52 protein-coding genes and 2 tRNA genes are annotated in these 51,322 nt (G+C 62.9%); 30 read left to right on the forward strand and 24 right to left on the reverse strand.

The features are described from left to right. Positions 1 to 119 precede the first annotated feature (119 nt). The 5 genes from gltX to folC all read right to left on the reverse strand — a co-directional run bounded on the left by gltX (position 120) and on the right by folC (position 5,981). The gene (gene gltX / locus ACODSU_RS23335) at positions 120 to 1,541 is read right to left on the reverse strand and encodes a glutamate--tRNA ligase (RefSeq protein ID WP_488845223.1); all 1,422 of its coding nucleotides are present in this window, start codon (positions 1,539 to 1,541) and stop codon (positions 120 to 122) included. 144 nt (positions 1,542 to 1,685) lie between these two features. Beyond that, positions 1,686 to 3,191 carry an amidophosphoribosyltransferase gene (gene purF, locus ACODSU_RS23340; RefSeq protein WP_060986307.1) on the reverse strand — a complete coding sequence of 502 codons (1,506 nt, stop codon included), beginning with the start codon at positions 3,189 to 3,191 and terminating at the stop codon, positions 1,686 to 1,688. A 79-nt stretch (positions 3,192 to 3,270) separates the two neighbouring features. After that, positions 3,271 to 3,759 carry a CvpA family protein gene (locus ACODSU_RS23345; protein WP_488845225.1) on the reverse strand — a complete coding sequence of 163 codons (489 nt, stop codon included), beginning with the start codon at positions 3,757 to 3,759 and terminating at the stop codon, positions 3,271 to 3,273. A gap of 25 nt (positions 3,760 to 3,784) precedes the next feature. Beyond that, positions 3,785 to 4,633 carry an SPOR domain-containing protein gene (locus ACODSU_RS23350; RefSeq protein ID WP_488845227.1) on the reverse strand — a complete coding sequence of 283 codons (849 nt, stop codon included), beginning with the start codon at positions 4,631 to 4,633 and terminating at the stop codon, positions 3,785 to 3,787. Positions 4,634 to 4,655: 22 nt separating this feature from the next. After that, on the reverse strand, positions 4,656 to 5,981 hold the full coding sequence (gene folC, locus ACODSU_RS23355; RefSeq protein ID WP_488845229.1) for a bifunctional tetrahydrofolate synthase/dihydrofolate synthase: 1,326 nt from the start codon (positions 5,979 to 5,981) through the stop codon (positions 4,656 to 4,658). A gap of 61 nt (positions 5,982 to 6,042) precedes the next feature. Between folC and ACODSU_RS23360 the strand changes: the two genes are divergently transcribed. The 4 genes from ACODSU_RS23360 to argG all read left to right on the forward strand — a co-directional run bounded on the left by ACODSU_RS23360 (position 6,043) and on the right by argG (position 9,129). Next, on the forward strand, positions 6,043 to 6,426 hold the full coding sequence (locus ACODSU_RS23360; protein ID WP_488845231.1) for an arsenate reductase: 384 nt from the start codon (positions 6,043 to 6,045) through the stop codon (positions 6,424 to 6,426). 135 nt (positions 6,427 to 6,561) lie between these two features. Continuing rightward, positions 6,562 to 7,224, forward strand: a complete 663-nt coding sequence (locus ACODSU_RS23365; RefSeq protein ID WP_015014469.1) for a glycine zipper 2TM domain-containing protein — start codon at positions 6,562 to 6,564, stop codon at positions 7,222 to 7,224. A 164-nt stretch (positions 7,225 to 7,388) separates the two neighbouring features. Then, on the forward strand, positions 7,389 to 7,706 hold the full coding sequence (ppnP, locus tag ACODSU_RS23370) for a pyrimidine/purine nucleoside phosphorylase (RefSeq protein ID WP_015014470.1): 318 nt from the start codon (positions 7,389 to 7,391) through the stop codon (positions 7,704 to 7,706). 85 nt (positions 7,707 to 7,791) lie between these two features. Next, positions 7,792 to 9,129: an argininosuccinate synthase gene (gene argG / locus ACODSU_RS23375; protein WP_110961285.1), complete on the forward strand. Its 1,338-nt coding sequence runs from the start codon at positions 7,792 to 7,794 to the stop codon at positions 9,127 to 9,129. A gap of 223 nt (positions 9,130 to 9,352) precedes the next feature. Here argG and murB read toward each other — a convergent pair whose 3' ends face one another. Beyond that, on the reverse strand, positions 9,353 to 10,426 hold the full coding sequence (gene murB / locus ACODSU_RS23380) for a UDP-N-acetylmuramate dehydrogenase (RefSeq protein WP_343734723.1): 1,074 nt from the start codon (positions 10,424 to 10,426) through the stop codon (positions 9,353 to 9,355). A 75-nt stretch (positions 10,427 to 10,501) separates the two neighbouring features. Here murB and ACODSU_RS23385 point away from each other — a divergent pair, with 75 nt between their 5' ends. Genes ACODSU_RS23385 through ACODSU_RS23395 form a run of 3 tightly spaced genes read left to right on the forward strand, consistent with a single transcriptional unit; the run spans position 10,502 to position 12,726 of the window. Continuing rightward, positions 10,502 to 10,987 carry a YajQ family cyclic di-GMP-binding protein gene (locus ACODSU_RS23385; RefSeq protein WP_015014473.1) on the forward strand — a complete coding sequence of 162 codons (486 nt, stop codon included), beginning with the start codon at positions 10,502 to 10,504 and terminating at the stop codon, positions 10,985 to 10,987. A gap of 1 nt (position 10,988) precedes the next feature. Continuing rightward, entirely contained in the window at positions 10,989 to 11,690 is a 702-nt protein-coding gene (locus tag ACODSU_RS23390; protein ID WP_488845235.1) for a retropepsin-like aspartic protease family protein, read from the forward strand. Positions 11,691 to 11,706: 16 nt separating this feature from the next. Next, complete coding sequence (locus ACODSU_RS23395) at positions 11,707 to 12,726, forward strand: HD-GYP domain-containing protein (protein ID WP_488845237.1); 1,020 nt, start codon at positions 11,707 to 11,709, stop codon at positions 12,724 to 12,726. Positions 12,727 to 12,764: 38 nt separating this feature from the next. On the opposite strand, the gene plsY is transcribed toward ACODSU_RS23395, so the two are convergent. From plsY to ACODSU_RS23410, 3 genes are all read right to left on the reverse strand, one after another. Then, positions 12,765 to 13,457, reverse strand: a complete 693-nt coding sequence (gene plsY, locus ACODSU_RS23400; RefSeq protein ID WP_488845239.1) for a glycerol-3-phosphate 1-O-acyltransferase PlsY — start codon at positions 13,455 to 13,457, stop codon at positions 12,765 to 12,767. A gap of 57 nt (positions 13,458 to 13,514) precedes the next feature. Next, positions 13,515 to 14,006, reverse strand: a complete 492-nt coding sequence (locus ACODSU_RS23405; protein WP_056063754.1) for an aminoacyl-tRNA deacylase — start codon at positions 14,004 to 14,006, stop codon at positions 13,515 to 13,517. A 71-nt stretch (positions 14,007 to 14,077) separates the two neighbouring features. After that, positions 14,078 to 15,037 carry a LysR family transcriptional regulator gene (locus ACODSU_RS23410; protein ID WP_488845241.1) on the reverse strand — a complete coding sequence of 320 codons (960 nt, stop codon included), beginning with the start codon at positions 15,035 to 15,037 and terminating at the stop codon, positions 14,078 to 14,080. A 177-nt stretch (positions 15,038 to 15,214) separates the two neighbouring features. On the opposite strand from ACODSU_RS23410, the gene ACODSU_RS23415 reads away from it, so the two are divergent. Further along, entirely contained in the window at positions 15,215 to 16,213 is a 999-nt protein-coding gene (locus ACODSU_RS23415) for a Bug family tripartite tricarboxylate transporter substrate binding protein (protein WP_488845243.1), read from the forward strand. A gap of 25 nt (positions 16,214 to 16,238) precedes the next feature. Beyond that, positions 16,239 to 17,663, forward strand: coding sequence for a M20 family metallopeptidase (locus ACODSU_RS23420; protein WP_488845245.1), 1,425 nt, complete (start codon positions 16,239 to 16,241; stop codon positions 17,661 to 17,663). Between the two features lie 93 nt (positions 17,664 to 17,756). Here the strand turns inward: ACODSU_RS23420 and ACODSU_RS23425 are convergent, their stop codons facing one another. Beyond that, positions 17,757 to 18,818 (reverse strand): aldo/keto reductase, encoded by a 1,062-nt coding sequence (locus ACODSU_RS23425; RefSeq protein ID WP_110961278.1) that lies wholly within the window; start codon positions 18,816 to 18,818, stop codon positions 17,757 to 17,759. A gap of 157 nt (positions 18,819 to 18,975) precedes the next feature. Here ACODSU_RS23425 and ACODSU_RS23430 point away from each other — a divergent pair, with 157 nt between their 5' ends. From ACODSU_RS23430 to ACODSU_RS23460, 7 genes are all read left to right on the forward strand, one after another. Next, positions 18,976 to 19,884, forward strand: a complete 909-nt coding sequence (locus ACODSU_RS23430) for an alpha/beta fold hydrolase (RefSeq protein ID WP_488845247.1) — start codon at positions 18,976 to 18,978, stop codon at positions 19,882 to 19,884. 201 nt (positions 19,885 to 20,085) lie between these two features. After that, positions 20,086 to 21,190, forward strand: a protein-coding gene (gene prfB, locus ACODSU_RS23435) for a peptide chain release factor 2 (RefSeq protein WP_110961277.1) whose coding sequence is annotated in 2 segments (ribosomal slippage) — positions 20,086 to 20,166 and positions 20,168 to 21,190 — 1,104 coding nt in all. Because the reading frame shifts where the segments join, the coding sequence is not laid out codon by codon here. Between the two features lie 9 nt (positions 21,191 to 21,199). Then, positions 21,200 to 21,874 carry an HAD family hydrolase gene (locus ACODSU_RS23440; protein ID WP_043565428.1) on the forward strand — a complete coding sequence of 225 codons (675 nt, stop codon included), beginning with the start codon at positions 21,200 to 21,202 and terminating at the stop codon, positions 21,872 to 21,874. After that, positions 21,858 to 24,614, forward strand: coding sequence for an aminopeptidase N (pepN, locus tag ACODSU_RS23445; protein WP_488845249.1), 2,757 nt, complete (start codon positions 21,858 to 21,860; stop codon positions 24,612 to 24,614). The genes ACODSU_RS23440 and pepN overlap by 17 nt, the downstream gene beginning before the upstream one ends. A gap of 23 nt (positions 24,615 to 24,637) precedes the next feature. Beyond that, positions 24,638 to 25,645, forward strand: a complete 1,008-nt coding sequence (locus ACODSU_RS23450; protein ID WP_063460605.1) for a class 1 fructose-bisphosphatase — start codon at positions 24,638 to 24,640, stop codon at positions 25,643 to 25,645. 11 nt (positions 25,646 to 25,656) lie between these two features. Then, a tRNA-Thr gene (locus ACODSU_RS23455) sits at positions 25,657 to 25,732 on the forward strand. A gap of 350 nt (positions 25,733 to 26,082) precedes the next feature. Next, positions 26,083 to 26,289, forward strand: coding sequence for a hypothetical protein (locus tag ACODSU_RS23460; RefSeq protein ID WP_295942219.1), 207 nt, complete (start codon positions 26,083 to 26,085; stop codon positions 26,287 to 26,289). Between the two features lie 76 nt (positions 26,290 to 26,365). On the opposite strand, the gene ACODSU_RS23465 is transcribed toward ACODSU_RS23460, so the two are convergent. The 6 genes from ACODSU_RS23465 to pheS all read right to left on the reverse strand — a co-directional run bounded on the left by ACODSU_RS23465 (position 26,366) and on the right by pheS (position 31,475). Next, on the reverse strand, positions 26,366 to 26,677 hold the full coding sequence (locus ACODSU_RS23465; RefSeq protein WP_295942217.1) for a single-stranded DNA-binding protein: 312 nt from the start codon (positions 26,675 to 26,677) through the stop codon (positions 26,366 to 26,368). 235 nt (positions 26,678 to 26,912) lie between these two features. Beyond that, positions 26,913 to 26,989 (reverse strand) — tRNA-Pro (locus ACODSU_RS23470). A gap of 30 nt (positions 26,990 to 27,019) precedes the next feature. Then, positions 27,020 to 27,454 (reverse strand): MerR family transcriptional regulator, encoded by a 435-nt coding sequence (locus ACODSU_RS23475; protein ID WP_343734730.1) that lies wholly within the window; start codon positions 27,452 to 27,454, stop codon positions 27,020 to 27,022. A 97-nt stretch (positions 27,455 to 27,551) separates the two neighbouring features. Continuing rightward, on the reverse strand, positions 27,552 to 27,878 hold the full coding sequence (locus ACODSU_RS23480; RefSeq protein WP_110961273.1) for an integration host factor subunit alpha: 327 nt from the start codon (positions 27,876 to 27,878) through the stop codon (positions 27,552 to 27,554). 25 nt (positions 27,879 to 27,903) lie between these two features. Then, positions 27,904 to 30,351, reverse strand: coding sequence for a phenylalanine--tRNA ligase subunit beta (gene pheT, locus ACODSU_RS23485; protein ID WP_488845251.1), 2,448 nt, complete (start codon positions 30,349 to 30,351; stop codon positions 27,904 to 27,906). A gap of 71 nt (positions 30,352 to 30,422) precedes the next feature. Then, positions 30,423 to 31,475: a phenylalanine--tRNA ligase subunit alpha gene (gene pheS / locus ACODSU_RS23490; protein WP_056063795.1), complete on the reverse strand. Its 1,053-nt coding sequence runs from the start codon at positions 31,473 to 31,475 to the stop codon at positions 30,423 to 30,425. Positions 31,476 to 31,487: 12 nt separating this feature from the next. Here pheS and ACODSU_RS23495 point away from each other — a divergent pair, with 12 nt between their 5' ends. Continuing rightward, entirely contained in the window at positions 31,488 to 31,706 is a 219-nt protein-coding gene (locus tag ACODSU_RS23495) for a hypothetical protein (protein WP_488845253.1), read from the forward strand. On the opposite strand, the gene rplT is transcribed toward ACODSU_RS23495, so the two are convergent. The 4 genes from rplT to thrS form a co-directional block, all read right to left on the reverse strand. Further along, positions 31,684 to 32,043: a 50S ribosomal protein L20 gene (rplT, locus tag ACODSU_RS23500; protein WP_005795139.1), complete on the reverse strand. Its 360-nt coding sequence runs from the start codon at positions 32,041 to 32,043 to the stop codon at positions 31,684 to 31,686. The genes ACODSU_RS23495 and rplT overlap by 23 nt on opposite strands. A gap of 25 nt (positions 32,044 to 32,068) precedes the next feature. Beyond that, positions 32,069 to 32,272, reverse strand: coding sequence for a 50S ribosomal protein L35 (gene rpmI, locus ACODSU_RS23505; protein WP_005795135.1), 204 nt, complete (start codon positions 32,270 to 32,272; stop codon positions 32,069 to 32,071). A 185-nt stretch (positions 32,273 to 32,457) separates the two neighbouring features. Next, on the reverse strand, positions 32,458 to 33,066 hold the full coding sequence (gene infC, locus ACODSU_RS23510) for a translation initiation factor IF-3 (RefSeq protein ID WP_082753551.1): 609 nt from the start codon (positions 33,064 to 33,066) through the stop codon (positions 32,458 to 32,460). An 80-nt stretch (positions 33,067 to 33,146) separates the two neighbouring features. After that, entirely contained in the window at positions 33,147 to 35,066 is a 1,920-nt protein-coding gene (thrS, locus tag ACODSU_RS23515) for a threonine--tRNA ligase (protein WP_488845255.1), read from the reverse strand. Between the two features lie 621 nt (positions 35,067 to 35,687). On the opposite strand from thrS, the gene ACODSU_RS23520 reads away from it, so the two are divergent. The 3 genes from ACODSU_RS23520 to ACODSU_RS23530 all read left to right on the forward strand — a co-directional run bounded on the left by ACODSU_RS23520 (position 35,688) and on the right by ACODSU_RS23530 (position 39,258). Next, entirely contained in the window at positions 35,688 to 36,623 is a 936-nt protein-coding gene (locus tag ACODSU_RS23520) for a glycosyltransferase family 2 protein (protein WP_488845256.1), read from the forward strand. 73 nt (positions 36,624 to 36,696) lie between these two features. Next, on the forward strand, positions 36,697 to 37,143 hold the full coding sequence (locus tag ACODSU_RS23525) for a GtrA family protein (RefSeq protein WP_488845258.1): 447 nt from the start codon (positions 36,697 to 36,699) through the stop codon (positions 37,141 to 37,143). A gap of 249 nt (positions 37,144 to 37,392) precedes the next feature. Then, on the forward strand, positions 37,393 to 39,258 hold the full coding sequence (locus tag ACODSU_RS23530; protein WP_488845260.1) for an ArnT family glycosyltransferase: 1,866 nt from the start codon (positions 37,393 to 37,395) through the stop codon (positions 39,256 to 39,258). A 146-nt stretch (positions 39,259 to 39,404) separates the two neighbouring features. Here ACODSU_RS23530 and aceA read toward each other — a convergent pair whose 3' ends face one another. Further along, positions 39,405 to 40,736: an isocitrate lyase gene (aceA, locus tag ACODSU_RS23535; protein WP_015014551.1), complete on the reverse strand. Its 1,332-nt coding sequence runs from the start codon at positions 40,734 to 40,736 to the stop codon at positions 39,405 to 39,407. Between the two features lie 252 nt (positions 40,737 to 40,988). After that, on the reverse strand, positions 40,989 to 41,411 hold the full coding sequence (locus tag ACODSU_RS23540) for a gamma-glutamylcyclotransferase family protein (RefSeq protein WP_488845262.1): 423 nt from the start codon (positions 41,409 to 41,411) through the stop codon (positions 40,989 to 40,991). 93 nt (positions 41,412 to 41,504) lie between these two features. On the opposite strand from ACODSU_RS23540, the gene ACODSU_RS23545 reads away from it, so the two are divergent. Beyond that, a complete protein-coding gene (locus ACODSU_RS23545; RefSeq protein ID WP_488845277.1) occupies positions 41,505 to 42,419 on the forward strand; it encodes a DMT family transporter in 915 nt (304 codons plus the stop codon). Positions 42,420 to 42,434: 15 nt separating this feature from the next. Here the strand turns inward: ACODSU_RS23545 and rraA are convergent, their stop codons facing one another. Further along, entirely contained in the window at positions 42,435 to 42,947 is a 513-nt protein-coding gene (gene rraA / locus ACODSU_RS23550; protein ID WP_488845264.1) for a ribonuclease E activity regulator RraA, read from the reverse strand. Positions 42,948 to 43,254: 307 nt separating this feature from the next. Between rraA and ACODSU_RS23555 the strand changes: the two genes are divergently transcribed. The 9 genes from ACODSU_RS23555 (at position 43,255) to hemP (ending at position 51,103) form a co-directional block, all read left to right on the forward strand. Further along, positions 43,255 to 43,575: an SWIB/MDM2 domain-containing protein gene (locus ACODSU_RS23555; protein ID WP_015014555.1), complete on the forward strand. Its 321-nt coding sequence runs from the start codon at positions 43,255 to 43,257 to the stop codon at positions 43,573 to 43,575. A 270-nt stretch (positions 43,576 to 43,845) separates the two neighbouring features. Further along, positions 43,846 to 46,068 carry a TonB-dependent receptor gene (locus ACODSU_RS23560; RefSeq protein ID WP_488845279.1) on the forward strand — a complete coding sequence of 741 codons (2,223 nt, stop codon included), beginning with the start codon at positions 43,846 to 43,848 and terminating at the stop codon, positions 46,066 to 46,068. 66 nt (positions 46,069 to 46,134) lie between these two features. Continuing rightward, complete coding sequence (locus ACODSU_RS23565) at positions 46,135 to 46,827, forward strand: Fe2+-dependent dioxygenase (RefSeq protein ID WP_488845266.1); 693 nt, start codon at positions 46,135 to 46,137, stop codon at positions 46,825 to 46,827. Positions 46,828 to 46,944: 117 nt separating this feature from the next. Beyond that, positions 46,945 to 48,087 (forward strand): alpha-hydroxy acid oxidase, encoded by a 1,143-nt coding sequence (locus ACODSU_RS23570; RefSeq protein WP_488845268.1) that lies wholly within the window; start codon positions 46,945 to 46,947, stop codon positions 48,085 to 48,087. A gap of 135 nt (positions 48,088 to 48,222) precedes the next feature. Then, positions 48,223 to 48,495 (forward strand): (2Fe-2S)-binding protein, encoded by a 273-nt coding sequence (locus ACODSU_RS23575; protein ID WP_488845270.1) that lies wholly within the window; start codon positions 48,223 to 48,225, stop codon positions 48,493 to 48,495. A gap of 264 nt (positions 48,496 to 48,759) precedes the next feature. Continuing rightward, positions 48,760 to 49,449 (forward strand): energy transducer TonB, encoded by a 690-nt coding sequence (locus ACODSU_RS23580; RefSeq protein ID WP_488845272.1) that lies wholly within the window; start codon positions 48,760 to 48,762, stop codon positions 49,447 to 49,449. 25 nt (positions 49,450 to 49,474) lie between these two features. After that, a complete protein-coding gene (locus ACODSU_RS23585; RefSeq protein WP_015014561.1) occupies positions 49,475 to 50,191 on the forward strand; it encodes a MotA/TolQ/ExbB proton channel family protein in 717 nt (238 codons plus the stop codon). Between the two features lie 3 nt (positions 50,192 to 50,194). Next, complete coding sequence (locus tag ACODSU_RS23590; RefSeq protein ID WP_015014562.1) at positions 50,195 to 50,608, forward strand: ExbD/TolR family protein; 414 nt, start codon at positions 50,195 to 50,197, stop codon at positions 50,606 to 50,608. A gap of 270 nt (positions 50,609 to 50,878) precedes the next feature. Next, positions 50,879 to 51,103, forward strand: a complete 225-nt coding sequence (hemP, locus tag ACODSU_RS23595; protein WP_422846979.1) for a hemin uptake protein HemP — start codon at positions 50,879 to 50,881, stop codon at positions 51,101 to 51,103. Here hemP and ACODSU_RS23600 read toward each other — a convergent pair. Then, on the reverse strand, positions 51,087 to 51,322 hold a 236-nt coding region (locus tag ACODSU_RS23600; RefSeq protein WP_488845274.1), incomplete at its 5' end, for a hypothetical protein. The genes hemP and ACODSU_RS23600 overlap by 17 nt on opposite strands.

Raw genomic sequence — 51,322 nt, forward strand, 5'->3', positions numbered from 1 at the left:
ACCGATGACCTCTTGCATGCCATGCAAGCGCTCTCCCAGCTGAGCTATACCCCCACTAAATGACTTCAAACGCTTAGTATTTGTTGTCATCACCTGAGCCTTGAATTATAGACAGATTTTTAGCGGTTTCGCAAACGCGCTACAACTTTTTCACGTCCGACCAATTCCAGCACGGCATCGACCGATGGCGTGTGGGCGGTACCAACCGTCAACACGCGCGCAGGCATGGCCAGTTGGGGCATCTTCAGACCTTGGGCAGCCAGCACTTGCTTGAACGCTGCGCTGATGGAAGCCTTTTCCCATTCACACGCAGACAGCGCATCGGCCAGCGCGTCCAGAGCCGGTGCAATGGCATCGGTGACATGCTGCGCGCGCTCAGCATCCACGGGCGACACATCGTCATAAAAAACCTGCGCCCAGTGGGCGAGCGCAACGGTGGTGTCGCACCGGTCTTTGAACAGTGCGCAGATGCGGGGCAGACGCCCATCGGCCAGCGCCTCCGCCGAAACACCACGCGCCTGCAATTGCGGAGCCACCAGCGCCGCCAAAGCATCGTCTGCCATGGCTTTCAGATGCTGGGCATTCACCCAGCGCAGCTTGGCTTCATCGAACTGCGCCGCGCTGCGGCCCAGATGGTCGAGGTTGAACCACTGCAGGAACTGCTCACGGCTGAAGATCTCATCGTCGCCATGACTCCAACCCAGACGCGCGAGGTAGTTCACCATGGCGTCGGGCAGATAACCTTCATCGCGGTACTGCGTCACAGGCTTGGCCCCATTGCGCTTGCTCATCTTCTCGCCCTGCTCGTTCAGCACGGTAGGCAGGTGGGCATAGACCGGAGGTTCCTTGCCCAGGGCGCGGAAGATGTTGATCTGGCGTGGAGTGTTGTTCACGTGGTCGTCGCCACGGATCACATGCGTGATCGCCATGTCGATATCGTCCACCACCACGCAGAAGTTGTAGGTGGGCGTGCCATCGGGCCGCGCGATGACCAGGTCATCCAGCTCATCGTTGCTGATCTCGATGCGGCCCTTGACCTTGTCGTCCCAGGCCACCACCCCGCCCTGCGGGTTCTTGAAGCGCAGCACCGGCTGCACGCCTTCCGGAATGGCAGGCAGAGTCTTGCCAGCCTCAGGGCGCCAAGTGCCGTCGTAGCGCGGCTTCTCCTTAGCAACCATCTGCCGCTCGCGCAGCGCATCCAGCTCGGCCACGCTCATGTAGCAGGGATACACATGACCGGCAGCCTGCAACTCTGCCAGAACCGCCTTGTAACGATCCATGCGCTGCATCTGATAGAACGGGCCTTCATCGTGGTTCAGGCCCAACCAGGCCATGCCCTCGATGATGACGTCCACCGCCGCCTGGCTGGAACGCTCCAGGTCGGTATCTTCAATGCGCAGAATGAAGTCACCGCCCGTGGCGCGAGCGAATGCCCAAGGGTACAAGGCCGAGCGGATGTTGCCCAGGTGGATGAAGCCAGTGGGAGATGGCGCGAAGCGGGTGCGTACGCGGCCCGTGCTGGAAGCAGTGGTTTCAGTCATAAAAATCAATGCTGGCCCTCAACGGGGCCAGTTCTCAAGTGAGGTCAATCCATCGGGCGCAGTCAATACTGAAACAGCATCGCCCGCTTTGCCGAAAGTCCAGCATCGCTTGCGATGGCCCTGAGGGGCTGCGCAAGCCCTTGGCTACGCTTCTTGCGCGTTGGGCAAAGCAAGGCGCGAGGTGTCTTCCTCGCCTTCTTCCGCACCCACGCGTCCTTCATTCAGGCTGGCAATCCCTTCCGCCGTGATGTCGCCAGTCACGTACACGCCGTCAAAGCACGAGGCATCGAAGCCGACGATAGCGCTGTTGAGCGCACCCACGGCCTTCTTCATGCCATCCACGTCCTGGTAGATGAGAGCGTCGCAGCCGATGGCCTGGCGAATTTCTTCGACCGTGCGGCCATGGGCCACCAGTTCGCTGCTGGTGGGCATGTCGATGCCATACACATTGGGATAGCGCACAGGCGGCGCGGCACTGGCCAGGTACACCTTGCGGGCTCCCGCATCGCGCGCCATCTGCACGATCTCGCGGCTGGTGGTGCCGCGAACGATGGAATCATCCACCAGCAACACGTTGCGGCCTTTGAATTCGCTGCCAATGACATTGAGCTTCTGGCGCACCGACTTCTTGCGCACGCCCTGCCCCGGCATGATGAAGGTACGACCCACATAACGGTTCTTGACGAAGCCTTCGCGGTACGGGACGCCGAGCAGGTGCGCCAGTTGCGTAGCGCTGGGGCGGCTGGACTCGGGGATGGGAATGATCACATCGATCTCATTGGGCGGCACCGTGGACACCACGCGTTTGGCCAATGCTTCACCCAGATTCAGACGCGCCTGATAGACCGAGATGCCGTCCAACACCGAATCAGGCCGCGCGAGGTACACAAACTCAAAGATGCATGGATTGAGCTGCGGATTCTCTGCGCATTGGCTGGCGTGAACCTGGCCATCGAGCGTGATGAAAATCGCTTCGCCGGGGTTGATATTGCGCTCGAACACATGGGAGGTGCCTTCCAGCGCCACCGACTCGCTACCCACCATCACGGTGCCGTCCTGGCTGCGGCCCATGGCCAAAGGGCGAATGCCATGCGGGTCGCGGAATGCCAGCAGGCCGTGGCCTGCGATCAGCGCGATCACAGCATACGAACCCTTGATGCGCTTGTGCACCGCACGCACGGCCGTGAAAACATCCTCGGGCTGCAGAGGCACGCCGCGCGTGGCTCGTTCGAGCTCGTGCGCAAACACGTTCAGCAGGACTTCCGAGTCACTCTCCGTGTTCGTGTGGCGGTGGTCTGTCTGGAACAGCTCGGTGCGGAGTTCACGGGCGTTCGTCAGATTGCCGTTGTGCACCAGCACGATGCCGAACGGGGCGTTGACGTAAAACGGCTGGGCCTCTTCTTCGCTGTAGGCGTTGCCGGCGGTGGGGTAGCGCACCTGGCCCAGACCCACGTTGCCCGGCAGAGCACGCATGTTGCGCGTGCGAAAAACGTCGCGCACCATGCCCTTGGCCTTGTGCATGAAGAATTTGCGGCCCTGCTGGGTCACGATGCCAGCAGCATCCTGGCCACGATGCTGCAGGAGCAGCAAAGCGTCATAGATCAGCTGATTGACGGGCGCAGGACTGACGACGCCGACGATTCCACACATAGTTGTATTCCATCCGTTTGCGGGAACAGCCCCGCGGTCATCCAACGGCAGCAGCTTCTGACCGCTGCCGCTTCGATCCTCACGAAGGCAGATGCCTTCCAAATTCGTCCGGCAGCGCCGGTTTCAACCCCTTGAGCACCTCGGTCAAGACCGGTGCACCCTGCGACTCCTGCCACCACTGTGCCTCGTGCACGGGGGTGATACCCGCCACCACAGCCACCGCCAGCAACAAAACGAGGCCGCGCAACACACCAAAAACAGCGCCCAAGGTGCGGTCTGCCGGGCGTAACCCCACAGCCTCCACCAGCTTCTTGGCCACCCAGGCCAGAAAACCACAGGCAAAAACCGAAGCCACAAACACCACCACGAAGCCGGCGGCGTATCGCAACGACTCACCCGACCCACCCATGGGCAACAAGGCCGCCGCATCGGCCGCAAACCATTGCGCCACAAAAAATGAGGCCACCCAACCCAATACCGACAACACCTCAAACACCAGACCGCGCCACGCACCAATCAGCATGGAGGCCAGCAACACGGCCACAAACACCCAATCCAGCGCGGCCATGGATAAATGGCAGTCCGACTAACGGTTACAGGGTGAGCACCGAAGCCGACAGGTCCAGCGCCTTGATGCGCGCCGCCGCCTTGTCTGCCTCTGCCCGATTGGTGAACGGGCCCACGCGCACACGGGTGCGCTTTCCATCCTTCGTGTCCACCACCTGCGTATAGGTCTTGAGACCCGCCCGCTCCACCTTGGTACGTGCTTCTCGGGCCTTTTCGGCATCAGCGAAGGCACCTACCTGAACAATGAAGCGCGCCTCCTCGGCACCGGCAGCGGCGGGCGCCTCGGTGCTGCGGCCTTCCAGCAAGGCTCGGGCACGTGCCGAATCATCAGCCCGTGCAGGCTTGGGCTCTGGGGCGGGAGACGGCGCGGGAGCTGAGGGCGGCTTGGCTTCGTGTTTCACCTCAGGCTTGGCGGCTGCAGGTGCAGCTGCCGGAGGAGGAGTGGGTTTGGAGGGAGCCGGGCGAGCACTCGGCACCAGTTCTTCACCGTCCGCCAGACCATTGGCAGCGGCAGTGCGCGAAGGCGCAGGCCGCTGCGCCGCAGCCGTCGGGGCAGGCTCCGGGGTGGCTGGGGCTGCGGGCTTGGCGGCAGGTGCATCGGCCACCGGCGCGGGCACCACCAGGGGCGCTACCTTGTTGCGGTCCGGAATCTCGATGGGGATGTCCACCGGAATGGGCCGTGGCTGGGTATCAAACAGCAGAGGAAACCCAATGACCCCCACCAGCACCAGCACTGCGGCGCCAATCAAACGGTGCCGGGCGCGGCGGCGCATCACTTCGATGCTCTCAGCCTGGGGTGTGCGCGAGCGCTTGGATGGCTTTTCAGCCTGTTGCTGCTCACCCTGACCGGGCCACCGGAACTTGAAAAATGCCATGGACTAAGGACTCGTGAGGCGCTCAGGCGCCCAGATGTTTGGCGTGCAAGCGAGGTGTTCCGTTGATCAACACTCCACCCACCGTATAGAACGAGCCAAAGACCACAATTCTATCAGCGGGGTCTGCGGCGGCCACCGCCGCCTGCAGGGCCTGCAGCGGGTCGGCATGCAAGCTGGAGGTGACGTCTCGGCGACCGCCCGCCACCATGTGCACAGCATTCCACTTCTGTTGCAACACGGCAGCCGACTCTGCGCGCGGCGTGGGAAGGTCGGTGAAATACCAGCGGTCCACCAAAGGCCCGACCTTGGCCAGCATGGGCGTCAGGTCCTTGTCCGCCATGGCGCCAAACACCGCGTGGGTGGTGGGAAAGAACCCCATCGCATCCAGATTGGCCGTGAGCGCGGCCACGGAGTGCGGGTTGTGCGCCACGTCCAGCACCAGGGTCGGTTGCCCCGGCACGATCTGGAAGCGCCCCGGCAACTCCACCATGGCCATGCCGTTGCGCACAGCCTGGGCAGTCACAGGCAGCCGCTCACGCAATGCCTCGAAAGCCGCCAGCACGCCCGAGGCGTTCACCAGCTGGTTGGCCCCCCGCAGGGACGGATAAGCCAGCCCGGCATAGCGCCGCCCGCGGCCAGCCCAGTTCCACTGCTGCTTGTCACCCGAGAAATTGAAATCGCGCCCAAAACTCCACAAATCGGCGCCGATCTCTCTCGCGCGGTCCACCACACTCTGCGGGGCCATGGGGTCGCTCACGATGGCTGGGCGCCCCGTGCGCATGATGCCCGCCTTCTCGCGGCCAATGCTCTCGCGGTCCGGGCCCAGAAACTCTGTGTGGTCGATGTCGATGCTGGTGATGATGGCGCAATCGGTGTCGATCACGTTCGTGGCATCCAGGCGTCCTCCGAGGCCGACTTCGAGAATCGCCACATCCAGCAAGGCATGGCTCATCAAGCGCAGGATGGCCAGGGTGGTGAACTCAAAATACGTGAGCGAGACCTCATTGCCGTTCTGGATTCTGGCGGCCTCCACTGCCTCAAAATGCGGCACCAAATCGGCCGCCGAGACGATTTCTCCATGCACACGGCAGCGCTCTTCAAAGTGCACCAGATGCGGTGAGGTATACACGCCGGTGCGATAACCTGCCTGCAGCGCCACCGCCTCCAGCATGGCGCAGGTCGATCCTTTGCCGTTGGTGCCCGCCACCGTGATCACCGGGCACTCGAACCGCAGTGCCATGCGGCGGGCGACTTCCGCGACCCGGTCCAGGCCCATGTCGATATTGCGGGGGTGCAGCTGCTCGCAGTGGCGCAGCCAGCCTTCCAGGGTGTGGGGTTTGGTTTGCATACAGCCCGGGATTGTCGCCGAGCCCGCATTCACCCCGGCAATTTCGAGGATGATGCGCGGCATGAGCACCGTCATCACCGTCTACGGTATCCCCAACTGCGATACCGTCAAAAAATCCCGCGCCTGGTTTGCCGAGCAGGGGCTGGATATCCAGTTTCATGATTTCAAGAAGCAAGGCGTTCCCGCCGACCTGCTCCCTGGCTGGCTGAAGGCAGTCGGCTGGCAAAAGCTGGTCAATCGCCAGGGGACCACCTGGCGCAAGCTGGACGCAGCCACCCAGGCATCGGTGCAGGACGACGCGAGCGCCAGCGCATTGGTGCAGCAACAACCCAGCGTGATCAAGCGCCCCGTGGTGCAGTGGCAGGACGCCCAAGGTCTGCATGTCACGGTCGGATTTGTGCCGGACCAGTGGCCCGCCGGGCTCAATCGCGCATCCAAAGGCTGACTTCGGACGAGGAACGCGGGAAAATCGCACAAATCTTTACGCAGATTTACGGCGTCCGGGCCCCGAATTGACCTTGCGGGCCTAAACTTTTCTTCAGTCTGGTGCGTTATGTACCGACCCGAAAGGAGTTTCTCCATGAAAAAGATCGTGATTTTTTCTGCCCTGGCTGCCGTCGCCGTCGTGGCCAGCGCTCAGGAACAAGGCCGTGTCCTGTCTGCCACGCCCATCATTCAGCAGGTCGGCGTTCCGCAGCAGGTGTGTGGCAATGAGACCGTGTACAGCGGCAACCGCACGACGGGCGCTGGCGCAGTGATCGGCGCCATTGCCGGTGGCGCAGTGGGCAACACCATCGGCAAGGGCAGCGGCCGCGCCGCAGCCACCGCTATCGGGGTGCTGGGAGGAGCCGTGGTGGGTAACCAGATCGAGGGCAACGGCCAGCCGCAATACCAAAACGTGCAGCGCTGCACCACCGAGACCTACTACGAAAACCGCACCGTGGGCTACAACGTAGTGTATGAATACGCAGGCCGCCAGTACACCACCCGTACTCAGAACGATCCAGGCCGCTGGATCCCCGTGAACGTGCAGCCCGCTGGCCAGACCTATTCCACACAGCCTGACCCGTATGCCGCCCAGGGCGTGTACAGCCAGCCAGGTGTGGTGACCTCCACCTACCCTGTGCAGCCGGTGTACCAGGCGCCCCCCACCTATGTGACGCCTCCGGTGACGGTGATTGAGTATGGCTACGACAGCGGTCGCCCCTACTACCCGCACCACCGCAACCCCTACTGGCGTTGAGCGCAGGCAGCCAAGCTGCGCAGCCCAGTGAACCAAGAGCCCTTCGGGGCTCTTTTTCTTGGTGCGTGCGGTCACGTGCGCGGATTTCGTGGCAGCGCGCCGTCCGGGGCATCAGCACCCTGCCCTAAAATCTCGGGTTTCCTCCATTCCTACCCGCGCATTCCATGACCACCGAAAAAATCGACGGCGTGTCCGTCACCACCCAGGCCAATGTGTACTTTGACGGCAAGTGCGTGAGCCACGGCATCACCTTCCCGGACGGCACGAAGAAATCGGTGGGCGTGGTGCTGCCCGCTACGCTCACGTTCAACACCGGCGCGCCTGAAATCATGGAATGTGTCGCAGGCTCGTGCGAATACAAGCTGGCAGGCACCGATGCATGGGTGAAATCGTCTGCAGGTGAAAAGTTCAGCGTGCCTGGCAACTCCAAGTTCGACATCCGCGTGACAGAGGCCTACCACTACATCTGCCATTTCGGCTGAGATGCTCGGGCTGAAATTTGATTGATTTTGGCCTCTAGCGCAATTCCACACTGCGCTGGCAGCTATCATTTTTAAAGAAAACTCCATGGCAACCATCCTCCAGAACCTCCCCCTCGGCCAGAAGGTCGGCATCGCGTTTTCCGGCGGCCTGGACACCAGCGCCGCGCTGCGCTGGATGAAGAACAAGGGCGCCCTGCCCTACGCCTACACGGCCAACCTGGGCCAGCCCGACGAGCCCGACTACGACGCGATTCCGCGCAAGGCCATGGAATACGGCGCCGAGAAGGCCCGCCTGATCGACTGCCGCACGCAGCTCGCCCACGAAGGCATCGCCGCGCTGCAGGCCGGCGCTTTCCACGTGCGCACCGCCGGTGCCACCTACTTCAACACCACGCCCCTGGGCCGCGCCGTGACCGGCACCATGCTGGTGGCCGCGATGAAGGAAGACGACGTCAACATCTGGGGCGACGGCTCGACCTTCAAGGGCAACGACATCGAGCGCTTCTACCGCTACGGCCTGCTGACCAACCCGTCCCTCAAGATCTACAAGCCTTGGCTCGACCAGCTGTTCATCGACGAACTGGGCGGCCGCGCCGAAATGTCGGCCTTCATGACGAAGGAAGGCTTCGGCTACAAGATGAGCGCCGAAAAGGCCTACAGCACCGACAGCAACATGCTGGGCGCCACGCACGAGGCGAAAGACCTGGAGTTCCTCAACAGCGGCATCCGCATCGTGAACCCCATCATGGGCGTCGCCTTCTGGAAGGATGACGTGGTCGTCAAGGCCGAGGAAGTCTCGGTGCGCTTCGAAGAAGGCCAGCCCGTGGCCCTGAATGGCGTCGAGTTCAACGACCCGGTAGAGCTGTTCCTGGAGGCCAACCGCATCGGCGGCCGCCATGGTCTGGGCATGTGCGACCAGATCGAGAACCGCATCATCGAAGCCAAGAGCCGCGGCATCTACGAGGCCCCCGGCCTGGCGCTGCTGCACATTGCCTACGAGCGCCTGGTGAGTGGTATCCACAACGAAGACACCATCGAGCAGTACCGCATGAACGGCCTGAAGCTGGGCCGTCTGCTGTACCAAGGCCGCTGGTTCGACCCCCAGGCGATCATGCTGCGCGAAACCGCCCAGCGCTGGGTGGCGCGCGCCGTGACCGGCACCGTGACGCTGGAGCTGCGCCGCGGCAACGACTATTCCATCCTCAACACCGAGTCGCCCAACCTCACCTACGCGCCCGAACGTCTGTCGATGGAAAAGGTGGAAGACGCGCCGTTCAGCCCGCTGGACCGCATCGGCCAGCTGACCATGCGCAACCTGGACATCGTGGACACGCGCGACAAGCTGGGCGTGTACTCGCGCGCTGGCCTGCTGTCGCTGGGAGGCAATGCCGCCCTGGCCCAGCTGGAAAACGACCGCAAGTAAGCCCTGCAGAAGCCCCCAACTGCCAGAAGCCTCCCGGGTGCCGCCGGGAGCGCCTTGGCAGTTCCTTGGGGATAAAAATGGCTGGTAGCGCAAGTGCAATATGCCTGAGCAGCTATCAATCAATGAGTAAAGCCACCCCATGGGGTGGCTTTTTCATTGCCGCATCAGAGCAGGCGCTACACATGCACGCCCGAGGCACAGGGGCCGCAAAACACTTCGCGCGCTACACCACCACCGGCTCGGGCTCCAGCCGGATGCCAAAGCGCTCGTACACGCTGGTCTGGATGGCCTTGGCCAGGGTCATCACCTCGCCCCCCGTCACACTCTCGGCCCCCCGCCCCCGGTTGACCAGAACCAGGGCCTGCTTTTCGTACACCCCGGCCTTGCCGATGGATTTGCCCTTCCAGCCACAGGCATCGATCAGCCAGCCCGCCGCCAGCTTGATGCTGCCGTCCGGCATCGGGTAATGCACGATCTTGGGCTCGCGGGCGATGATGTCGGCGCACTGGTCGGGCGACACAGTAGGGTTCTTGAAGAAGCTACCGGCGTTGCCCACCACGGCAGGGTCGGGCAGCTTGGCGCGGCGAATGTCGCAGATCCAGTCAAAAATCTGCTCGGCACTGGGGTGCTCCACCCCGGCCTCGGCGCGGCGGCGCTCCAGGTCCAGGTAGCCCAGCACCGGCTTCCAGGGTTTGGGCAGGCGAAAGCGCACGTGGGTGATCACCGCCCGGCCAGCCAGCCCCATGCCGCGCGGCAGCCCGCTGCCGTCCTGCGCCTCAGAAGGGGCGTGCTTGAAGACCGAATCGCGATAACCGAAGCCGCATTGCGCGGCATCCAGGCTGAACGACTGGCCGGTGGCCAGATCGATGGCGTCGAGCGACTCGAAGCGGTCCTGCAGCTCGACGCCATAGGCGCCAATGTTCTGGACGGGCGATGCCCCGACGGTGCCCGGGATCAGGGCCAGGTTCTCCAGGCCGGGATAGCCGTGCGCCAACGTCCAGGCCACGGCATCGTGCCAGACTTCGCCAGCGCCCGCTTCCACGATCCAGGCCTTGGGCGTTTCCTCGACCAGGCGCAGGCCCTTGATTTCCATCTTGAGCACGACGGGCTTCACATCGCCCGTCAGGATGATGTTGCTGCCCCCGCCCAGCACAAACTTCGGTGTGGGTGCCAGTTCCGGGTCGGCCAGCACAGCCAGCAGGTCATCCACTGAACGCACACGCACCAGGGTCTGGGCGCGTGCAGCAATGCCGAAGGTGTTGCAGGGCTGTAAAGGGGCGTTTTTCTCGACTACCATTGGCCCGATTGTCGCACCCGCCCCTGCCGGCGGCCTGTGAGCCACCTTTGTTTCCCGAGATTGATTGAGACCACCATGCCATCTTTTGACACCGTCTGCGAAGCCAACCTGGTTGAAGTGAAGAACGCCGTCGAGAACACTGCGAAAGAAATCGCCACCCGCTTCGACTTCAAGGGCACTGCCGCCAGCATCGAGATCAAGGACAAGGACATCACGCTGATCGGCGACGCCGATTTCCAGCTCACCCAGATCGAAGACGTGCTGCGCAACAAGCTCACCAAACGGAATGTGGACGTGCGTTTTCTGGACATGGGCGACGTGCAGAAAATGGGCGGCGACAAGGTCAAGCAGGTCATCAAGGTGCGCAACGGCATCGAGAGCGAGCTGGCCAAGAAGATCCAGAAGCTGCTCAAGGAAAGCAAGCTCAAGGTGCAAGGCGCCATCCAGGAAGACAAGGTGCGCGTGACCGGCGCCAAGCGCGACGACCTGCAGGCCGCGATGGCCCTGATCCGCAAGGACGTGACGGACGTACCGCTGTCATTCGACAACTTCCGCGACTGATATGAAGCAACACCCCCCTGAGGCCTTGCGGGCCTTCCCCCCGCTCTCGCAGGGGCTGCGCCGTTATCAGCGCTTCATCGCCCTGTGCATCGGGTTGCTGCTGGCCCCCGCATGGGCGCATGCGCAGGCCGTGGCGCTGGCGGGTGTGCTGGGCAGCAAGGTACTGCTGGTGGTGAACGCCAGCCCGCCCAAGGCTGTGGGCGCGGGGGACGATTTCCAGGGGGTGAAAGTCATCGCTGTCGCCAAGGACGAGGCCACTGTGGAGATCCAGGGCGCGCGGCGCACGCTGCGGCTGGGCGAGGCACCCGTGAGCGTGGGCGGGCGCAGTGGCAGCGGCAAACGCATTCAGCTGGTGGCTGACGGCCGCGGGCATTTTGTGAACAGCGGCACCATCAACGGTCAGGTCATGCAGTACATGGTGGACACCGGGGCCTCCACCGTCGCCATCGGGCGGCCCGATGCGGAGCGCATGGGCCTGAACTACCAAAGCGGCCAGCCGGTGCGCGTGAACACCGCCAATGGTGTCGCCCAGGGCTGGCGCATGAAGCTCGACTCCATCCGCATCGGGGACGTGGAGGTTTTTGGGGTGGAGGCCATCATCACCTCGCAGCCCATGCCTTACGTGCTGCTGGGCAACAGCTTCCTGAACGAGTTCCAGATGACACGCACCAATGACCAGATGGTGCTGGAAAAGCGCCACTGACGCCTGTACACCCGCAATGTCTGCACACCCATCCGCCACCCACGCTCACTCCGAAGGGGAGTACGAGGACCTGCTCAGCCTCTGGTCCGACCTGGAGTCAGCCCTGTCGGTGCTGCTGAGCCGACCGCTGCAGGTGCAGGACTTTCCGGGCAAGGTGCGGCAGTTCGATGCCTGGCTGCAAGACCTGGTGGCGCACGACATCGACGCGGCGCTGTACCTGATGTTCCAGCATGCGTCCACATCGACCGTGGGTTACAGCGCATCGCACGCACTGGTGTGTGGCACGCTGTGCCACATCATGGCGCTGGAGCTCAAGCTGCCGCAGCGCGAGCGGGACAGCCTGGTGCGGGCTGCGCTCACCATGAACATTGGCATGACGGCCCTGCAGGACGAACTGGCCGTGCAGCGCGAACGCCCCACGGCCGAGCAGCAGGAGGCCATCAAGAGCCACCCCGAAGACAGCATGCTGCTGCTGGAGCGCCTGTTCATCAACGATCAACTCTGGCTGGATGTGGTGGGACAACACCATGCCAGCATTGCAGAGCGCGTGCCCCTGGCCCAACAGGAGCCGATCGACCGGCTTACCCGCGTCCTCGGCACCATTGACCGCTATGCCGCCATGATCAGCCCGCGCAAATCCCGCGCCGGGCGCAGCGCCACCGACTCGGTGCGCGCCATCGTGGGACAAGAGGTGGACCAGCGCGACGAGGTCAGCTACACGCTGGTGCGCTCCATCGGCCTGTGCCCCCCGGGCACCTTCGTCAAGCTGGACAACGGCGAGACCGCCATCGTGCTGCGCCGCAGCGACAAGGCCAACCACCCGCTGGTGGCCAGCCTGCTGGACAACACCGGCAACCACCGCAGCCAGCCCAGCCTGTACCAGACCGCCAGCGGCAAGCCCCGCATCCAGTCGGCCCTGGCCCGGTCCGCCGTGAGCCTGGAGCTGAACCACCGTACCATGGTGCGGCTGGGACTGTATGCCGCGCAGCACAGCGCGGGGCTGCGCGGGCTGGTGACGGCGCCCGGCGCGCTCTGACGCGGCAGGGCAAGCGCCCAAGCGGGCGCGTGGCTACATCAGTGCTTGGCCTTAGCCTTGGCTTTCTGTTTTGCTTTGGCGCTCTCTTCACCCTCGACAGGTTTCGCCTTTTTGCTGCCCAGGCGCGATTCTGTGCCCGCAATCAGGCGCTGGATGTTTTCGCGGTGCCGCCAGGCCAGCAGCAGCGCCATCACCACGATCGAGGCGGCAATCGTGCCTTCGGCATACCAGACCACGCCATCCACCAGCAGGTAGTACACCGGAGCAAACGCGGCGGCCACCAGCGAGGCGAGCGACGAGTAGCGGAAGAAGAACGCAATGATGAGCCAGGTGGCCGCCGTGGCCAGACCCAGCCAACCGCTGATGCCCACCAGCACGCCCAGTGCCGTCGCCACGCCCTTGCCGCCCTCAAACCGGAAGAACACTGGCCACAGGTGCCCCAGGAAAGCGGCTAGCCCCACCAGCGCCACGGTGCCGTCTTCGAGCCCATAGGGGTGGCCAAACCACATCACCAGCGCCACGGGCAGCCAGCCCTTCATCGCATCGAGCAGCAGGGTCACGATGGCCGCCGCTTTGCTGCCCGAGCGCAGCACATTGGTGGCTCCGGGGTTCTTGCTGCCATAGGTGCGCGGATCGCTCAGGCCCATGACACGCGTCACGATGACGGCAAACGACAGCGAGCCCAGCAGGTAGGCGGCCACGGTGGCAAGAACGGGATAGACGGCGGTCAAAGCAACTCCTTGGAAATCAAATGGTCAGCCTTCTGACGGGCTGTATCGCGCGGCGGCCTATTCTGCCAGCGCGCACTGCACCGGTTTGGCGCCCAGCAACTGCACACACACCTGCGGGTCCAGCTGCACCAGAAAGCCCCGGCGCCCGCCGTTGATGGCAATGCGGGGCAACGCGAGGATGGTTTCTTCGATGTAAACCGGCATGGTGCGCCGCGTGCCAAACGGAGACGTCCCCCCCACCAGGTAGCCACTGTGCCGGTTGGCGACCTCGGGTGCACAGGGCTCGACCGACTTGGCGCCGATCTGGCGTGCGAGGTTCTTGGTGGAGACCTTGCGGTTGCCATGCATCAGCACCAGGAGCGGCTTGGCGTCCTGGTCCTGCATGACGAGGGTCTTGACCACGGTGAACGGGTCCAGACCCAGCACCTCGGCGCTGTGCATCGCGCCGCCGTGCTCCAGGTACTCATATGGGTGTTCGGTGAACGCCACCTTGTTCGCCTTGAGCAGCTGGGTGGCTTGGGTCTCGGAAACGTGTTCTTTCTTGGCCATGGTGTGGTGCGGATAGGGCACCGATGGTATCCGTATCCAAATGTGAGCGTGCTGGAATCTGCGGCAATGTGTCAGAACACCGAGGCAGGCGCCGGGGTGGCCTTGCGGCGGCGCCCGACCTTGCGCTTGCCGTATTCCTCGATGGCGATCGCCAGCGCTTGCGTGAACTGCTGCACCAGGGCGGACTGGCTACGGCCCTCGGCTGCCAGCACCTGCAGGCGCCGTTGCTGCAGCTGGGTTTCGTCAAATGGCCGGGCAGCCAGCAGGCCCGCCTCCACCCAGCGCGCCGCCGTGAGGTAGCTGGCCAGCACCACGTCCTGCCCGCTCAGCAGCGGCAACAAGGCCGACGAAAAATTGCTCTCCACAGCGGGCACATAGCGCAGGCCCTGCACCGCACAGCTCAGGTCAAACAGCTGCCGCCCTGTGGTGTTGGCGGCGCCCAGCAGCAGCGGGTAGCGCACCACGTCAGCCACGCTCACGCTGCGCTGGCGCGCCAGCGGGTGCTGCGCGGGCATGACGGCGTAAATGGGTGCGATGGCCGAGTGCAGCACCTGCAGGCCCTTCTCGGGTGCCGTGCTGTACTTCAGCGCCAGATCCGCCTCGCCGCGCAGCACCAGGGCCGACACCTCTTGCGGCACGGCCACCTGCAACTGCAGCTGCACCTGTGGGTGCGCCTGCCGAAACCCCGCCATGACCAGCGGCATGAAGGCTGCCGCAAACCCTTCGGTGCAGGCCAGCCGCACCCGCAGGGCACCTTGGGCCGACAGATCCTGCAATTGCTCGACCAGCTCCAGCGCCTGCGCATCGTGTGCACTGGCGTGGGCCAGCAGGCGGGTGCCTGCCTCGGTCAGCGTCATGCCCCGGGCCTGGCGCTCAAACAGCACCACACCCAGGCTGTCTTCCAGCTTGCCCAGCTGCCGGCTCACGGCCGAAGCGGCCACGTGCAGGCGCTGCGCGGCCTGGTTGACGGAGCCGGTGCGCGCCACCTCCAGAAAGTAGCGCAAGGGCAGGCTGAGCAGTGAAATGGCCATGGCTGTTTAAATCACAAAAAGGCAACGGTCAGTTGCCAAATCTCTATTCCAAGCAATGGTAAACCAGCATCCATCTTGCATGGCTTGAGGCTCCAATTCACCCATGCCCTTGCGCGGGCGTCACGTGGCCATTGCTCCCACGCCGCCCGCTGTCGGGGCCCTACCACCGGAGTCCGCATGAAACGCCTTGTTCGAGCCTCGTTCCTGTCTGCCACCCTGGCAGTTCTTGCCGGCCACGCCAGCCTGGCCTGCGCCCAGGCAGCAGCCCCTGCCGACGCCTGGCCCCAGCGCCCCGTGCGCATGGTGGTGCCCTTCCCGCCCGGTGGCGGCACCGACGTGGTGGCACGCGCGCTCGCACAGAAGCTGGCCAGCCGCCTGGGCACGCCGGTGGTGATCGACAACAAGCCGGGTGCCTCCACCATCATCGGCACCGAAGCCGTGGTGCGTGCCGACCCCGACGGCTACACGCTGCTGGTTTCGGGCTCCACCAGCTACACGGTCAACACGGCGCTGCGCAGCAAGCTGCCCTACGACCCTGCCAAGGACCTCGTGCCCGTGGCCACCGTGGCCCGGGCGCCGCTGGTGCTGGTCGTCAGCGCCAGTGCACCCTACAAAGACCTGAATGCGTTGATCGCGGCGGCCAAGGCCAAGCCCAAGAGCATCCACTACGCCACCTTCGGCTCGGGCTCCGGTCCGCACCTGGCAGGCGCGCTGCTGGAGCAGGCGGCTGGGATCCAACTGCAGGACGTGCCTTACCGGGGCAGCAGCCAGTCGCTGATCGCCCTCATGGGCGGTGAAATTCAGTTGGGCATCGACACCGTGGCCGCTGCGGCGCCGCAGGTGAAGGCCGGCAAGCTGCGCGCCCTGGCCATTGCAGGCAAGTCGCGCTCCAGCATGCTGCCGGGGGTGCCCACGGTGGAGGAACTCAAGCTGCCCGACGCCGTGTTCGACGCGTGGTACGCCATCGCCGCCCCCGCCAAGACGCCACCATCCGTCATCCGCAAGCTGGTGACCGAGGTGGAAGCCGTCACCCGCGACAGTGGTCTGCAGGAACAGATGCGCACCCAGGGCATGGAACCCGTGCACCTGGGGCCGGTGGCCACGCGCGCCATGATCGATGACGAAATCGGCCGCTACCGCGCGCTGGCCCACCGCGCCAAGATCGTGGTGGACTGACGAACACCCAACAAGGACCTGCACGATGAACCGCCAACAACTCATTCAAGACGTCCAGCGCTACTTTGACGATGGCCGCTTCGCCACCGACCTGCGCCGCCGTGTGGCCTGGCGCACCGAAAGCGACACTGGCAAGGTGCCGCCCGAACTGCACACCTACCTCACCGACGAAATGGTGCCCTGGCTCGCGCCCCTGGGTTTTGAATGCGAGGTGCTCGACAACCCGTCGCCACAAGGCGGCCCCTTCTTAGTGGCCCGCCGCGTGGAAGACCCTGCGCTGCCCACCGTGCTCACCTACGGCCACGGCGATGTGGTCAACGGGCAGGACGCGCAATGGCGCGAGGGCCTCGCGCCCTGGGAGCTCACCATCGAAGGCGAGCGCTGGTATGGCCGAGGCACGGCCGACAACAAAGGCCAGCACACCGTGAGCCTGGCCGCACTCGCCCACACCATCGAGGCCCGGGGCGGCCGCCTGGGGTACAACGTGACGCTGCTCATGGAGATGGGCGAAGAGGCGGGTTCGCCCGGCCTGGCCGCCTTCTGCGAGCGGCACAGCGACGCGCTGAGGGCCGACCTTTTTTTGGCCAGCGACGGCCCCCGCGTGAACGCGGGCCACCCCACCCTCTTCCTGGGCTCACGCGGAGCCATCAACTTCTCACTCGCGGTGCGCAGCCGCGACAAGGCCTATCACTCGGGCAACTGGGGCGGCGTGCTGGCCAACCCGGCCACCGTGCTCACGCACGCCCTGGCCACGCTGGTGGACGCGAAGGGCCGCATCCTCGTCAAAGGCCTGCTGCCGCCTGCGGTGCCCGACAAGCTGCGCACTGCCCTCAAGGACGTGGTGATTGGCACCGGCGCCGATGACCCCGCGCTCACCCCCGGCTGGGGCGAGCCCGGCCTCACCCCCGCAGAACAGCTGGTGGGCTGGAACACGCTGGAGGTGCTGGCGCTGGGCGCGGGCAACGCGCAGCGGCCCATCAACGCCATCCCCGCGCAGGCCGTAGCGCACTGCCAGCTGCGCTTTGTGGTGGGCACCGATTGGCAGAACGTGCAGGCCACGCTGCGCGAACACCTGGATGCGCATGGCTTCAACCAGGTCGAAATCACCATGGGCATGCACTGCGGCGCCACGCGGCTCGATCTGCACAACCCCTGGGTGGACTGGACGATGGCCTCGCTGCAGGCCAGCGCAGGCCAGCCCGCCACGCTGCTGCCCAACCTGGCAGGCTCGCTGCCCAACGACATCTTTGCCGACCAGCTGGGTCTGCCCACGCTGTGGGTGCCGCACTCGTACCCCGCCTGCGCCCAGCATGCGCCCAACGAACATTTGCTTGCGCCCGTGGCACGAGAAGGTCTGGCGGTGATGGCCGGGCTGTTCTGGGACCTGGGTGAGCCCCAAGGGACACCGTGGACTGAAGGGCGCACCACCCGGCAGGAGGCAACTGCCTGACAGCAGCGCGCACAAACTCGCAGAAAAACCAAGGGGCCTGCACGGCCCCTTGGTTTGATCTTGCCGATTCGCAGGGCCACGCCCTGCCCCCGGTCACAACGCAGGGTCGCGTAGCTCCCAGCGGATCGCATCGATGGCCTTCAGCACCTCGGGCGACAGCGTGGTGCCCCAGGCATTCAGGTCTTCCTCCAGCTGCGCCACCGACGTCACGCCAATGATGGTGCTGGCCACTTGCCACTTGGTGTAGCAGAACGCCAGGGCCATCTGCGTGGGTGTCATGCCGTTGGCACGCGCCAGTGCGTTGTAGCGGCGCGATGCCTCCAGCGCCTCGGGGCGGCCCCAGCGTTGTTTGCGCACGGATTCATACGATGCAATGCGCGCACCCTGCGGGGCATTGGGGCCGGTGATGCCGCTTTCGTCATACTTGCCCGTCAGCAGGCCAAAACCCAGCGGCGAATAGGCCAGCAGAGACACATCCAGGCGGTGGCAGGTTTCATCCAGTCCGTTTTCCCAGGTGCGGTTGATCAGGCAGTACGGGTTCTGCACCGTGGCCACACGCGGCAGGCCGTGCTGCTCGGCCAGGCGCACGAACTCGTGCACGCCATACGGGGTTTCGTTTGACAGGCCGATGTAGCGCACTTTGCCCGCCTTCACCAGCCCGGCCAGCGCTTCCAGCTGCTCGCGGATGGGGGTTTGCGACGTTTCCTTGGCGGGGTCGTAATACAGATTGCCAAACGCAGGCACATGGCGCTCGGGCCAGTGGATCTGGTAGAGATCGATCACATCGGTCTGCAGGCGGCGCAGGCTGCCTTCGCACGATGCCACGATGTCGGCCGCCGTCATGCCCTTGCCCTCGCGCACCCAGGGCATGCCACGCGATGGGCCCGCCACCTTGGTGGCCACCACCAGCTTCTGACGCGCGCCGGGGTTCTTGGCAAACCAGTTGCCGATGATGGTTTCAGTCGCGCCAAAGGTCTCGGCCCGGGCGGGCACGGCGTACATCTCGGCCGTGTCGATGAAGTTCACGCCGCGCGCAAGCGACTGGCTCAGGATGGCATGCGAGTCGGCCTCATTGACCTGCTCGCCGAAGGTCATGGTGCCCAGGCAAATGGGGGTGACAAGCAGGTCACTCTGACCCAAGCGGACGGTGTTCATGCGGTGAAGGCTCCAGATGGTGGAAAAGTAAACAGGGCCTGCTGCGGCCCCGGCTGGCGATGGTACAAGCGATCGCCAAAACCTGCCGGGCGCCGGACTCCTTGGTGACACCGCAGGGCGCCCCGCCAGCGCGGCGGCAACGTAACATTGGCACAGCATGTACCAAGTCCTCACCCCTTCGCGCAGCAGCACACTGGCGCTGCGGCACCTCAACTACCACGTCCGCCACTGGGGCCCCGAGCACAGCGACCTGCCCACGCTGGTGCTTCTGCATGGCTGGATGGACGTCAGTGCGTCTTACCAGTTCACGGTGGATGCGCTGCGCCAACCACGCCGCATCATCGCGCCAGACTGGCGTGGCTTTGGCCTGACCACCGGTGCACCGGTGGACCACTATGTGTTTGCCGACTACCTGGCCGACCTGGACCTGCTGCTGGACCACTACGCGCCCGGCGAAGCCATCGACCTGGTGGGCCACAGCATGGGCGGCAACGTGGCCATGATGTATGGCGGCGTGCGGCCCGAGCGGGTGCGCAAGCTTGTCAACCTCGAAGGCTTTGGCCTGCCCGCCACACGCCCCGCGCAGGCGCCCACGCGCTACGCGCAATGGATCGACGAAATCAAGCAGCTGCACCAGGGCACCAAGGAACTCAAGACCTATGACAGCGCCGACGGTGTGGCCCACCGCCTGATGAAGACCAACCCCCGCCTGTCCGAAGACAAGGCCCAATGGCTGGCCCAGCACTGGGCACGGCCCAATGCGCAGGGGAAGTGGGAAATCCTGGGCGACCCCGCCCACAAGATCACCAGCGCACAGCTGTACCGCGCGGACGAGGCCCTGGCCATCTACGAACGCATTACCGCACCCGTGCTGGCCATCGAGGCCAGTGGCGACAGCCTGGGCCAGTGGTGGAACGGCCGGTACACCCTGGACGAATACCACCAGCGCCTGACCCATGTGCGCACCTGCAACACGGCCGTCGTGCAAGACGCAGGCCACATGCTGCACCACGACCAGCCCGAGCAAGTGGCGCAGCTGATCGAAGCGTTTTTGGATGCTGCCTGAGGCAATTTGACGTCCTGGCGCCCGCAAGCGATAGTGGATATTGCCTGAGCAGCTATCATTTTTGATATTCACCCGGCAGATTGCCTACCGGGTTTCATGCCTGGCACTGGCGGCCGCCCGACACAAAGGGCATTGCTGAGGCCCCCGCCCTTCCCATGAGAAAATCGCGGGTTATTCCACAGAACACGCAGGACAAGAATCATGGACGCAGAACGCATCAACCTCATCGGCACCACCCTCGAAGACCTGGCTCAGCGCACCGCTGAGTTACGGAGGTATCTTTGACTTCGATGCCAAGTTCGAACGCCTGCGCACGGTAAACGCGTCGCTGGAAGACCCCGCTGTCTGGAACGACCCCAAGAAGGCCCAGGAGCTGGGCAAGGAACAGAAGTCGCTCTCCAGCGTGGTGGTGACGCTCGACAAGCTCACCCGTGAGCTGGCCGACAACGCCGAGCTGTACGAGATGAGCAAGGAGGAAGGCGACGAGGCCGGCCTCATGACCATCGAGGCCGAGGCGGCCAAGCTCAAACCGCTGATCGAGGAGCTGGAGTTCCGCCGCATGTTCCGCAATGAGGCCGACCCGCTCAACTGCTTTGTGGACATCCAGGCAGGCGCTGGTGGCACGGAAGCCTGCGACTGGGCCAGCATGCTGCTGCGCCAGTACCTCAAGTACGCCGAACGCAAGGGCTTCAAGGCCACGGTCGAAGAAGAAACCCCCGGCGACGTGGCCGGCATCAAGAGCGCCACGATCAAGATCGAGGGTGAGTACGCCTTCGGCCTGCTGCGCACCGAAACCGGTGTGCACCGCCTGGTGCGCAAGAGCCCGTTCGACAGTTCGGGCGGCCGCCACACATCGTTCGCCTCGCTGTTCGTGTACCCCGAAATCGACGACTCCATCGAGATCAACATCAACCCTGCCGACGTGCGCACCGACACATTCCGCGCATCGGGCGCGGGCGGCCAGCACATCAACAAGACCGACTCGGCCGTGCGCCTCACTCACATCCCCACCGGCATCGTGGTGCAGTGCCAGGACGGTCGCAGCCAGCACAGCAACCGCGACGTGGCATGGCAGCGCCTGCGCAGCCGCCTGTACGACTTCGAGATGCGCAAGCGCATGGAAGAGCAACAGAAACTGGAAGACACCAAGACCGACGTGGGCTGGGGACACCAGATCCGCAGCTACGTGCTGGACAACAGCCGCATCAAGGACCTGCGCACCAACGTTGAAATCTCGGCCACACAGAAGGTGCTGGACGGCGACCTGGACGCCTTCATCGAAGCTTCGTTGAAGCAAGGCGTCTGAGCGATGCGGATGCGCACCGACGCCATCATCTTCGACATGGACGGCACCATGATCGACTCCATGCCCTGGCACGCCCAGGCGTGGGTCGAGTTCGCACGCCGCCGGGGCATGGACATCGACGTGCCCGACCTCATGGCGCGCACCACGGGCCGCAATGGCACCGAGTGCATCGTGGAACTGCTGGGCCGCCCTGTGTCGCAGGACGAGGCCGACGCGCTCACGCACGAAAAAGAAACCATCTACCGCGAGCTATTCGCCCCGCGCTTCTCCGAAGTGGCCGGGTTTCGCCAGTTCGCGGCGCAGGTGCGTGCCCGTGGCCTCAAGGTGGCCGTGGGCACGGCGGGCGACATTGGCAACGTGGAATTCGCCCTGGGCCATCTCGGCTTGGAGCCCGCGCCGCAGGCCATCGTGCGCGGCGACGAGGGCCTGCCTGGCAAGCCCCAGCCCGCCATCTTTCTCGAAGCCGCACGCCGCATCGCGGCTGACCCGGCGCACTGCATCGTTTTTGAAGACGCGCCCTTTGGCATCGAGGCCGCGCGCCGCGCGGGCATGCGCGCCGTGGCCATCTGCAGCACCCACACGCCCGAGCAACTGGCCGGGCCCCATGTGCTGGCCGCCGTGCGCGACTACACCGAACTCATGAACACCGACTTTCTGGAGAGCATCCATGTTGCAACTGCATAAAGCCGACGGAAGCGGAGACGGCGCGGCCCCGGCCATCGCCATCCGCCGCGAGGACTACACCGCCCCCGCCTACTGGATCGACAGCGTGGAGCTGACCTTCGACCTGGACCCGGCCAAGACGCGCGTGCTCAACCGCATGACGCTGCGCCGCAACCCCGACGTGGCCGCGCAGCCGCTCAAGCTCGACGGTGACGACCTGAACCTGGCGCGCGTGCTGGTCAACGGCCAGGGCACATCGTTCAAGATGGAAGGCACCCGCCTGGTGCTGGAGAACCTGCCTGAAGGCTCCGAGCCCTTTGCGCTCGAAATCTTCACCACCTGCTGCCCCGCCAAGAACACGCAGCTCATGGGCCTGTACGTGAGCCAGGGCACGTTTTTCACGCAGTGCGAGGCCGAGGGCTTTCGCCGCATCACCTACTTCCTGGACCGCCCCGATGTGATGGCCAGCTACACCGTCACGCTGCGCGCCGACAAGGCCCAGTACCCGGTGCTGCTGTCCAACGGCAATCTGGTGGACAGCGGCGACCTGGAAGACGGCCGCCACTTTGCCAAGTGGGTGGACCCGCACAAGAAGCCCTGCTACCTGTTCGCCCTGGTGGCAGGCAAGCTGGTGGCACGCGAGCAGAAGATCAAGAGCCGCTCGGGCACCGACCACCTGCTGCAGGTGTACGTGCGCCCCGGCGATCTGGGCAAGACCGAACACGCCATGAACTCGCTGATGTACAGCGTGGCCTGGGACGAAGCCCGTTTCGGCCTGCCGCTGGACCTGGAGCGCTTCATGATCGTCGCCACCAGCGACTTCAACATGGGCGCCATGGAGAACAAGGGCCTGAACATCTTCAACACGAAGTACGTTCTGGCCAGCGAATCCACGGCCACCGACACCGACTTCGCCAACATCGAAAGCGTGGTGGGCCACGAGTACTTCCACAACTGGACGGGCAACCGCGTGACCTGCCGCGACTGGTTCCAGCTCAGCCTGAAGGAAGGCCTCACGGTCTTCCGCGACCAGGAATTCAGCATGGACCTCGCGGGCAGCCCGTCCGCCCGCGCCGTCAAGCGCATCGAGGACGTGCGCGTGCTGCGCACCGCCCAGTTCCCCGAAGACGCGGGCCCCATGGCCCACCCGGTGCGGCCCGACAGCTACGTCGAGATCAACAACTTCTACACCGTCACCATCTACGAAAAGGGTGCCGAGGTGGTGCGCATGCAGCACAACCTGGTGGGCCGCGAAGGCTTTGCCAAGGGCATGAAGCTGTACTTCGAGCGCCACGACGGCCAGGCCGTGACCTGCGACGATTTTGTGCGATCAATAGCCGATGCCAACCCGGGCAGCCCGCTCACGCAGCATCTTGGGCAGTTCAAGCGCTGGTACAGCCAGGCCGGCACGCCCCGCGTGCGCGCTACGGGCCGCTACGACGCCGCCACGCGCTGCTACGCCCTCACGCTGTCGCAAAGCTGCGCCCCTACCCCCGGCCAGAGCGAAAAGCAGCCCTTTGTCATCCCGGTTGAGCTGGGCCTGATCGACGCCACCACCGGTGCCGCCCTGCCCTTGCACCTTGCGGGCGAAGGCGCTGCAGAAGGTGCTACCCACGCCACCTCGCGCGTGGTGGTGCTCACCGAGGCATCGCAGACCCTGACCTTCACCAACCTGGACAGCGAGCCTGTGCCATCGCTGCTGCGCGGGTTCAGTGCCCCCGTGGTGCTGGACATCGACTACACCGACGCGCAGTTGCTCACGCTGCTGGCGCACGACGCCGACGCTTTCAACCGCTGGGAAGCTGGGCAGCGCCTGGCACTGCGAATTGCTATTAATACAATAGCTAATGAAGCATATACAACAGGCGCTACCGGCCGATTTGAGCAAACCATCCTGTCGACAGCGTTTGTAGAGGCCATGCGCAGCGTGCTGCGCAACCCGGCCCTGGACGCTGCGTTCAAGGAACTGGTGCTCACGCTGCCCTCCGAAACGTACATCGCCGAGCAACTGGATGTGGTGGACCCGCAGCGCATCCACGCAGTGCGTGAAGCCATGCGCGAAGAACTGGCGCTGGCGCTGCAGGCCGACTGGGAAACCGTCTGGGAACAGAACCAGGACACCGGCGGCTATCGCCCCGACCCCGTCTCCTCCGGCCGCCGCGCACTCAGTGGCCTGGCGCTGCACATGCTGTGCATTGCCGCGCAGAAGACGGGCGATGTGGTCTGGCCCGGCAAGGCCTACCAGCGCTTCAAGGTGGCCGGCAACATGACGGACCGCTTCAATGCGCTGACCGCCCTGGTGGCCAGCGGCAGCGAACTGGCCACACCCGCCCTCGCCCGCTTCCATGCGCTGTTCAAGGACGAGCCCCTGGTCATCGACAAGTGGTTTGCATTGCAAGCCGGCGCCCCGGACCGTGGCGGCAACGTGTTGCCCGCCGTGCGCCAGCTCATGCAGCACCCGGACTTCAGCCTCAAGAACCCGAACCGCGCACGCAGCGTGATCTTCAGCTACTGCAGTGCCAACCCCGGTGCTTTCCACCGGTCGGACGCTGCGGGCTACGTGTTCTGGAGCGACCGCGTGATCGAGCTGGACGCCATCAACCCGCAGGTTGCGGCCCGCCTCGCGCGCGCGCTCGACCGCTGGAAGAAGCTGGCAGACCCGTGGCGCAGCGCTGCCCGCGAGGCCATCGCCCGCGTCGCCGCCAAGCCCGACCTGTCCAACGATGTGCGCGAGGTGGTGACCCGCGCGCTTGCCGAATAAACCACGACCGAGAAGAGACTGACATGGCAAAAAGCATCAGCCTGACCCGCTACCTCGTTGAGCAGCAACGGGTGGACGGCCTCATCCCCTCGCAATTGCGCCTGCTGCTCGAAGTGGTGGCCCGCGCTTGCAAAAGCATCAGCCACGCCGTGAACAAAGGTGCGCTGGGCGGCGTGCTGGGTACGGCCAGCAGCGAAAACGTCCAGGGCGAGATCCAGAAAAAGCTCGACATCATCGCCAACGAGGTGCTGATCGAAGCCAACGAATGGGGCGGCCACCTGGCGGCCATGGCATCCGAAGAAATGGACGGCATCTATCTGGTGCCCAACCGCTACCCACAGGGTGAATACCTGCTGCTGTTCGACCCCCTCGACGGCTCCAGCAACATCGATGTGAACGTGAGCATCGGCACCATCTTCAGCGTGCTGAAGAAGCCCGATGGCGACCGAGGCGTAGAGGAAGGCGACTTCCTGCAGCCCGGCACGCAGCAAGTGGCCGCGGGCTATTGCATCTACGGCCCGCAGACCACGCTGGTGCTCACCGTGGGTGACGGCGTAGCGATGTTCACGCTGGACCGCGAACAAGGCTCCTTCGTGCTGACCGAAGAGAACATCCGCATTCCCGAAGACACCAAGGAGTTCGCGATCAACATGAGCAACATGCGCCACTGGGACGAGCCTGTGAAGCGCTACATCGACGAGTGCCTGCAGGGCAAGGAAGGCCCGCGCGGCAAGGACTTCAACATGCGCTGGATCGCCAGCATGGTGGCCGACGTGCACCGCATCCTGACCCGTGGCGGTGTCTTCATGTACCCCTGGGACAAGCGCGAACCCAACAAGCCCGGCAAGCTGCGCCTGATGTACGAGGCCAACCCCATGGGCTGGCTGGTAGAACAAGCCGGTGGCGCTGCCACCAACGGCAAGCAACGCATCCTCGACATCCAGCCCACCCAGTTGCACGAGCGTGTCAGCGTGATCCTCGGCTCAAAAAATGAAGTCGAACGCGTGACCAGCTACCATTCCACGCTATAATCCAAGGCTAAGCCGGTGTAGCTCAGTCGGTAGAGCAGCTCATTCGTAATGAGAAGGTCGGGTGTTCGATTCATCTCTCCGGCACCAAATGAAAAGCCCTGATTCGCAAGAGTCAGGGCTTTTTTCTTGGCAGCCTCGAAAGGTCAAGAAATCGACCCACTGCATCGCAGGCTCGCCGACCATAGGATGGCGGCCGACGCCCTCCAAAACGGCCATTTCGGCGGCAAGGCATCGCCCCCCCACGACAGGCACCAGCCTTCGTCAACAATCGTTTCTTGCGCAAGATGCAGGGCGAGGATGGCACCTTGGATGTTTGCAAATGCCAGCAACTGATGCAGACTGTGTGCCTCAGTCGGCGCCCAAAGATGACCCATCCATTGGCGGCAGACTGCGTACGCAACCCCCTCACTCCATCCACCACCAGCAGCAGCATCATCATGAGTGTCGAACGCAGAGGCAGCATGGACCGCCGCAGCGGCAAGGATCGCCGCCAGGAAGAAAAAGGTCCACCCACCAATTTCGAACGGAGGCGAGCCATTGAGGCGCGTCAGCCCGAATTGACCGAACTGCACATGAGCGAGGATGAGCTCAAAGCCTTGGGTTTTGCCCCCAATCCTTCGGGCAATGCCCGAAAGGCCAGCTAGGCCTCAAGCCTGCCGCCTACGCAGGCATTCATCCCGCCTATAAGTCACCACACGTCGCCGGCGGAGCGCGGCGCCCCTATTGTTCAGCGTCTGAGATCGGCATGCTGATCAGGCGGTGCGCCACCATATCCAGTGCGGGCCTTGCATTGCCCTGCTTGTCTGTCCACACACGGGGATTCAAGCTGCCAGAAAGCGCCACGGAATCACCATCGCGCAATCGATGCAGGGACGCGCACAGATCGTCATCAAAGGCGATGACGTTGACGAACAGCACTTCGCCTTCTGCAGTACTGGCCCTGACCTTCGCCAGGCTGTAAGCCTTGCCCGCCTTGTCCGTGCGGCGCTCCGCCTCACCATATAGCCGTCCGGCTACCAAGCCATCAATCATGAGGTCTCCTTGCCCATCACGGGGCGCTGGGCTGTTATGCCTTAGTAGCCATCCTTCGCCGCCGTCCGGCTGGCATAGCCACCACGGGCTCTTGATTTCGCCGCCTTCAGAACACAGAGGCGCCAGTGTGAATCCGGAGGGCCGACCTTCCAGCGCCAGCGGTGATGCAAAGAAAGCCCGAAGCGACAAAAGCAAAAAAGCCCAGAACCTTTCGGTTCTGGGCTTTTGCTAACAATGGTCGGCGTGGCGGGATTCGAACTCGCGACCCCTTGCACCCCATGCAAGTGCGCTACCAGGCTGCGCTACACGCCGACAAGACTTAGATTATATGCAGAAAAAAGCTCAGTTCAGAGAAAGTAGCGCACGAATTTCAAATAATTCTTGGCGCACTGCGTTGGAGTCCAGAGAAAAGCCTGCAGCAACGATGGAAAGGTCGCGCGTGCTGTCCACCAGCATGCTGGGCAGCTCGGTATCTTGCGCCACGGAAACCTCGTCGCCCCCCCCTCCATCCCGCACCGGATGGGCAAGCTCTTGCAGGCGATTGCGCGCCCCACTGATGGTGAAGCCTTGGTCGTACAGCAGATCACGAATCCGGCGAATCATCAGTACCTCATGGTGCTGGTAGTAGCGGCGGTTGCCGCGCCGCTTCATCGGGCGCAACTGCGTGAACTCCTGCTCCCAGTAGCGCAACACATGCGGCTTGACGCCGCACAGCTCCGCGACCTCACCAATCGTGAAGTATCGCTTGGCGGGAATGGAAGGGAGGGTGGTGCCCATGAGATGCAGGTTCAAACGGGAAAGCTTTCAAGCGTACTGCAGACCAGCCTGCGCCGCCAGCCACCAAGAACATCTTGGCAACAAAAACAGCACATATTCACGCAGCAGCCGCCGTCTGGATCTGCTCCTTGAGCTTGCTGCTGGCGTGGAAGGTCACCACACGGCGGGCCTTGATGGGGATGGCCTCGCCGGTGCGCGGATTGCGCCCGGGACGGGGCGCCTTGGTCCGGATCTGAAAGTTGCCAAAGCCCGAGAGCTTGACGTCCTTGCCCTCGACCAGGCTTTGGGCAATCAGGTCGAAGAAGGCGTCAATCATGTCCTTGGACTCGCGCTTGTTCAGGCCGATCTGATCGAACAACAGATCTGCCAACTGCGCCTTGGTCAGTGCCGGTGTCTCCAGGCTTTCGACTGCAAATTCGATCATGGTTGGTCGCTCCCCTTGGACATCGTCACACCCTCAGACGAGCGCCGGTGCGCTGCGTCAGCTGCGTTATCACGGACTGCACCGCGGCATCGATTTCCGCCTCGGTGAGCGTGGCTTCATCGCGACCGAGGGTGAGGCGCACGGCCAGGCTTTTTTCACCGAGTGCCAAGCCCCCTGCGGGTGCCTCTTCGCCAGCACGCAGCGCCTTGGGTCGGTACACGTCGAACAGCACCGCAGAGCGCAGCATGCCGCCAGGAACAGCCTTCTCGACTGCGCCCATGATGTCGGCGTGGGTCACACGCTCGGCCACCACCACGGCCAGATCGCGCTCGACCGCCTGGTGTTTGGTCACAGGTTTGAACTGCGGCACTACGCGCTGCAACACAGCGTCCAGCTCCAGTTCGAACATCACAGGCGCCTGGGGCAAATCCCACGACTGACGCCATTGCGGATGCAGTTCGCCCACAAAACCAATCGCGCGACCAGCGACCAGAACGCGCGCGCAGCGGCCGGGGTGCATGGCTGGGTGGTTGCCGGGTTCGAACGTTGCGCGCAGAGGGGACAGCAGGGCCTCCACGTCGCCCTTCACATCAAAGAAATCGATGGCCTGCTCCTTACGCCCCCACTGCAGCATGTCGTTAGGACCATAGGCCAGACCGGACACACGCATGGGCTGGTGGAAACCTTCCACCGTGGTGTCGGTATTGCGCACACTGCCGTCCCGCAGGAACACGCGGCCCAGCTCAAAGACACGTACTCGCTCGGCCTTGCGGTCGAGGTTGAACTTCAAAACTTGTAGCAAAGAACCCAATAGAGTCGAGCGCATCACGCTCATCTGGCTGGCAATCGGGTTCAGAAGCTTGATGGGCTGGGGATTGGCAGCCAGCTCATGCTCCCACCGCTCTTCCACAAAGCTGAAGTTGATCGTTTCCTGATAGCCCAGCGCTGCCAGCGAGCGGCGCACCGCAAACGGGCTGCGGGTAACCTCCAGCGCCAGCTTCGGCGTGATGGGCGCCAAAGGCGGGGTGGTCGGCAGGTTGTTGTAGCCCACCATGCGGGCGACCTCTTCGATCAGGTCTTCCTCGATGGTGATGTCAAAACGGAACGAGGGCGGCGTGACCGTGAGCGTGCCGTCGCCCAGCACCACCGGCAGGCCCAGGCGCTGCAAGGCGTCTGCGCACTGCGCCTGCGTCAGCGGCATGCCGATGACCTTGGCGGCGCGCGCCACGCGCAGCGTGACGGGCTGCGGCACACGCAGGTTCACGGCCTGATCATCCATGGGACCGCAGGCGGTGTCGGGCGTGCCGCAGATGTCGATAACCAGCTGGGTGATGCGCTCGATGTGCTCCACCGTGAGGCTCGGGTCCACGCCACGCTCAAACCGGTGACCGGCATCTGTCGAAAAGTTGAACCGGCGCGAGCGGCCCGCCACTGCTTTGGGCCACCAGAAGGCGGCCTCGATGTAGATGTGACGGGTGTCGTCCGACACAGCCGTGGCGTCACCGCCCATGATGCCTGCCAGCGACTCCACCTGGCTGTCATCCGCGATCACCCCCACCTTGTCGTCCACGGTGATGGTGTTGCCATTGAGCAGCTTGAGCTGCTCGCCCGGCTTGCCCCAGCGCACGTCCAGGCCACCATGGATCTTGTCCAGATCAAAAATGTGCGAAGGGCGGCCCAGTTCAAACATCACGTAGTTGGAGATGTCCACCAGCGGCGACACGCCACGCTGACCGCAGCGCGCCAGTCGGTCCAGCATCCACTGGGGCGTGGCAGCGCGCGTGTTCACATTGCGCACGATGCGGCCCGAGAAGCGACCGCACAGATCAGGAGCGCTCACCTTCACAGGCAGCGTGTCCGCCAGCGTGGCAGTCACCGCAGGGAACGCGGGGCTTTGCAGCGGTGCACCGGTCAGTGCAGACACCTCGCGTGCAATGCCATAGACGCTGAGGCAATGCGCCAGATTGGGCGTGAGCTTGAGCGTGAACAGCGTGTCATCCAGATTCAGGTACGCGCGGATGTCCTGACCCACGGGCGCTGCGGTATCCAGCTCAAGGAGGCCGCCGTGGTCTTCCGACAGCTTGAGCTCGCGCGCCGAGCACAACATGCCCTGGCTTTCCACGCCGCGCAGCTTGCCCACCTTGATGAGAAACGGCTTGCCATCATCACCTGGAGGTAGTTCGGCACCCACGAGGGCGCATGGCACCTTGATGCCCACGCGGGCATTGGGCGCACCGCACACGATATTGAGCAGCGCGCCCTGCCCCACATCCACCTGGCACACGCGCAGTCGGTCGGCATCGGGGTGCTGCAAGGCTTCTTTGATCTCGCCCACCACGATCTTGGTGAACGGTGGGGCCACGGGACGCAGCTCCTCCACTTCGAGGCCCGCCATGGTCAGCGTTTCAGCCAGCTCGGCCGTCGTCAAGGGGGGGTTGCAGAACTCGCGCAACCAGGATTCAGGAAATTGCATAGTCGGACACTCTTGTACGGAAGGTGCGCGGCGCAGGGCAGGCCCTGCGCGCTGCGTGAAGTCGGCGGGCTTTACTGGAACTGCGACAGGAAACGGATATCGCCGTCAAAGAACAGGCGCAGATCATTGACGCCGTAGCGCAGCATGGTCAGTCGGTCTGGCCCCATGCCGAACGCAAAGCCGATGTACTTCTCGGGGTCGAGGCCCATGTTGCGCACCACGTTGGGATGCACCTGGCCAGAACCCGCCACCTCCAGCCAACGACCCGCCAGCGGGCCCGTCTGGAATTGGATATCGATCTCGGCGCTGGGCTCCGTGAACGGGAAGAAGCTGGGACGGAAGCGCAACACGAGGTCATCGCTTTCAAAGAAGGTGCGGCAGAAATCTGTGAAGATGACCTTCAGGTCCTTGAAGCTCACGTTCTCGCCGATCCAGAGGCCTTCGCACTGGTGGAACATGGGCGAGTGCGTGGCGTCACTGTCCACACGGTAGGTGCGGCCAGGGGCGATCACGCGGATTTCGGGCATAGCCTGGCCGGCATCCAGCGCGGCGCGGTGCTTCTTCACGTGCTGCACCGCATGGCGGATCTGCATGGGGCTGGTGTGGGTGCGCAGCAGGTTGGGAGCGGTGGCCGTGCCGCCCTCCACGTAGAACGTGTCGTGCATGGAGCGCGCGGGATGGTCTTCCGGCGTGTTCAATGCGGTGAAATTGAACCAGTCGGTTTCAATCTCGGGGCCTTCGGCCACGTCAAAACCCATGGAACCGAAGATGCCCTGGATACGTTCCAGAGTGAGCGAAACGGGGTGGAGCCCCCCCTGCCCGCGCTGGCGGCCTGGAAGGCTCACATCCAGTGCCTCGGCCTTGAGCTGCAGTTGCAGCTCCGCATCGGCCAATGCCTGGCGGCGCGCAGTCAGCGCCGCTTCAATGGCCTGCTTGGCGACGTTGATGGCTGCACCACGGGATTTCTTTTCCTCGACGGACAGCTGCGCCATGCCCTTCATCAGCTCCGTCACGCGACCCGACTTGCCCAAAAACTGCGCCTTGGCGTTTTCGAGGTCAGCGGGGGTGGCGCTTTGGGCAAACAGTTGCGTCGCGCTCTCAACCAGGGAATCCAACTCGTTCATAACGACTCTTTCATGACTTACGCAAACAAGGATGCACAAGTGCCAATGGCATACGCCATGTGGCAAGCGTCTTGCCTCAGCAGCCTGTTTTGCGTAAGTCGTTTTTTATCGACCCGTGAAAATGAACAAGGGCTAGTGCCTTTACAAGCCCTAGCCCTTGCTGTTATTGCGCAAGCAGCTATCAAAAAGATAGCCGCTCATCGTGAACTCAAGCAGCCAGCTTGGCCTTGACTTGCTCCACGATGCTGCCAAAGGCAGCCTTGTCGTGCACTGCGAGGTCGGCCAGCATCTTGCGGTCGATCTCGATGGAAGCCTTCTTCAGGCCGTTGGCGAACTGGCTGTAGGTCAGGCCCAGTTCACGGGCAGCGGCATTGATACGGGCAATCCACAACTGGCGGAACACGCGCTTCTTGGTGCGGCGGTCACGGTAGGCGTATTGCCCAGCCTTCATTACCGCCTGTTTGGCGATACGGAAGACATTACCGCGGCGACCACGGAAACCCTTGGCAAGGGCGAGAACTTTCTTGTGACGGGCACGGGCCGTTACACCACGTTTGACGCGAGGCATGTATGTACTCCTTGTTCGTCAGTTATTAAAGGCCAGCGCTGGGCAGCATTTGTGCGATCGAGCCCATGTTGGTCTCATGCACATTCACTGCACCACGCAGGTGGCGCTTGTTCTTGGTGGTCTTCTTGGTCAAGATGTGACGCTTGAAGGCTTGACCGCGCTTGACGGTGCCACCGGGACGAACGCGGAAACGTTTTTTCGCGCTGCTCTTGGTCTTCATTTTGGGCATGTGAATGCTCCTTTTTCATTGTGCTCGTGAGGCGTTTGCAAACCGATCTGCAAACTTGTTGGCCCCGAGCCACTTTTATCGAAAGGCTTTCGCCTTCCGCTCGGCAATGCCCGAAGGCACCACCTTTTCAAGCACTCCGCCTGTTGAGGGGCGCAGTGCTCAAAACTTCATACCGATCCGCAGCTTTATGCCGCCTGGCCTGCCGCAGGTGCAGCGCCTTCAGACGCTGGCTTGGCCGCAGGCTTTTTCTTGCCGGGGGCAATCATCATGATCATCTGGCGGCCTTCCAGCTTGGGAAACTGCTCGATGATGATGCTGTCAGCCAACTCGTCACGAATCCGGTTCAGCAGAGCCAGGCCGAGTTCCTGGTGCGTGATTTCGCGACCGCGGAACCGCAGCGTGATCTTGCATTTGTCACCATCCGCCAAAAAGCGGCGAATGTTGCGCATCTTGATGTTGTAGTCGCCATCGTCCGTACCGGGACGGAACTTGACTTCCTTGATCTCAATGACCGTCTGCTTGGCTTTGGCTTCTGCCGCACGCTTTTGCTCTTGGTACTTGAACTTGCCATAGTCCATGAGACGGCACACCGGTGGGTTCGCCGTGGCAGCGATTTCCACCAGATCCACGTCCAGCTCACCGGCCATCCGCAAGGCCTCCATAAGACTGACAACACCCAAGGGCTCGTTGTCAGGCCCAGACAGACGGACTTCCGGGGCCATGATTTCACGGTTCAGGCGGTGCTTGCGCTCTTCCCGCTGGCGACGATCACGAAATTCAGTAGCGATGGCTATCTTCCTTGAATCAAAATGCTACAAATAAAGTAGCTGTTCCCGCACAGTCCACGAGCGGCAAAGCAGTTTTTTGTACAAAATCAGGCTTTGGTGGCGATGTCGTTGGCGATCAATTCAATGAACGCATCGACCGACATCACGCCGAGATCACGATTACCTCGGGCTCGCACTGCAACGGCTCCCGCCGCCTTTTCCTTGTCGCCTGCGACGAGGATGTAGGGCAGCTTTTGCATCGAATGCTCCCGTATTTTATACGTAATCTTCTCGTTACGCAGATCCAGGGCCACCCTAAGGCCTTGATTGGGCAGCGCTTTTTGCAGTTTTGCTGCGATTTCACGACAGTAATCGGACTGCGCGTCCGTGATGTTGAGCACCGAAACCTGCACGGGAGCAAGCCAAGTGGGCAAGGCGCCCGCATGCTGCTCGATCAGAATCCCGATGAAGCGCTCCAGGCTTCCCACGATGGCACGGTGCAGCATTATGGGCCGATGGCGGCCGCCATCCTCGCCCACAAACTCTGCGTCCAGCCGCTCGGGCATGTTGGGATCGACCTGAATCGTGCCGCATTGCCACGGGCGCCCCAGCGCGTCCTTGAGCGTGTACTCGATCTTGGGGCCGTAGAACGCGCCTTCGCCAGGCAGGTACTCAAACTCGCAACCGGACGCGCGCAAGCCCTCTGCCAAGGCGTTTTCCGCACGGTCCCAGCTTTCCTCACTGCCGATGCGCTTTTCGGGGCGCGTGGACAGCTTGTAGATGATGTCCGTGAAACCAAAGTCCTTGTAGACCTTTTGCAGCAGCGTGGTAAACGCCACCACCTCTGACTGAATCTGGTCTTCGGTACAGAAGATATGGCCGTCATCCTGGGTGAACGCACGCACGCGCATGATGCCGTGCAGGCCACCAGTCGGCTCATTGCGATGGCACTGGCCGAACTCACCAAAACGCAGCGGCAAGTCGCGGTAGCTCTTGATACCTTGCTTGAAGATGATGATGTGCCCGGGGCAATTCATCGGTTTGAGCGCGTAGTCGCGCTTTTCCGACTCCGTCACAAACATGTTCTCGCGGTATTTGTCCCAGTGGCCCGTTTTCTCCCACAGACCCTGGTCCAGGATTTGTGGCCCCTTCACCTCTTGGTAGCCGTTCTCGCGATACACGCGGCGCATGTATTGCTCGACCTCCTGCCACACCGTCCAGCCCTTGGGGTGCCAGAACACCGTACCGGGCGAATGCTCGTCAATATGGAACAGGTCCAGCTCACGGCCCAGCTTGCGGTGGTCGCGCTTCTCGGCTTCTTCCAGCATCGTCAGATACTGCTGCAGCTCGTCCTTGGTAGCCCAAGCCGTGCCGTAGACACGCTGGAGCATCTCGTTGCGGTGGTCACCGCGCCAGTAGGCACCCGCCACCTTCATCAGCTTGAAGAACTTGAGTTTTCCGGTACTCGGCACGTGCGGGCCTCGGCACAGGTCTTCGAAATTGCCTTCGCGATACAGGCTCACATCTTCGTTGCTGGGAATGCTCGCAATGATCTCGGCCTTGTAGTGCTCTCCCAGGCCCTTGAAATACGCCACCGCCTCATCGCGCGGCAACACGCGGCGTACCACGGGTTCGTCCTTGGCGGCCAATTCAGCCATGCGCTTTTCGATGGCCACCAGGTCCTCGGGCGTGAAGGGGCGCTTGTAGGCAAAGTCGTAATAGAAGCCATTTTCGATCACTGGACCGATGGTGACCTGGGCATCAGGAAACAGCTCCTTGACCGCATAGGCCAGCAAGTGGGCGGTGGAGTGGCGGATCACATCCAGGCCATCCGCATCCTTGGCCGTCAAGATGGACAGCGGGCTATCAGCCGTGATCTGGTAGCTGGTATCCACGACCTTGTCGCCAATCTTGCCCGCCAAGGCGGCTTTGGCGAGGCCAGTGCCAATGGACGCGGCCACCTCGGCCACCGTAACGGGGCCTGGAAACTCGCGCTGCGAACCGTCGGGAAGCGTAATGTGAATCATGGGAATAATTCTTTCTCTGTGATCAGTGCAATGGATGCGGGCACGCGCCAGGCCCGTAAAACAAAAAAGCGCGGAACAGGTCCGCGCTTTTTGGAGGTGTGTGCAATCTCGTGCAGGCGCGAACAGCCAGCCTCAAAGGCCGGTCAACATCTCCGATGTAGTTCGCGGTGTCATAACCAGACTGCCTTTCTCGCTCTTGTTTGTTGAGGTGTGCCCGACATTTTAGCCTCGCATCGGCGTAGCTGAGTCAACTCCGCACATATTGCCCAATTCCTTGCTTGCCGTTTGTGCTGCGCCAAGGAGCCATGTGAAGCCATAAGCGACGGGTCCGCCATATCGATATCTGCAACGAACCGCTGGGCTCTCAAATAAGACCAACCCTGCGGGGGCTGAGATCGTCAACATGTTCAAAGATCAGGCGGAAACTGTGCGATGATTTTTGGGTCGGCGCACGCCGCACGGCCAATGCAACGGTAATACGGCGATAGTCCAGCACGGTCGCCAAGCCCCACCATGCAGTTACTCTGGTGCAGCAATGCCACAGACGGTGCTCCAGCGATACTTTACGCTTCGCCTGTAGCCACCCTTTTCGGGACAAGGATGTGCTTTACGAGAATGTTTATGCAACCAGAGATTTCTGTCGTTATTCCGGTGTATTGTGAAGAAGCCGGTATCCGCCTCACGCTCCAACAGGTGGGGAAGTTTGTGGCCTCGACCGCATCCAGCTGGGAAATAGTGGTGGTGGACGATGGGTCCAAAGACAACACCTGGCAAGAAGTGACGGCGATTGCCGAACACATGCCGCAATTGCGGGGCCTGCGGCTGAGTCGCAATTTTGGCAAGGAAGCCGCTGTGGCTGCTGGACTCGAGACAGCCTGCGGCGAAGCGGTGGTCATCATGGACGGCGACCTTCAGCATCCTCCATCGCTGCTGCCGAAGATGATCGCCACATGGCGCACTGGCGACTTTGACATAGTGGAAGCGGTCAAGTCCAGCAGGGGCGACGAATCCACACTTTCTGCAGCAAGAGCAAAACTTTTCTATCTGATCTTGCGTGCGTTTTCAGGCCACGATCTGAATGGAGCGTCCGACTACAAGTTGCTGGATCAGCGGGTGATCCAGGCCTATCGCTCCATGAAGGAACGCAATGTTTTCTTTCGCGGGATGATCAGTTGGATGGGGTTCAGGTCGACCCAGGTTCCCTTTGAGGTTGAACCCCGTATTGCTGGGGACTCAGGATGGTCCGTCTTCAGCCTGGTTCGTCTCGCTGCCGTGGCCGTCACCAGCTTCAGCACCTTTCCTCTTCATCTGATCACCATTTTTGGTGTTGTGTTCTTTGCCTTCTCCGTACTTCTGGGCATGCATACGGTGTACATGAAACTGTCTGGGGCAGCCATTACCGGATTCACCACCGTCATCTTGTTACTGCTGATCATTGGCAGCTCGCTGATGATTGGTCTTGGGATCATCGGTGAATATCTCGCGCGCATCTACGACGAGGTCAAACAAAGACCCCGCTACATCGTTTCCCAGGAAATCCGTCAAAACAACCCGTGACATCGATTCCAGAGATCAAGCCGGCGCGACCTTGCGTTCGCACCAAACAGTCAGGCAATGCCACTTTGTTGGCATGCCGCGCGATATCAGGGGCACAGCCATTTCCTATCCATTTGCCACACTGAGCCCCGCTCTGACCAAAGTGCTTCGCTATGGTGTCGTGGGGGTCATGGGCGCACTGGTGCACATGTCTACCCTGTTTTTGCTGGTGGAGCTTGGTGTCACAGGGCACGTCGTGGCCACCACCATTGGATTCGTGTTGGCGTTGCTGATCTCCTACGGCGTCAACAGAATATGGACTTTTGGATACAGCGGCAGCTACTGGGCTTCACTGATACGGTATTGCGTTGTCTCCCTGGTCGGACTGGGATTGAACATTCTCATCATCACCCTCTTCACGGATGTTCTGGGCCTGTGGTACGGGTGGGGGGCTTTCGTGGCCGTGGGTGCGGTGGCGTTAAATAACTTCATCCTAAATAATGCCTGGACTTTCACACATAAGACCTTGAACACACGTTAGCAATGTGCTCAAGCTTGGGGCAGCAAACGTTCTCTGCGCTTCACCATCGTTCGCAGGACGCAACGTGCAGCAGTCATCGCCACGTACGGGCAAGCCATGCGGATAACACGGTGATGTGCAGAGAAGGTATATGCACAGCACTCGGAGCCCGTCCTTCATCGGAAGGCGCAACACCATGTCTCACTGCAAGACGTGGAATCAGACAGCAACATCACAATGCAGGCCCCCATACAGAAGACCGTCCCTCCAATGCGCACGAAGCAAATATCCAGTGACTGGATCGCACTGATCTTCATCGCAGTATTGGGCGCGATACAGGTATATTTTTATGACATCACCTTCCACGGTCCCGATCAAATACGGGACGTGGAAATCGCGCGGAAACTGATTCATCACCATGAGTGGCCACTCAACGGCCCTCCCCTGTTTGGTGAGCGCTTGAGTCTGCCGCCCGGCTTTTATTATTTGCTTGCCCTCCCCCTCCTGGTCAGGGATACCGAGGCCGCGATATTCATCACATTCGGGGCCCTATTCGCACTGTCCGTGTGGTACTTGTGGCGCACAGTGCAAGCGCAATGGGGCAGCAGGTCCGCACTGGCCTACGCCGTGCTGGCGTTCCCTATCTTCGCCTCCATGTATACACACAGTGCGTGGAACCCGGCACTGGTCATGACGCTGAGCAATGTCACGCTGGGCCTGTTCATCAGTCTGGTGCATCAACGCAGACATGATGCGCTGATGCTCCCCGTGGTGGTGTTTCTGCTGGTGCAAATACACCCCTCCGCAGCGCCACTGTTGCTGGGCCTCGGGACATACGCATTGCTGAACCACCAAACCCTGCTGAACCGCAAGACGCAGGTATCTGTGCTTCTTGTCATGGGGTTCACCGCATTGTGGGCGAGTCAGTCGGGCCTCATCTCCAGACTGATGGCACCGATACAGGCGGCGTCCGGCACCGCCCCGGGTAGCCACTGGCTCAGTAACCTGCTGGATGCGGAGAAGTGGCGCGACGTATTGCTCATGCCCTACAGCGCCATTGACAGTATCCAACCGAGCATCACGGGTCTGAGTACGCTGGCAGCTTTGCATCTGGCACTGATGCTTACAGGTGCATTGCTGGGCATCGCCTATGCCAGCAGGGAGCGCACCATCCGTTGGGTCTTCATCACCACGCTGCTCTGGTTCATGCTCTCCATGGCCTTCCTGGGCCGAGGAGCCTTCTGGCATCTGGATGTGGTCCACCCCTGGCTCGCGGTGCTTGCAGCCTATGGACTCGCGCGCACCAGTGAGCAAGTACAGTGGGCCACAAAGCGTTTCAATGCCCTGGCGGCAGCGACCCTAGCCTTGGTCGTCGTGGCGCATCTGGCCCTTTACATCCAATTTGAGAGGAAGGGCAAATACGACCTCATGATCGCTTCGCTGTTCTTCCCGAAACTGGAGCCGTTAGGATTCAGGATTCCGGCGTACACCTTCAAACACCTGCATGAGATGCGCGACAGCCTGACTAGCCTGGGCGCGTGTCAAGCGCAGGTCATCGGCCTGGACCCCTTGGTGATGGGAAACGCCGTCAACCGGACGCTCGACCTGCCTTGCGCCCGTCCCACAACGACGGCACCGGCCTTCGAGACACTCTACTTCGTCACATCCCGGCAAGACCCACCCCAGTTCGATTTCACCAAAGACTTGGCGCCGGTTGCCAAAGTGGCGGCAAGCCGTATCTACGCCCTCAAGAACCATGGTGCACGCATCAACCAGGAGCCCACCAACATCTTGTTGTCAGAGCAAAAGGTGAACTACATGACCTATCTGCCAGCACGACTTGAACAGGGCCTGAACATATCGCTCCCCTATGCGCCGCAGACCATCGTACGGGTGGCTTTGCGATGCGGCGGGGACACTCCCATCGACCAGCAAATCTACTGGAAGCTACAGGGCGCCGAATACAAAAAGCCGCTCGCCACTGCTCATTCCAAGTACCTGGGATCCAACTACTACGACCTGGAATGGACACTGACCATGTCAGCGGGCCAGGGGCATGGAGCCACCATTTCGTCGACACTGGATCGTCTCGATTGCGATGTCTCCGCGATTGCACGACCTGTCGGCATGCAATGAGGGCGCGCCCCCAAGCGGTGAGACAGCACACTTTCACCGTCGCTCAAGCACAGCGGAAGGACAAAAAGGCCACCCCTTTGGGGTGGCCTTTTGCTTCTGGCTGCTGTATGGCGCCTATCCATCCCCCGGGGTACGGAGGCTCTAGATCAGTGGAACTGCTCTTCTTCGGTCGAACCCGTCAGGGCCTTCACGCTGGACGAACCGCCCTGGATCACCGTGGTCACATCGTCGAAATAGCCTGCGCCCACTTCCTGCTGGTGAGACACGAAGGTGTAGCCCTTTTCGCGTGCTGCGAATTCGGGTTCCTGCACCATTTCGGTGTAGTGCTTCATGCCTTCGCCCTGGGCGTATGCATGGGCGAACTGGAAGGTGTTGAACCAGTTGATGTGGATACCGGCCAGCGTGATGAACTGGTACTTGTAGCCCAGAGCCGACAGGTCTTCCTGGAACGAAGCGATCTGCTTGTCGTTGAGGTTCTTCTTCCAGTTGAACGATGGCGAGCAGTTGTACGACAGCAGCTTGCCAGGGCAGGCAGCGTGCACGGCTTGCGCAAACTCACGGGCAAAGCCGATGTCTGGAACGCCGGTTTCGCACCACACCAGGTCGGCGTAAGGAGCGTAGGCAACGCCACGGCTTATGGCTTGTTCCAGACCGTTCTTCACGCGGTAGAAGCCTTCTTGCGTGCGCTCGCCGGTCAGGAAAGGCTTGTCGTTGGCGTCGTGGTCGGACGTGATCAGGTTGGCAGCTTCGGCGTCGGTACGGGCCAGCACGATGGTGGATACGCCCATCACGTCAGCGGCAAAGCGTGCAGCGATCAGCTTTTCGCAGGCTTCTTGTGTGGGCACCAGCACCTTGCCACCCATGTGGCCGCACTTCTTCACGGCAGCCAGTTGGTCTTCGAAGTGCACGCCGGCTGCGCCTGCAGCGATCATGTTCTTCATCAGTTCGAAGGCATTCAGCACGCCGCCGAAACCGGCTTCAGCGTCGGCCACGATGGGCAGGAAGTAGTCGATGAATTCCTTGTCGCCGGGGTTGATACCACGGCCCCACTGGATTTCATCAGCGCGCTTGAAGGTGTTGTTGATGCGGCGAACCATGGTGGGCACCGAGTCGTACGCGTACAGCGACTGGTCGGGGTACATGGTTTCGCTGGTGTTGCCGTCGGCGGCCACTTGCCAGCCCGACAGGTACACGGCTTCGAGACCAGCCTTGGCTTGCTGCATGGCTTGGCCCGCGGAGATCGCGCCGAAAGCGTTCACGTAGCCCTTCTTGGCGCCGCCGTTGATCTTGTCCCAGAGCTTTTCAGCGCCGCGCTTGGCCAGGGTGTGCTCGATGGGCAGCGATCCACGCAGACGCACCACGTCCGCAGCGGAGTAACCGCGCTTCACACCCTTCCAGCGGGGGTTGGTCGCCCAGTCTTTTTCCAGGGCGGCAATTTGCTGTTCGCGGCTCAGTTGTTCGTTGAGGGATTGGGGCATGAGATCACTCCAGGGGTTGGTTGAAAACGCCGGGCTGCTGTGTGCCGCCCTTGAAGACAACTTTAAGTCTTCTATAAGACTTGCGCAAGCTCTTATGTCTTATAGAAGAGATAAATTTTCTTCTTTCAAAACAACCACTTAAACACGTGATTTCTCAATACAGAAATTGATTTCTCATATCGAGAAAAATTGCGGCAACGCAACATCTATCGCATCCCACATCAAGAAATTCAACTTTCGTATTGTGAGAATTCAGATGGTTGTAGCCTCAACTGCCCTGAGCCAGTCACCATGCTCGATCTGGCGTGCGCCCTGCGCATATCGGGGATGGATCTCGTACACCAGACAAGACAGCGCTTGGCCCTCCACCGTCACCGCAATTTCGCGCTTGCGGTACTCATCGGTCGGGTGGTTTCCTCCCAACCCCTCGATGGCATCCAGAACGGTCTCCAGCGCGGGCTCGATGGCATACACCTCGCCATGCACCGGCCGGTCGCCGCCCAGGGTAATGCCGGGGTAAGCCCCCAGGTGGAACAGCATCCCTGCAACTTGCGCAAACCCCACCCAGCGCGGCGCAGGCAACAAGCGCGTGATGTCGTTCGACCCGCCGCGGCGCAAGGTGCCGTACACAAACACATGGCGTGGGGCTGCAACTGGCGAAGAAGGCTCGGGCATGATGCGCAGTCTTTTTTGTTTGAACAGCGTCCCAGTCTAGTGAATACGCCCCCGCCCAGCCGCCCTTTCGCCTATCTGTGCTTGGCCCTCAGCATGTCGCTGGTGGGCAGTTATGTGGCGCTCACCAAACCGCTCGCGGCCGTGCTGCCCGTGCTCTTGCTGGCCTGGATGCGCTTTGGCATCGGGGGCATTGCCATGCTGCACTGGCTCAAAAAGCCCGACAACGAGCCGCCACTGACACCACAGACGAAACGGCTGCTGTTCCTGGAGTCCTTTCTGGGCAACTTTCTGTTCACCATCTGCATGATCTACGGCGTGAGCCTGACCGATGCGGTTTCGGCAGGCGTCACCATGGCGGCCATTCCTGCGGCGGTGGCGTTGATGGGCTGGGCATTTTTGGGCGAGCGGGTAGCGCCCCGCACCTGGATGGCAGTGCTTTGCGCCGTGGTGGGCATCGCCCTGTTTTCACTATCAAAACCAGAGCATTCAGCACATATGGAACCGACGCTTGGAGCCAAAAACACTGAAAACCATGCCTGGTGGGGCCAGATGCTGCTGCTGGGGGCCGTGGTTTGCGAGGCCGCCTACACCGTGATCGGCAAGAAGCTCACCGGCAGCCTGGGGCCCAAGCGCATCACCTCGCTCATCAACCTGTGGGGCTTTGTGCTGACAACGCCGTTTGGCCTGTACCTGGCGCTGGACTTTCCGTTTGCTTCGGTGGGCTGGGGCACCTGGGTGTTGCTGCTGTTTTACGCGCTGGCCGCCTGCATGTGGACGGTGTGGCTGTGGATGACCGGGCTCAAGGCCGTGCCCGCTGCGCAGGGCGGCGTTTTCTCGGTCATGCTGCCGGTGAGTGCGGCGCTGGTGGGCGTGCTGTTTTTGGGCGAGGCGTTGACGGGCATGCAACTGGTTGCATTTGCTATCGCCCTGGCCAGCGTGTTGCTGGCCACCCTGCCCTCGCGCGCAGCGCTGCGCGTGGGGCGGGGCGACCGCCCCGACCGATCCTGACCTGCACAGGAACCGTCAAGTAGTCAACGCCTGCGCGCTGACCACGATGCCGTCGGCATCGGCATACAGCCAGTCGCCGGGCCGCACCCACACGCCCTGGATCAGCACCGCCACATCGCGCTGGCCTTCGCCCCGGCGCTCGGTGGGCAGCGGCATCAGCGCCAGCGCCCGGATGCCCACGGCAGCGGCGTTCAGTTCGGCCACGTCGCGCACGCAGCCGTCCACCACCAGGCCCGCCCAGCCATTGCGCGCCGCAGCGGCCGCCAAGTTGCCACCCACCAGCGCGCGGCGCAGCGAGCCACCGCCATCCACCACCAGCACGCGGCCCTCGCCCGGCGACTCCACGGCGGCTTTGACCAGGGAGTTGTCTTCGTGGCATTTGACCGTGGTGACCGGGCCCGCAAACACCAGCTTGCCGCCATAGCTCTGGAAAACAGGCGGCAAGACGCGGAACGCACCGCTCACATCGGCCTTGTGCACATCGCAGAAATCGCAGGTGGAGAAGGGAGGGTTAGAAACTGCCGACATAGGGACAAAATCTTTCAAAGAGTGGGTCAGTGAAACGGGCCAAGCCAAGATTGTCTGCGCAATACAAGCCCTGACAGCCACGGCTCCACGCAGGCATAGGCCAGGCCACCCAGCCATGGGTTTTTGTCAAGACTGGCGCGGCCCTGCGGCGAATTGCTGCACGCTGCGCGGCGCCACCGCTACAAATCGAGGCAAAAAAAGCCGTTTCTCCCTTGGAAACGCGTTTTTTTCCCATTAGCATCGGCCTGCCAGTGGGAAAGCGTCGTTTTCGCTGGTAAAAATTTATTCCCAACAAGGACAACCCAACATGGCAACTGCAAAAAAAGCTCCGGCAACCACAGCCCCAGCAGCCAAGAAGGCCGCTGCACCCGCCAAGAAGCGGACCCCCAACGCCGCATTCATGAAGGCGCTCACGCCCAGCCCCGCGCTGGCCGCTGTGGTGGGCTCGGCACCTCTGCCGCGCACGGAGATCATCAGCAAGCTGTGGGTCTACATCAAGGCCAACAACCTGCAGGACGCCACCAACAAGCGCAACATCAACGCCGACGCCAAGCTCAAGGAGCTGTTCGGCAAGCCCCAAGTCTCCATGTTTGAACTGGCTGGCCTGATCGGCAAGCACGTCAAGTAAGCGCTGGCGCTTTGCGACCTGTGTCGCACCCGTAAAAGAACCGGCTCTGCCGGTTTTTTTACGTCCCAACCCTGTCGAAGTGTGGCGCGCTCGCATCAATGCAAATGAGAATGACCCGCATTTGATGTAACATAAAGCTGCACGACGACGCACAGCCATGTTGATCTAGCCACTGCCTCTCGCCTGCTCTTGGTGCCCCTGCGCGCCACCTGCACACCCCTATTGACGGAGGCCCTCTTGGCTAAATCTCGCGCCCAGCGCCGCAGCGGCATGCTGCGTTCTTCTCCCGCATTTGTTGTTTCTCCCGCTGCTGTGCCCTCGCAAGCCGCATCGTCCGACAAGGCCCTGCTGCCGCTGGGCGCGCTGATGCTGGCCGCCTCGATGGGCGCCATGGCGCAGACCAACACGCCAGAAACCACCTTGTCCACCGTGACGGTGAAGGAAACCGCCGAAATCCAGGGCAAGGACACCCTGCTCATCAAGAAGACCACCGTGGGCAAGGGCAAGCAGGACATCAAGGACATCCCACAGTCCGTGACGGTGTTCACCGAAAAGCTGATGAACGACCGCAACCAGGACGACTTCCGCGAAGTGCTGCGCACCACAGCGGGCGTGACCTTCCAGTCCGGAGAGACCGGTGAAGAAGATGTGCGCCTGCGCGGCTTTTCGCTGGGTCTGGCAGGCGACATCTACGTGGACGGCATGAAGGACGCTCCGCTGATCGAGCGCGACACCTTCAACAACGACCGCATCGAAGTGCTCAAGGGCTCGGCCTCCATGCTGTTTGGCAAGGGCTCGACCGGCGGTGTGGTGAACCAGGTCAACAAGTACCCGCTGCTGATCGACCAGCACGAAGCCGGCTACACGCTGGGCACCGGCAAGTACCACCGCGCCACGGGCGACTTCAACTGGGTGACGGGCGAGAACGCGGCCTTCCGCCTGAACGCCATGGTGCAGGAGTACGACAACTACGGCGCCAAGCAGGACAAGCGCGGCATTGCGCCCACGTTTGCCTGGGGCATCGGCACGCGCGATGAGTTCTCCATCGGCCTGTACTACCTCGAATCCAAGGGCCGCCCGCTCTACAACCACCCCTGGCGCCTCTCGGCCGACGGCAAGATCAACATGCCGCTGGAAGCGGGCAAGTACTACGGCCTGGCCAGTGACCACAACAACACCACCTCGCAGTACGTCACGCTGGGCCACATCCACCGCTTTGACGACAACGGCGAGCTGACCACGCGCCTGCGCTACGGCAAGTACGAGCGCGACCTGCTGGCCAGCACCATCGGCTTCCAGAACAGCGCCATCACGCTCGACCAGATCAACAGCAGCACCGTGCTGACCCGTGGCTCCAAGGGCCGCGTGGGCGAAAGCAACGTGCTGCAAGTGCAAAGCGACTACAACAACACCTACACCTGGGGCGGCAAGAAGCACGCGGTGCTGACCGGCGTGGACTATTACGACGACGACGCCAAGCGCAACCAGAACTACGCCAACACCACCACCCGCCCCACCACCACCGTGGGCACGCCCAACGACGGCGCCTGGGTGGCCGACGGCCGTGCACCGGTGCAGTGGAACACCTTTACATCGCGCAACCTGGGCCTGTACTTCCAGGACACCGTGTCGCTGACCGACACGCTCAAGCTCGTCGGCGGCCTGCGCTACGACAACTTCCGCGCCTCGTACCGCAATGCCGCAGGCAACCTGAGCAACTCGCGCTCCGACAGCCTGTTCAGCCCCCGCATGGGCCTGATCTTCCAGCCTGACGAGCTGACCTCGTACTACGTGTCGTACGGCACTTCGTACAACACCTCGGGCGACACCTACCAGTTTGGCAACCCCGGTGCCACCACGGCGCGCACGGCCAACACCGACCCGGAAAAGAGCCGCAACATCGAAGTCGGCGGCAAGTTCGAGCTGTTCGAGCGCCGCGCCCTGCTGGGTGTGGCCGCCTTCTACAGCCAGAAGTACAACGAGCGCAACACCGACCCCGACACCGCTGCCGCGCAAGAACTGCTCTCAGGCAAGCGCCACGCCACCGGCATGGAGTTCAACCTGGCGGGCCGCCTGACGCCGAAGTGGGAACTGTTCTTCAACCACACCTGGATCCCGTCGGCCAAGATCGACAAGAGCAACGTGGTGCTGGCCGCCAACGGCGGCGGCGCGCAGGTGCAGGGTGACCGACCCGGCCTCACGCCCAAGCACAGCGGCAGCGTGTGGAGCACCTACGCCGTCACCTCCAAGCTGCGTGTGGGTGCTGGCCTGACGTACCGCGCCAAGCAGAACCCCGAGGGCTCGCGCGCCGTGTACGCCAGCGGCTTTGCGGTGGTGGACGCCATGGCCGAGTACGCGTTTGACGACAAGACCTCGCTGAAGCTGAACGTGAGCAACCTGTTCGACCGCACGTATGCCGAAGGCCTGTACCGCGGCTTCTACACGCCCGGCGCTCCGCGCGCTGTGCAGCTGACGCTGAAGACACGGTTCTGACGCACCTCTGAAGTCCTTCGAATGAACCGGCCCCGGCACTGCCCGGGGCCGGTTCACAATGGTTCCATGTTCCTGCACATCCAAGACGTTCTCACCGCCGACGAGGTCGCGTTCTTCCGGCAAAAGCTCTGGGCAGCCGACGCCCCCTGGGTGGACGGCGCCCGCAGCGCGGGCGGCCAGGCGGTGCACCAGAAAAACAACCTGCAGCTCGCGCAAGCCAGCGAGCTGTCCGCGCAGCTCCAGGGCCTGGTCAAGGCCGCGTTGAATCGCAACGCCCTCTTCTTTTCGGCGGCGCTGCCGCGCCGCATCTACAACCCGCTGTTCAACAAGTACGGTGATGGCGCCAACTTCTATGGCAACCACGTGGACAGCGCCGTCATGCACTCGCGCGCCGACAACTGCTGGGTGCGCAGCGACCTGTCGTGCACGCTGTTCCTCACCCCGCCCGAGGACTACGACGGCGGCGAACTGGTGATTGCAGAAGCCCTGGGCGAGAAGCGCATCAAGCTGCCTGCGGGCGACATGATCCTGTACCCCAGCAGCACCGTGCACCAGGTCGCACCGGTCACGCGCGGCCACCGCGTGAGCAGCTTTTTTTGGGTGGAGAGCATGGTGCGCGGGCTGGAACAACGGCAGTTGCTGTTCGACATGGACATGGCACTGCTCAAGCTGCGCCAGACCCACGGCGACACCGACCCGTCGGCCATCGCGCTGTCGGGCACGTACCACAACCTGCTGCGCATGTGGGCCGATGTGTGAGACACCTCAAACGCCCAACCCCACGGCAGCGACCGGGGGTATGAGATACCCCAAAAACTACCATTTTGATAGCACCCAGCGCATGATCCACTAGCGCTTGGTGCTATTTTTGTTTGTATGACGCCACTTCCTGCACGCCACACCATCCCCTCGGGCCTGGTCACCCTGGCCGACCACGAGCAGCACGCGCGCACGCAGCTGGACGACAACGCCTGGGCCTACTTCAGCGGCGGTGCGGCCGACGAGATCAGCCTGCGCGCCAACCGCACGGCCTGGGACGCCCTGCCCCTGTGGCCCCGCGTGCTGCGGCCGCTGGCGGGTGGGCACACCCGCGTGCCCCTGCTGGGCCGCACGCTGGCGCACCCCATCCTGCTCGCACCCGTGGCCTTCCAGCGCATGGCGCACCCCGATGGCGAACTGGCCATGGCCTACGCTGCAGCAGCGCTGGGCGCGGGCGTGGTGCTCAGCACCCAGGCCAGCGTGTCGGTGGAGAGCGTGGCCCAGGCCGTGCTGCCCGACCCGGGGCGCGGCCCGCTGTGGTTTCAGCTCTACCTGCAGCCGGACCGGGGCTTCACCCAGGCGCTGGTGCAGCGTGCCGAAGCCGCCGGCTACGAGGCCCTGGTGCTCACGGTGGACGCCCCCACCAGCGGCGTGCGCGACCGGGAGCGGCGCGCGGGCTTTCGGCTGCCGTCCGGCGTGGGTCCGGTCAACCTGGCAGGTTCGCAGACACCTGCCTCCCCGCCGTTGAGCCCCGGCCAGAGCGCCTTGTTCGACGGCCTGCTGCACCATGCACCCACGTGGGACGACATCGCGTGGCTGCAGTCCATCACACGGCTGCCCGTACTGCTCAAGGGCGTGCTGCACCCCGCCGACGCGCGCCAGGCCGTGTCGGTGGGCGCGGCGGGCCTCATCGTGTCCAACCACGGCGGGCGCACGCTCGACACGGCCCCCGCCACCGCCACTGCCCTGCCCCGTGTGGTGCAGGCCGTGGGCGGCGCGGTGCCGGTGCTGGTGGACGGCGGCATCCGGCGCGGCACCGACGTGCTCAAGGCCATGGCACTGGGCGCATCGGCCGTGCTTGTGGGCCGCCCTGCCGTGTGGGGCCTGGCCAATGCGGGGGCGGCGGGCGTGGCCCATGTGCTGCGCCTGTTGCGCGACGAGCTGGAGGTCGCCATGGCACTGACCGGCTGCGCCACCCTGGCAGAGGCCACGCCTGCACTGCTGGAGGGGCAGGACGGAGCCCCATCGGGCCCAGGCTAAAGCGGGGGTATCGGTAACCGCCGGAGGCAGGTGTCACCTTCCCCCTGTCGGCAGGAATGATTTATTGCAAATGCGATAGATTCGTATTTATAATCTCAATCATCCTTTCAACAGCCAGCCACACTGCCTGCCGCCATGATCGTCTGTGTTTGCCGCCGGGTTTCGGACCGTGAGATTGCCCGCCATGCCCGTGCCGGCATGAGCTTCGATGAGATCCAGTTCGAACTGGGCGTGGCCACCCAATGCGGATGCTGCGAAAGCTGCGCCCGCGACGTGGTGGCGCAGTGCAGTGCTTCGCAACCGGTAGCCGCCTTGCGCAACGACGCGGCGCCACAGGCGATCCAGCTTGCCAGCTCCATTCTGAAAAGCAAGTCATGGAACTCCTCTCAACCCTCGCAGGCAGCCTGATCCTGGTCGCAGGATCGGCCTGGTGGATCTTTCGCAAATAATCCGGGTTTACCCGGCAGCGTCGGCCTGGTACTCCGTTTCATCAAAAGGTTGACGAAATGAAATCGATGCATTTGTTCGCCAAGCAAGGCGCAAACCGCAGTGATAGCTGTAGCTATCACGAGGATTTGCAACGCAGCATGGCGGACAAAGGTGCGATTTCATGTCAATTTTTTGGTGAAACGGAGTACTAGCTTGGGTCGGCGCTGCCTTTCCTTTCGTTTTATGTCTCACCCTGATCGTTTCGCCCCCCCTGGCGGTGTGAGCCGCAATGCCGTGATCGTCGGCTCCGTGGTGGCGCTGCATGTGGCAGGCATCTGGGCCCTGCAGTCCGGCCTGGTGCGCAAGGCGGCCGAAGTGATCGTGCCGGCCGAGCTGCTCAGCGAATTCATCGCACCGCCCGCCCCGCCCAAGGTCACCCCACCGCCACCGGCCCCTCCTCCACCGCCCAAGCCCGCCCCCAAGGCCGCGCCGCGCCCGGCCCCGATGCCGGTGGCGATTGCCGACCCTTCGCCTGCGCCCAACGCCCCCACGGGCATCACCACACCCCAGCCACCCGCGCCGCCCATCGAGGCCCCCGTGGCGCCCCCGGCCCCCGCGCCTGCGCCACCGGCACCCCCTGCACCGCCCAAGATCGAGCTGCCGTCCAGCGACGCGGCCTATCTCAACAACCCCAAGCCCAGCTACCCCGCCATCAGCAAACGCATGGGCGAGCAAGGCAAGGTAGTGCTCAGGGTGCTCATCGGCACCGACGGCGTGCCGCAGAAGGTCGAGGTCAACAAGTCCAGCGGCTTTGACCGGCTGGACCGCCAGGCCCAGGACGCCGTGATGCGCTGGCGCTTTGTGCCCGGCAAACGCAACGGCGTGCCCGAGGCCATGTGGAACCTCGTCCCCGTCAACTTTGTTCTCGAATAAACCAATCACCGCTCAGGGAGTTTTCATGGAATCGCAATTCGGCATCGCCAACGTCTGGATCCAGGGTGACTTTGTCACCCGCGCCGTCGCCATCCTGCTGCTGGCCATGTCGCTGGCCTCGTGGATCGTCATCCTCATCAAGGCGCTGGACATCATCAAGTTCAAGAAACACGCCCGCGCCGCCCAGGACTTCTGGCACAGCGAAGACTTTGCCGCTGGCCTGACCAAGCTGGGCGCCGACCCGACCAACCCCTTCCGCCACCTGGCGCTGGAGGGCCGCGAAGCCACCGCCCACCACCGCAATACCAAGGCCCATCTGCACGACAGCCTGGACGTGAGCGACTGGGTGACCCGCTGCCTGCGCAACTGCATCGACGAGTTCACTGCCCGCCTGTCCTCGGGCCTGGCCATCCTGGCGTCGGTGGGCTCCACCGCACCGTTCATTGGCCTGTTTGGCACCGTGTGGGGCATCTACCACGCGCTGCTGGCCATCGGCACATCGGGCCAATCCACCATCGACAAGGTGGCCGGCCCCATCGGCGAAGCGCTGATCATGACCGCCCTGGGCCTGGCCGTGGCCATCCCGGCAGTGCTGGGCTACAACGCGCTGGTGCGCGGCAACAAGTCCATCCTGAACGGCCTGAACAGCTTTGCCCATGACCTGCACGCCTACTTTGTGACCGGCGCCCGCGTGAACGCTGGCGAGCCCGGCAAGGTGCTGCCCATGAAGAAAGGCAGCTAAGCCATGGCCTTTGGAACCCAAGACGACACCGATGACGTGATGAACGAGATCAACATGACGCCTCTGGTGGACGTCATGCTGGTGCTGCTCATCATCTTCATCATCACCGTGCCGGTGATGAAACACGCGGTGAACGTGGACCTGCCCCGCGCCACCAACCAACCCGAGAACGTCAAGCCCGAGACCGTGCGCCTGTCGGTGTCGGCCGATGGCAAGTTCTTCTGGAACGAGTCCCAGGTGTCGGAAGAGGAACTCTTCCCCCGCCTGCAGGCCGAGGCCGCCAAGGAGCCCCAGCCGGACCTGCACATCCGTGGCGACAAGAACGTGCGCTACGAATTCGTGGCCCAGGCCATGGCCGCCGCGCAGCGCGCTGGCGTGCGCAAGATCGGGTTTGTGACGGACCCACAGGGGCAGTAAAGGCACGGTGACAGCTAGCTGCAGCCCCCTGCGCGTGCTGCGCGCCCTGCCAGCCTACCCACGGGGCACGCGCTGGCGGGCGGCAAAGAGGTTGGGCTTTTGCAGCGGGCTCATGGCCTGCTTACCCGGCGCCCGCAGCGCACAAAGCCCCCGGCCTTGCGCCTGATGCAGGTCGGGCGCAGGAACAAAAAGAAACACACTCTTCGCTTGACTTGTAATTGCGAATCGTTATCATTAACAAAACGCACTGCAATGACCCAGGAAACCTCCATGCAAGCCTCCCTGACTTCCGCCCCGCTCCGCCGCACTGCGTCTGCCGACCCGGCGGGCGCCCCGGCATCTGGCGAGGCATCGTCCTCCGGCGCGCAGGGCGCCACCGCCGCGCTGGACAGCAGCGTGCTGCTGCAAGGCCACAAGACGGTCGCCATCAGCCACAACGGCTCGGTGTACCGCCTGCAGGCCACCAAGCTGGGCAAGCTCATCCTGACCAAATAGTTTCATCGTGGGGCGACTCCCGGGCTTGCAACAAGCTCGAAAGGGTCGTTTTTGCCAGCCAACGGGTTTGCGCCCGCGTAGCCAGGCTTTTTTCTGCCCCCGACCCCGCCAACAAAAAACCGGCCCACAGGCCGGTTTTTTTATGCTCCCACAGGGTTTTGAAGCGGCGGTTTAAACAACGAAGTGCACGTTGCCAAAAGGTAGGCCCAGACAAGTAAG

The organism is Acidovorax sp. FG48, assembly GCF_057809085.1.

Bases quoted from the DNA above. Each gene is read 5' to 3' on its own strand.
- gltX (WP_488845223.1), bottom strand. From the start codon at position 1,541: ATGACTGAAACCACTGCTTCCAGCACGGGCCGCGTACGCACCCGCTTC.
- purF (WP_060986307.1), bottom strand. From the start codon at position 3,191: ATGTGTGGAATCGTCGGCGTCGTCAGTCCTGCGCCCGTCAATCAGCTG.
- ACODSU_RS23345 (WP_488845225.1), bottom strand. From the start codon at position 3,759: ATGGCCGCGCTGGATTGGGTGTTTGTGGCCGTGTTGCTGGCCTCCATG.
- ACODSU_RS23350 (WP_488845227.1), bottom strand. From the start codon at position 4,633: ATGGCATTTTTCAAGTTCCGGTGGCCCGGTCAGGGTGAGCAGCAACAG.
- folC (WP_488845229.1), bottom strand. From the start codon at position 5,981: ATGCAAACCAAACCCCACACCCTGGAAGGCTGGCTGCGCCACTGCGAG.
- ACODSU_RS23360 (WP_488845231.1), top strand. From the start codon at position 6,043: ATGAGCACCGTCATCACCGTCTACGGTATCCCCAACTGCGATACCGTC.
- ACODSU_RS23365 (WP_015014469.1), top strand. From the start codon at position 6,562: ATGAAAAAGATCGTGATTTTTTCTGCCCTGGCTGCCGTCGCCGTCGTG.
- ppnP (WP_015014470.1), top strand. From the start codon at position 7,389: ATGACCACCGAAAAAATCGACGGCGTGTCCGTCACCACCCAGGCCAAT.
- argG (WP_110961285.1), top strand. From the start codon at position 7,792: ATGGCAACCATCCTCCAGAACCTCCCCCTCGGCCAGAAGGTCGGCATC.
- murB (WP_343734723.1), bottom strand. From the start codon at position 10,426: ATGGTAGTCGAGAAAAACGCCCCTTTACAGCCCTGCAACACCTTCGGC.
- ACODSU_RS23385 (WP_015014473.1), top strand. From the start codon at position 10,502: ATGCCATCTTTTGACACCGTCTGCGAAGCCAACCTGGTTGAAGTGAAG.
- ACODSU_RS23390 (WP_488845235.1), top strand. From the start codon at position 10,989: ATGAAGCAACACCCCCCTGAGGCCTTGCGGGCCTTCCCCCCGCTCTCG.
- ACODSU_RS23395 (WP_488845237.1), top strand. From the start codon at position 11,707: ATGTCTGCACACCCATCCGCCACCCACGCTCACTCCGAAGGGGAGTAC.
- ACODSU_RS23405 (WP_056063754.1), bottom strand. From the start codon at position 14,006: ATGGCCAAGAAAGAACACGTTTCCGAGACCCAAGCCACCCAGCTGCTC.
- ACODSU_RS23410 (WP_488845241.1), bottom strand. From the start codon at position 15,037: ATGGCCATTTCACTGCTCAGCCTGCCCTTGCGCTACTTTCTGGAGGTG.
- ACODSU_RS23415 (WP_488845243.1), top strand. From the start codon at position 15,215: ATGAAACGCCTTGTTCGAGCCTCGTTCCTGTCTGCCACCCTGGCAGTT.
- ACODSU_RS23420 (WP_488845245.1), top strand. From the start codon at position 16,239: ATGAACCGCCAACAACTCATTCAAGACGTCCAGCGCTACTTTGACGAT.
- ACODSU_RS23425 (WP_110961278.1), bottom strand. From the start codon at position 18,818: ATGAACACCGTCCGCTTGGGTCAGAGTGACCTGCTTGTCACCCCCATT.
- ACODSU_RS23430 (WP_488845247.1), top strand. From the start codon at position 18,976: ATGTACCAAGTCCTCACCCCTTCGCGCAGCAGCACACTGGCGCTGCGG.
- ACODSU_RS23440 (WP_043565428.1), top strand. From the start codon at position 21,200: ATGCGCACCGACGCCATCATCTTCGACATGGACGGCACCATGATCGAC.
- pepN (WP_488845249.1), top strand. From the start codon at position 21,858: ATGTTGCAACTGCATAAAGCCGACGGAAGCGGAGACGGCGCGGCCCCG.
- ACODSU_RS23450 (WP_063460605.1), top strand. From the start codon at position 24,638: ATGGCAAAAAGCATCAGCCTGACCCGCTACCTCGTTGAGCAGCAACGG.
- ACODSU_RS23460 (WP_295942219.1), top strand. From the start codon at position 26,083: ATGAGTGTCGAACGCAGAGGCAGCATGGACCGCCGCAGCGGCAAGGAT.
- ACODSU_RS23465 (WP_295942217.1), bottom strand. From the start codon at position 26,677: ATGATTGATGGCTTGGTAGCCGGACGGCTATATGGTGAGGCGGAGCGC.
- ACODSU_RS23475 (WP_343734730.1), bottom strand. From the start codon at position 27,454: ATGGGCACCACCCTCCCTTCCATTCCCGCCAAGCGATACTTCACGATT.
- ACODSU_RS23480 (WP_110961273.1), bottom strand. From the start codon at position 27,878: ATGATCGAATTTGCAGTCGAAAGCCTGGAGACACCGGCACTGACCAAG.
- pheT (WP_488845251.1), bottom strand. From the start codon at position 30,351: ATGCAATTTCCTGAATCCTGGTTGCGCGAGTTCTGCAACCCCCCCTTG.
- pheS (WP_056063795.1), bottom strand. From the start codon at position 31,475: ATGAACGAGTTGGATTCCCTGGTTGAGAGCGCGACGCAACTGTTTGCC.
- ACODSU_RS23495 (WP_488845253.1), top strand. From the start codon at position 31,488: ATGACTTACGCAAACAAGGATGCACAAGTGCCAATGGCATACGCCATG.
- rplT (WP_005795139.1), bottom strand. From the start codon at position 32,043: ATGCCTCGCGTCAAACGTGGTGTAACGGCCCGTGCCCGTCACAAGAAA.
- rpmI (WP_005795135.1), bottom strand. From the start codon at position 32,272: ATGCCCAAAATGAAGACCAAGAGCAGCGCGAAAAAACGTTTCCGCGTT.
- thrS (WP_488845255.1), bottom strand. From the start codon at position 35,066: ATGATTCACATTACGCTTCCCGACGGTTCGCAGCGCGAGTTTCCAGGC.
- ACODSU_RS23520 (WP_488845256.1), top strand. From the start codon at position 35,688: ATGCAACCAGAGATTTCTGTCGTTATTCCGGTGTATTGTGAAGAAGCC.
- ACODSU_RS23525 (WP_488845258.1), top strand. From the start codon at position 36,697: ATGCCGCGCGATATCAGGGGCACAGCCATTTCCTATCCATTTGCCACA.
- ACODSU_RS23530 (WP_488845260.1), top strand. From the start codon at position 37,393: ATGCGCACGAAGCAAATATCCAGTGACTGGATCGCACTGATCTTCATC.
- aceA (WP_015014551.1), bottom strand. From the start codon at position 40,736: ATGCCCCAATCCCTCAACGAACAACTGAGCCGCGAACAGCAAATTGCC.
- ACODSU_RS23540 (WP_488845262.1), bottom strand. From the start codon at position 41,411: ATGCCCGAGCCTTCTTCGCCAGTTGCAGCCCCACGCCATGTGTTTGTG.
- ACODSU_RS23545 (WP_488845277.1), top strand. From the start codon at position 41,505: ATGTCGCTGGTGGGCAGTTATGTGGCGCTCACCAAACCGCTCGCGGCC.
- rraA (WP_488845264.1), bottom strand. From the start codon at position 42,947: ATGTCGGCAGTTTCTAACCCTCCCTTCTCCACCTGCGATTTCTGCGAT.
- ACODSU_RS23555 (WP_015014555.1), top strand. From the start codon at position 43,255: ATGGCAACTGCAAAAAAAGCTCCGGCAACCACAGCCCCAGCAGCCAAG.
- ACODSU_RS23560 (WP_488845279.1), top strand. From the start codon at position 43,846: ATGCTGCGTTCTTCTCCCGCATTTGTTGTTTCTCCCGCTGCTGTGCCC.
- ACODSU_RS23565 (WP_488845266.1), top strand. From the start codon at position 46,135: ATGTTCCTGCACATCCAAGACGTTCTCACCGCCGACGAGGTCGCGTTC.
- ACODSU_RS23570 (WP_488845268.1), top strand. From the start codon at position 46,945: ATGACGCCACTTCCTGCACGCCACACCATCCCCTCGGGCCTGGTCACC.
- ACODSU_RS23575 (WP_488845270.1), top strand. From the start codon at position 48,223: ATGATCGTCTGTGTTTGCCGCCGGGTTTCGGACCGTGAGATTGCCCGC.
- ACODSU_RS23580 (WP_488845272.1), top strand. From the start codon at position 48,760: ATGTCTCACCCTGATCGTTTCGCCCCCCCTGGCGGTGTGAGCCGCAAT.
- ACODSU_RS23585 (WP_015014561.1), top strand. From the start codon at position 49,475: ATGGAATCGCAATTCGGCATCGCCAACGTCTGGATCCAGGGTGACTTT.
- ACODSU_RS23590 (WP_015014562.1), top strand. From the start codon at position 50,195: ATGGCCTTTGGAACCCAAGACGACACCGATGACGTGATGAACGAGATC.
- hemP (WP_422846979.1), top strand. From the start codon at position 50,879: ATGCAAGCCTCCCTGACTTCCGCCCCGCTCCGCCGCACTGCGTCTGCC.